31 protein-coding genes are annotated in these 41,006 nt (G+C 59.1%); 19 read left to right on the top strand and 12 right to left on the bottom strand.

Features of this window, described 5'->3' with window-relative positions:
* Positions 1 to 209: 209 nt before the first annotated feature.
* The 3 genes from C7477_RS16670 to C7477_RS16660 all read left to right on the top strand — a co-directional run bounded on the left by C7477_RS16670 (position 210) and on the right by C7477_RS16660 (position 9,016).
* Positions 210 to 4,607, top strand: coding sequence for an FG-GAP-like repeat-containing protein (locus C7477_RS16670; RefSeq protein WP_110754202.1), 4,398 nt, complete (start codon positions 210 to 212; stop codon positions 4,605 to 4,607).
* 753 nt (positions 4,608 to 5,360) lie between these two features.
* Positions 5,361 to 7,136 carry a glycosyltransferase family 2 protein gene (locus C7477_RS16665; protein ID WP_245411881.1) on the top strand — a complete coding sequence of 592 codons (1,776 nt, stop codon included), beginning with the start codon at positions 5,361 to 5,363 and terminating at the stop codon, positions 7,134 to 7,136.
* Between the two features lie 227 nt (positions 7,137 to 7,363).
* On the top strand, positions 7,364 to 9,016 hold the full coding sequence (locus C7477_RS16660; protein WP_110754198.1) for a lysine--tRNA ligase: 1,653 nt from the start codon (positions 7,364 to 7,366) through the stop codon (positions 9,014 to 9,016).
* Between the two features lie 61 nt (positions 9,017 to 9,077).
* On the opposite strand, the gene C7477_RS16655 is transcribed toward C7477_RS16660, so the two are convergent.
* From C7477_RS16655 to C7477_RS16640, 4 genes are all read right to left on the bottom strand, one after another.
* Positions 9,078 to 9,728 (bottom strand): S24 family peptidase, encoded by a 651-nt coding sequence (locus C7477_RS16655; RefSeq protein ID WP_110754196.1) that lies wholly within the window; start codon positions 9,726 to 9,728, stop codon positions 9,078 to 9,080.
* A gap of 282 nt (positions 9,729 to 10,010) precedes the next feature.
* Positions 10,011 to 12,233, bottom strand: a complete 2,223-nt coding sequence (locus C7477_RS16650; RefSeq protein ID WP_110754194.1) for a 3-hydroxyacyl-CoA dehydrogenase NAD-binding domain-containing protein — start codon at positions 12,231 to 12,233, stop codon at positions 10,011 to 10,013.
* A 197-nt stretch (positions 12,234 to 12,430) separates the two neighbouring features.
* Positions 12,431 to 13,639 (bottom strand): acetyl-CoA C-acetyltransferase, encoded by a 1,209-nt coding sequence (locus C7477_RS16645; RefSeq protein WP_110754192.1) that lies wholly within the window; start codon positions 13,637 to 13,639, stop codon positions 12,431 to 12,433.
* A 220-nt stretch (positions 13,640 to 13,859) separates the two neighbouring features.
* Positions 13,860 to 15,656 carry an acyl-CoA dehydrogenase C-terminal domain-containing protein gene (locus C7477_RS16640; protein WP_110754190.1) on the bottom strand — a complete coding sequence of 599 codons (1,797 nt, stop codon included), beginning with the start codon at positions 15,654 to 15,656 and terminating at the stop codon, positions 13,860 to 13,862.
* A 334-nt stretch (positions 15,657 to 15,990) separates the two neighbouring features.
* On the opposite strand from C7477_RS16640, the gene C7477_RS19440 reads away from it, so the two are divergent.
* Positions 15,991 to 16,101, top strand: coding sequence for a hypothetical protein (locus C7477_RS19440; protein WP_342633287.1), 111 nt, complete (start codon positions 15,991 to 15,993; stop codon positions 16,099 to 16,101).
* 153 nt (positions 16,102 to 16,254) lie between these two features.
* On the opposite strand, the gene C7477_RS16630 is transcribed toward C7477_RS19440, so the two are convergent.
* A complete protein-coding gene (locus C7477_RS16630; protein ID WP_425373588.1) occupies positions 16,255 to 16,716 on the bottom strand; it encodes a MerR family transcriptional regulator in 462 nt (153 codons plus the stop codon).
* A gap of 416 nt (positions 16,717 to 17,132) precedes the next feature.
* On the opposite strand from C7477_RS16630, the gene C7477_RS16625 reads away from it, so the two are divergent.
* Positions 17,133 to 20,099, top strand: coding sequence for an SEL1-like repeat protein (locus C7477_RS16625; protein ID WP_245411880.1), 2,967 nt, complete (start codon positions 17,133 to 17,135; stop codon positions 20,097 to 20,099).
* A gap of 49 nt (positions 20,100 to 20,148) precedes the next feature.
* Here C7477_RS16625 and C7477_RS16620 read toward each other — a convergent pair whose 3' ends face one another.
* A complete protein-coding gene (locus C7477_RS16620; RefSeq protein WP_110754188.1) occupies positions 20,149 to 20,691 on the bottom strand; it encodes a GcrA family cell cycle regulator in 543 nt (180 codons plus the stop codon).
* A gap of 523 nt (positions 20,692 to 21,214) precedes the next feature.
* Between C7477_RS16620 and C7477_RS16615 the strand changes: the two genes are divergently transcribed.
* The 10 genes from C7477_RS16615 to hemA all read left to right on the top strand — a co-directional run bounded on the left by C7477_RS16615 (position 21,215) and on the right by hemA (position 30,578).
* Positions 21,215 to 22,420: an aspartate aminotransferase family protein gene (locus C7477_RS16615; RefSeq protein ID WP_110754186.1), complete on the top strand. Its 1,206-nt coding sequence runs from the start codon at positions 21,215 to 21,217 to the stop codon at positions 22,418 to 22,420.
* A 5-nt stretch (positions 22,421 to 22,425) separates the two neighbouring features.
* Positions 22,426 to 23,364, top strand: coding sequence for an ornithine carbamoyltransferase (gene argF, locus C7477_RS16610; protein WP_110754208.1), 939 nt, complete (start codon positions 22,426 to 22,428; stop codon positions 23,362 to 23,364).
* Positions 23,357 to 24,376: an Hsp33 family molecular chaperone gene (locus tag C7477_RS16605; protein WP_110754183.1), complete on the top strand. Its 1,020-nt coding sequence runs from the start codon at positions 23,357 to 23,359 to the stop codon at positions 24,374 to 24,376. Before argF ends, C7477_RS16605 begins: the two co-directional genes overlap by 8 nt.
* Positions 24,377 to 24,416: 40 nt before the next feature.
* Complete coding sequence (locus C7477_RS16600; RefSeq protein ID WP_110754182.1) at positions 24,417 to 25,409, top strand: glycosyltransferase family 2 protein; 993 nt, start codon at positions 24,417 to 24,419, stop codon at positions 25,407 to 25,409.
* Complete coding sequence (locus C7477_RS16595) at positions 25,378 to 26,700, top strand: O-antigen ligase family protein (RefSeq protein ID WP_110754180.1); 1,323 nt, start codon at positions 25,378 to 25,380, stop codon at positions 26,698 to 26,700. Before C7477_RS16600 ends, C7477_RS16595 begins: the two co-directional genes overlap by 32 nt.
* 94 nt (positions 26,701 to 26,794) lie before the next feature.
* Entirely contained in the window at positions 26,795 to 27,610 is an 816-nt protein-coding gene (gene proC / locus C7477_RS16590) for a pyrroline-5-carboxylate reductase (RefSeq protein WP_110754178.1), read from the top strand.
* 181 nt (positions 27,611 to 27,791) lie between these two features.
* Entirely contained in the window at positions 27,792 to 28,136 is a 345-nt protein-coding gene (locus tag C7477_RS16585) for a BRA0787 family protein (protein ID WP_110754176.1), read from the top strand.
* Positions 28,137 to 28,206: 70 nt separating this feature from the next.
* Complete coding sequence (locus C7477_RS16580) at positions 28,207 to 28,392, top strand: hypothetical protein (protein ID WP_110754174.1); 186 nt, start codon at positions 28,207 to 28,209, stop codon at positions 28,390 to 28,392.
* Positions 28,393 to 28,541: 149 nt separating this feature from the next.
* On the top strand, positions 28,542 to 29,159 hold the full coding sequence (locus tag C7477_RS16575) for a glycosyltransferase family 29 protein (protein ID WP_110754172.1): 618 nt from the start codon (positions 28,542 to 28,544) through the stop codon (positions 29,157 to 29,159).
* Positions 29,160 to 29,300: 141 nt separating this feature from the next.
* A complete protein-coding gene (gene hemA, locus C7477_RS16570; protein ID WP_110754206.1) occupies positions 29,301 to 30,578 on the top strand; it encodes a 5-aminolevulinate synthase in 1,278 nt (425 codons plus the stop codon).
* 56 nt (positions 30,579 to 30,634) lie between these two features.
* Here the strand turns inward: hemA and C7477_RS16565 are convergent, their stop codons facing one another.
* Positions 30,635 to 31,711, bottom strand: coding sequence for an AbrB family transcriptional regulator (locus C7477_RS16565; RefSeq protein ID WP_181418453.1), 1,077 nt, complete (start codon positions 31,709 to 31,711; stop codon positions 30,635 to 30,637).
* A 77-nt stretch (positions 31,712 to 31,788) separates the two neighbouring features.
* Positions 31,789 to 32,211 carry a large conductance mechanosensitive channel protein MscL gene (gene mscL, locus C7477_RS16560; RefSeq protein ID WP_110754168.1) on the bottom strand — a complete coding sequence of 141 codons (423 nt, stop codon included), beginning with the start codon at positions 32,209 to 32,211 and terminating at the stop codon, positions 31,789 to 31,791.
* Positions 32,212 to 32,279: 68 nt separating this feature from the next.
* Between mscL and C7477_RS16555 the strand changes: the two genes are divergently transcribed.
* Positions 32,280 to 35,774: a PAS domain-containing hybrid sensor histidine kinase/response regulator gene (locus C7477_RS16555; RefSeq protein ID WP_110754166.1), complete on the top strand. Its 3,495-nt coding sequence runs from the start codon at positions 32,280 to 32,282 to the stop codon at positions 35,772 to 35,774.
* Positions 35,775 to 36,213: 439 nt separating this feature from the next.
* On the opposite strand, the gene C7477_RS16545 is transcribed toward C7477_RS16555, so the two are convergent.
* On the bottom strand, positions 36,214 to 36,861 hold the full coding sequence (locus C7477_RS16545) for a response regulator transcription factor (RefSeq protein WP_110754204.1): 648 nt from the start codon (positions 36,859 to 36,861) through the stop codon (positions 36,214 to 36,216).
* Positions 36,862 to 37,091: 230 nt separating this feature from the next.
* Between C7477_RS16545 and pip the strand changes: the two genes are divergently transcribed.
* Positions 37,092 to 38,042 carry a prolyl aminopeptidase gene (pip, locus tag C7477_RS16540; protein ID WP_110754163.1) on the top strand — a complete coding sequence of 317 codons (951 nt, stop codon included), beginning with the start codon at positions 37,092 to 37,094 and terminating at the stop codon, positions 38,040 to 38,042.
* A 106-nt stretch (positions 38,043 to 38,148) separates the two neighbouring features.
* Here pip and C7477_RS16535 read toward each other — a convergent pair whose 3' ends face one another.
* On the bottom strand, positions 38,149 to 38,583 hold the full coding sequence (locus C7477_RS16535; protein ID WP_110754161.1) for a hypothetical protein: 435 nt from the start codon (positions 38,581 to 38,583) through the stop codon (positions 38,149 to 38,151).
* 129 nt (positions 38,584 to 38,712) lie between these two features.
* Here C7477_RS16535 and C7477_RS16530 point away from each other — a divergent pair, with 129 nt between their 5' ends.
* Both C7477_RS16530 and C7477_RS16525 read left to right on the top strand, forming a co-directional pair.
* Positions 38,713 to 39,063 carry a DUF952 domain-containing protein gene (locus C7477_RS16530; protein ID WP_110754159.1) on the top strand — a complete coding sequence of 117 codons (351 nt, stop codon included), beginning with the start codon at positions 38,713 to 38,715 and terminating at the stop codon, positions 39,061 to 39,063.
* On the top strand, positions 39,060 to 40,154 hold the full coding sequence (locus C7477_RS16525; RefSeq protein WP_110754157.1) for a quinone-dependent dihydroorotate dehydrogenase: 1,095 nt from the start codon (positions 39,060 to 39,062) through the stop codon (positions 40,152 to 40,154). Before C7477_RS16530 ends, C7477_RS16525 begins: the two co-directional genes overlap by 4 nt.
* On the opposite strand, the gene C7477_RS16520 is transcribed toward C7477_RS16525, so the two are convergent.
* Positions 40,151 to 40,630: a CAP domain-containing protein gene (locus tag C7477_RS16520; protein WP_110754155.1), complete on the bottom strand. Its 480-nt coding sequence runs from the start codon at positions 40,628 to 40,630 to the stop codon at positions 40,151 to 40,153. The two genes, C7477_RS16525 and C7477_RS16520, sit on opposite strands and share 4 nt — an antisense overlap.
* A 30-nt stretch (positions 40,631 to 40,660) precedes the next feature.
* Positions 40,661 to 40,912, bottom strand: coding sequence for a DUF6460 domain-containing protein (locus tag C7477_RS16515; protein ID WP_110754153.1), 252 nt, complete (start codon positions 40,910 to 40,912; stop codon positions 40,661 to 40,663).
* Positions 40,913 to 41,006: the final 94 nt, after the last annotated feature.

Below are 41,006 nucleotides of genomic sequence, written 5' to 3'. Positions count from 1 at the left end.
CCCCGGTGCCGGGCACCACCACCGTCACCATCCTCCCCGGCGCCGTGGAAACCCAACCAACGCCACCGGCCAAACCCCGGTAGCGGTGTTGCAAAACCTTCTGCCGGGGACGCGTCGCGTCCCCGGCAGCCAAGACCGGCTACCACCGCATTATGCCGGAAGCAGATCGAAGCACGATTTTAATTCTTTATTTTAGATAGGAGAGTCCCATGCATATTGCCCAAGAGGTGGCGGACCTTTTCCGTCGCATACGCGCACTGCTGAGCTGCGCGACATGTTTTTGTCTATTGTTCATGGCTCAGGCAGTTTCAGTTCAAGCGGCGGCAGCACCAACGACGACTGTGCTTACAGCGTCGCCTGCTTCTCCGGTGAAGCTGGGTACAGTCGTTGCCCTGACGGCCACCGTGACAGCAACACCCAAGGTGACCAAGGGTACGGTCCTTTTTTGTAACGGCACGGTAACCGCTGTTACGCAATGCATCGGCACGAAGCTCATCGGCCGTGTGCAAGTAGATGGAACAGTCACTCCGGCCACGGCTACACTCAAATTAGCTCCGCCGATGCTGGCAACGGACAACACGTACAAAGCGTTCTACGTCGGGAATACGGCCTTTGCTGCATCGGGGAGCACCGCTGTGGCGGTAACCGTAAAGCCGGGCGAAGTTACGGTTAATCTGGACCCACCGGCTGCCGTCCCTGCGAAGCCGGGCTTCTATAATTTTGCAGCCACGGTAAGCGCCGTAGGCAGCCCCGTGGGGCCAACAGGTGGCGTGAACTTTCTCGATATCCAAAGCGGTTTGAATCTGGGGAACGGCCTCGCGGCGCTGTCGGCGCCCACCAAGCCGGCCCTGACATTGCCGCCAGTGCAATCCTACCCCACGGCGATGTCCCAACCCATAGACCAGGCCGTGGCGGATTTCGACGAGGACGGCAATCTCGATCTCGCCGTTCTCTCCGTGGGCGGTAACGGTAGCCAGTTCGTAGTTTATTTCAATGATAAAGCAGGGCAGCCCATGAAGCAGCCCGGGACGCCGTATCAGACATCGAAAACTACGTACGATAGCGCCGGAATGGTCGCAGGAGACGTTGACAACAATGGCACTGTCGATCTCGTCGTATCGAATTCCGGCGCGGGCGGTCAGCCGGGATTTGTAGTTTTCAAGAATACCGGAGCGGGGGGGAATTTCCAAGCGCAGGCGCTGATCCCGGTCCCGCCTGCCGATCCTGCCCCGGGGGTTCTTGCCCTCGCAGACTTCAATAATGACGGCGACCTTGACCTTGCTTCCATGAATCCCAGCGGTGCAACTATGACCGTCACCTTTTATCAAGGAGACGGCTCGCTGAAGTTCACAAAGGTAACGCCCACTCCGATAGCGGTTGGACCGGGTGGAAATTCTCTATTGGCTGCCGATTTCAACGCTGACGGCCTGCCGGATCTTGCGGTGGTGGCGAATCCTATGCCTCCCGCGCTCCCTATTGTCCAGGTATGGGAAAATAAGTCCGCTTGGGCATTTCCGGCTTTTCCCAGCTCACCATACACATTGAGCGTGTTGCCGCCTAAGACGGTGGCATTCGTGATGGATGTTGGCGACCTGAACGATGACGGCTATCTCGATCTGCTTGTCGGCAACTCGGCGACGAATGTGCTGCCGCTACTGCTCGGCAAAGGCGCCGGAGTGTTCGACACGCCGAAGGCGATTACTGTTACCGGTGTCGCCCTCATGCCGGCAATTGCCGATTACAATGCCGATGGCAAGCCGGATTTCGCTTATACTGCTGACAAGACCGGCGAAGTCTTCATTATGGAGAGTACCGATCCGACAACCACCACATACACTGCGGGCCCATCGGTGTATGTCGGGAATTCTGTCTTCCAAGTTGACCCCGGCGACTTCAACAATGATGGCGTGCCGGACCTGGTGGTAACCGCGGGAGGCGACGCCACCGTAAACGTGGCGTCCGTCATCTTGGAGACAAGCGCCACGGCCACCATTCCCAGCAAGCAGGTGGTTGGCACGGCCAACGAACAGCACGCTATATCGGCCAGCTATGAGGGTGACAACCACTATCCGAAAACCCTGTCGAACTTGGAATTGGCGGCTGCACAACCTATAACAACCACCCTTGTGCTCACGCCGCCTACCTTCCCCCAGCAGGGGCAGCCTATGGAATTCAAGGCTACATTGACGCCGTATAAATATCAGACCCTGTTGACAGAGGGGGAAGCCGTCAATTTCTACGTGGACTCCGATCCCACTCCGTTTTTAACGGCGTACCTCAAGGACGGCGTTGCCCAAGCCTCAACGACATCGGATAAACTTACCAAAGGCCAGCACAAAATTACCGCTACATACGTGGGAGACGATTATTTCACTACATCCACGGATGCTACCACCGGAAATAATCCGCTCAACGTCGGGCCGCCTGTCTCCGGCACCACGGTCTCGCTGAAGATCGATCCGGTGGCCCAAACCCTCGTCAAGTTTACGGCGACCGTGACGGCGAACCCGGCAGGCACTGCCGTATCACCGGGCGTCGTCAACTTCTGCCGCGCCAGCGGCCCTTGCACCGGGCTTAACTTCATCGGCACGGCACAGCTCACGCCAGCCGGCACGGCGGAGTTGACAGCCTCGATCGTGGGCACGCCGGGAACAAACTATAACGCCGTCTTCATGGGCACGCCGCAATACAACGGCGGGGTCTCTCCACCCGTCGTCGGGCTTGACACAGCACCGAAAGCGAAGACGGAGACCGCGCTGGGGCTGGGGGCGCCGGCCAATAACAAGGTCGATCTGACGGCCACGGTCACCAGCTACGGTGCGCTGCATCCGGAGCAGAAGCAGGCCCACGTTGAATTCCTGACGCTGGATGCCCCTAACGGCAATGTCGTCGGCAGCGTAGGTAAGGCACAACCCCTGACGGAAGTCACCGGTGCCGCGAAGCTAACTATGACAGGAGTGGAGACTAAACTCGGCGGCGAAACGCAGGCGGGCATCGTGCTGGCGGATTTTGACCAGAATAACAGCCTTGACCTTGCCATCTGCAATCCTGCCCAGGGAACGGTCCACCTGTTGGAATCCACCAATACCGGGACTTTCCAGAACTATACGGCGCAAGGGACCAACCCCGCAACACTGACCGCTGCCGGGGCAGCGGCGATCGTGACTGCCGATTTCAACAATGACGGCTTTCTTGATCTTGTTGTTGCCGGAACTGGCAAGCTCTTCCCTTTCAAGGGTGCCCAAGGCGGCAAATTCACTGCGGCGCCGACTGAGCCATCAACGCTCCATCAGGCGAGCGACATCGCAGCCGCTGACTTCAATAGAGACGGCATATTGGATATTGTCATCACCAGCGGCACCGGCAATGATAACTACGTTGGCGTGTTTCTGGGCGACGGCAGCCTGGGGTTTAAGCCAACATCCGCCCTGCCTGTATCGCTTGCAGGCATAAAGCCTACGGCCATCGTTGCCGCCGATTTCGATGGCGATACCTGGACCGATGTTGCGGTTAATGACGCCACCGTCGGTTCCAACCAGCTGGTGCTGCTGCGTGGCTTGGGCGACGGCACGTTCGATAACACTACCCCGTACAAGCCAAAGCTTTCGGGAGTAGCGGAGTGGCTCGCCGTAGGCGATTTCGACAATAACGGTGACTTGGACATTGCAACAGCCAACTCTAATGGTTCGGTGTCGGTTCTGGTCGGGCAAGGCAAATGGATATTCACCGAGGAGTTCACGACGGTCTCGGCATCGACAGGAGGCAATGGCATTGCCATCGGCGACTTCAATGGTGATGGATGGCAGGATGTCGCTGCCTCCGATAAGACCAAGTTTCTGAACGTGTTTCTGGGAACCGGCAATGGAACGTTTAGTGGCTTTCCTCCCTCCATCCACCTCACGCCAACCGATGTGCCTGGTGCCGTAGCTGTGGGTGATCTCAACTTCGATGGATTGCCGGATGCGGTGACCACCGAAGCGGTTGCCACAACCGGCGGCGTATACGCCGGTGTGGGCGTCCTGACGGACCAGGCGATTGCAAAATTCACCGGCGCGCAGGGCACCGTGGGCGCGGACTATGTGCAGGCGCACTATATAGTAAACGACCTGTTTGCCGACAGCTACTCGCCGTTACCAGCCCAGAAATTGCCGGTAGCTCCGCCCACTCCCCCCATCGCAACAACATTGAAAGGGCAATCATACGTTACCGGTAGAAATAACCGCCCCGCTACGATCGACTTCGAGGTTAAGGCTGCTCCTCCGGGGCCAGATCCCACCGTGGGAACCGTCACCGTCTTTGATGTTGACACCGGCGACAAACTGGGAGAGGGGCCCCCAAACACCCCGTTCCCCTTGGACCCTCTGCCGGGTAACACGTACAACTATAGAGCTTCATATATCGATCTTAGTGGGAAATACGGAACTTCCACTTGTCCGGCGAACAACGGGCCCGGCAACTGCGGCGTGATTCAGATTTCTCAGCAAGATCCCACGCCTGCGCGCGCGTTACCGCGCCGGCCAGAGAATGTTGATACCAAGCCGGCCCCCGGCCGCGCCCCTCAACAGCCAAGCCGTGGCCCTGTCAGGGACCCATCAGCAGGACGGTAAAATCTCCCGCTGCAGGCCACAATGTGGCCTGCAGCCCTCTATTTTTGAGGTCCAGCCCTGCCGGAACTCTATCGACAGGATGGTAGCTCTCTATTTGCAGGCCACGACATGGCCTGCATTTTTTTCTTCCTCCCTCAGTCCCTAAATCTGCTCTCCCCTCGAGCGCTTCCTGTTTTGATGGAATCGCTTGGTGTCCTTTTGCGCCGTTGTCGTGAATGGATAGGTTGAAGCCTGGATTCCTGTGCTTGTCACAGGAATCCAGGCTTCAACGGTGAAACAGTCCGCACCGATAAAAAAATATCACCGTTTCAACCTAAAAATGAAATGCCCCTAAACCCTGAAATTCGCATCGCGATGCGAAACGGAGGAGGCTGGACGCGAATCATTAGGCTCCACTGAAGCAATAAAAACAGATTGTAATTCACGAAGATTTAAGTTTAATGAAAGGTGAATTTGGTAAGGAGTGTAAAATGCCGTGTATCGATACATTTATACTTATATCTGCATTCACGCGTTTTTCCGGAATCTTGTCCAGCACCGGAATCGAGTCAAAATAAAACCATGGCAAAAGTCGGGGGTGCTCAAGCACGCCAAGCCGGGGAAGCGGCTTGGCTGCATAAGGAATATCATGCCGAAATTTTGATCTGTTCGGCCATCGCCGCAAGACTTTGCCTCAATGGGGCAAAGAGAAATGAAGTAATTCGAGCATTCATCGAAGCAAAGAAAAACAATACTTCATTTACCGACGAGATCATGACATCAGCCGGTATACGGCAGGAACGGCTTTATGAGGCGATTGCCTGGGAACTGGGCGTGGGCTTCGAGGAGCGCATCGTTTCCTCCGATATCCTGCTGCGAGAGGATGACATCCCGCAAAATCTGCGGAGCATCCGTCATGTTCTCATAGCGCATGGCGGGGGACGAACCTTGCTCTATATCGCACCGACGATCGACGATCTGGTTGTGCTCAAGCGGAGCCTTTCGCAAACGCCGGCTCTTGCCGAGCGGCTGCGTGTATGCCCCCCGGCGATGCTGGCCCAAATGATGCGTTTGAGGCAGGAGCGAGAGCTGGTAAAGATCGCCCAGGAGATGACTCCGCCGCATTTTTCAGCCGCAACGGTATTGAATGGCTGGCAGGGCTTCGTGCTGGCTGAGACAGTCTGCTTCTTGCTTGGGTTTCTTATGTTTCGTCCGCTGGAAACAGCCGTGGTCCTCCATGTCGGCCTGACGCTGGTCTTTTTCTGCTGCGTTACGATGCGTCTCCTTGCCTCATCTGTTGCGCGGGCGCCGCGTCTGCCCAATGCCGGCAGTGTGCTTCCCCGGGACATGCCGATCTATACCATTCTGGTGCCGCTCTATCAGGAGGCGGAGATTATTCCGCAATTGCTGCGGGCGCTGTCCGGTTTGCAATGGCCGGCATCCAAGCTCGACATAAAACTCGTCTGCGAGGCCGACGATGCAGGCACGATCGCGGCAATCGAAGGATATGTCCTGCCGTCGTGTTTCGAACTCATCCGGGTTCCGGCCGCGGGACCGCGCACCAAGCCGAAGGCATTGAACTACGCCCTGCAGTTCGCACGCGGTGAATTTATTGTCGTCTACGATGCCGAGGACAGGCCGCATCCCGATCAGTTGCTCGAGGCGTGGAATACATTTCGTGTCGGCAATGGAAAGCTCGCTTGCCTGCAGGCGCCGCTCCTGATTTCGAATTTCCACTCCGACTGGCTGACCCGGATGTTCGCGTTCGAATACGCGGCGTTGTTTCGCGGTCTCTTGCCCTGGATGGCGCGCATGAACCTGGTTATTCCGCTGGGCGGAACCTCCAACCATTTGCGCCGCGAATGTCTCGAGGCGGTAGGCGGCTGGGATTGCCACAACGTGACGGAGGATGCTGATCTGGGCTTCAGGCTTGCGCGTTTCGGCTATTCCGTCGGTGTGATCTCCCGCGGCACGTGGGAGGATGCGCCCAGATGCTATACGGATTGGAAGAAGCAACGCACACGCTGGCTCAAGGGCTGGATGCAGACCTCGCTCGTCCACTTGCGCAACCCGTGGCGCACATGCCGCGAGCTGGGTCCGGGCCGTTTCGCCATGAGCGTGCTTTATATGCTTGGCCTGATCCTCTCGGCGCTCGTTTATCCCCTGATGATGGTCACGATCGTTCTGATCGTCACGACCGCCCTCACGGGGCCTGCTTCCTTCTGGTCATTCTATCTCCTTTGCGTCGATGCGGTGAACATCGTGCTTGCCTATTTGAGCTATTATGTCCTGGGGCTAAAGACGCTGAGCCGCGATGAACGCAGGGCAGGGCGGTATTTCTGCTGGATCCCGGTTTATTGGCTGCTGATGTCCTTCGCCGCCTGGCGCGCTGTGTGGCAATTGTTCCAGGCGCCGCATTTATGGGAGAAGACGCCACACCATCCAAGCGGTGCCTTCGCGCTCCCGCGTTCCTCCCAGCCGCCCAAACTGTCGCAAATACGGACCGGCAACCTGGGACATTTTTCCGCCGGGTGGAAACACCCGGCCTAAAGCATGATCCCGAAAAGTTGCAGACTTTTCGGATAAGATCATGCGGCTAAAACAAAGATTTAGAGCGGGATGCCCGATTCGGCTTAATTGCATACCGCTCCGAGCGGCTGCAGAGACCCACGAACCGAAGCAGGGCTTTCGTTGACATTTCATTCTTAAGGTGATTTTCCGTCACCTAAGGGTGATTTTCCGCCCGCCCGGCCGCCGCGCATCAGGACTCTCAAAAAATGACCATGCATCGCCTTCCCGAAATCACGCTGACCCCGGAACTGACCGCAGCCGTGAGGGAAGCGAAAGCCTGGCCTTTCGAGGAGGCGTGGAAAATTCTCAAGCGTTATGAAAAGACCGGTCTGCCCGAAACCGTGCTTTTCGAGACCGGCTACGGCCCATCCGGCCTGCCGCATATCGGGACTTTCGGCGAAGTGGCGCGCACCTCGATGGTACGCCATGCGTTCCGTGTCCTGACCGGCGATAAGGTCAAAACCCGCCTCATCTGCTTTTCCGACGATCTGGATGGGATGCGCAAGATCCCGGATAATGTGCCTGACAGGGCGGCGCTGGAGCCTTACCTGCAAATGCCGCTTTCTTCGGTGCCCAACCCGTTTGGTGGCGATTATAAGAGCTTCGCTGACCATAACAACGTGATGCTCTGCCGCTTTCTCGATACGTTCGGCTTCGATTATGAGTTCGCGAGCGCGACGGAATATTACAAGGCCGGCCGGTTCGACGCGGTGCTGCTGAAAGCCGTCGAGCGTTACGACGATATCATGAAAGTGATGCTGCCGACGCTCGGGGAGGAGCGTCAGGCGACGTATAGCCCTTTCCTGCCGATTTCGCCGAAATCGGGCCGGGTACTTTACGTTCCGATGAAGCGGGTGGACGCCAAGGCCGGAACCATCACGTTCGACGATGATGGCACGGAAACCACACTTTCCGTCACCGGCGGCAATGTTAAGCTGCAATGGAAGCCGGATTTCGGTATGCGTTGGGCGGCGCTCGGCATCGATTTTGAGATGTTCGGCAAGGACCACCAGACCAATGCGGTGATCTACGACCGGATTTGCGAAATCCTCGGGGGACGCGCACCGGAACATTTCGTCTACGAGCTTTTCCTGGATCAGCTTGGCCAGAAAATATCCAAGTCCAAGGGCAACGGCATCGCTATCGACGACTGGCTGGCCTATGCTCCGACGGAGAGCCTGGCGCTCTACAATTTCCAGAAGCCGAAGACCGCGAAGAAGCTCTATTTCGACGTGATCCCGAAGGCGGTGGACGAATATTTCACCTATCTCTCCGCCTATCAGCGGCAGGACTGGAAGGACCGGCTGAACAATCCGGTCTGGCATATCCACTATGGCAATCCGCCGAAGGTGGATTTGCCGGTGCCGTTCGCGCTGTTGCTCAATCTGGTCAGCGCTTCGAACGCGGAAAGCCCAAGCGTTCTGTGGGGCTTCATCTCGCGGCATGCATCGGGTGTTACGCCGGCAAACAATCCGGAACTCGACGCGCTGGTCGGTTACGCGATCCGCTACTTCAATGATTTCGTCAAGCCGACGAAGCAGTTCCGCGCACCTGATGAGGTGGAGCGCGGCGCCCTGGAGGCGCTTGATGCCAAGCTTGGTGAACTGCCCGCCGACAGCGACGGCAATGTCATCCAGAACGCCATTCTGGACGTGGCGCGCGCCAATGAGCGCTATCAGGACCACACCAAGAAGAGCCCGGAAGGTGGCCCAGGCGTGTCCGTGTCATTCTTCCAGATGCTTTATGAAGTGCTGATCGGGCAGGAGCGCGGGCCGCGCTTCGGTTCTTTCGTCGCGCTCTACGGCGTCGATGAAACGCGAGCGTTAATCAAAAAAGCACTGGCTGGGAACTTGGGTTAACAGGACAATAACGCGGCATGTTCCGGCAGGGAATGTCATCTGCCATAAGCATATTTCCTCGCTACTGGCTTGCCCAGATGATGCGCGCGATCCAGTCCACTTCGGGGGCCTCGAAAATACGGTTGGGGTGCTCCGGATTCATCGACGAAAGCTCGATGGCGCGCGGTGTCTGGCGGTGTAGGATCTTGGCCATGATCTCGTTCTCCTTCGTCTTGAGGATCACGCGATCGCCCCGCCGGATGGACGCATTGGGAGCGATGATCAGTGTGTCGCCATCCCTGTAGAGCGGCAACATGGAATCGCCCGAAACCTCCAGCGCATAGGTTGCATCGGCGGGACCTGCGGGAAATTCCAACACATCCCAGCCTTGGCCAGCCGGAAAGCCCGCATCGTCGAAGAAGCTGCCGATATCTGCCTGCGCCAGCCCCAAAAGCGGGATCGCGCGTGAGGACGCACCGGGAGCGGTCAAGGCAGGTCCTTCCTCGCCCCGTACCAGCCCCATGAATTCATCGAGCGACGCGCCGGTCGCATCCATTACCTTGGCAAGCGATTCCGTCGAAGGCCAGCGGGCGCGCCCGTCGGCGGCGTGGCGTTTGGATTTGTTGAAGGTGGTAGGGTCCAACCCCGCGCGACGCGCAAGACCAGAGGCCGTCAGCGAGTATCGCTCGGCCAACGCATCGATAGCGGCCCATACGCGCTCATGAGAGAACATGGCGAAATTTTCCTGATAGAGACAGGAAAAAATACCTCTTTTTTATGGATTAAGCAAGGGAAAGGAAAGGGCGGCTGGCTTGGCTATGAATTGAACCAATGCAATAGGAAAAAAAGCGGGTATCATTGGCTACTTCCTTCCCCCTTGCGGGGAGGGTGGCCCGAAGGGCCGGGTGGGGGTGGCAAAGGCAGCGCGCTCCGGTCGACTGTGCATACAATCGTCACCACCCCCATCCGCCCGCTCCGCGGGCACCTTCCCCGCAAGGGGGAAGGGTAAAGAAGATCACGCCGCCTGTTTTTGCGTCTCCGCCTTGTAGGGATCGAAGCGCTGGTAGAAGGTCTCGCCGTTGTCCGCCATGTCGGTGAGCAGTTTCGGCGCTTTGAACTGAGCGCCATACTTCTTCTGCAACTCCTTGGCTCGTCTCACGAATTTTTTCGCGCCCATGCCGTCGATATAGGAGAGCGTGCCGCCCGTATAGGGTGCGAAGCCGAAGGCGAGGATGGAGCCGACATCGGCCTCGCGCGGATCGGTGACGATGCCCTCTTCCATGACGCGCGCCGCTTCCAGCGCGATGGTGAACAGGAAGCGTTCTTTCAGTTCCTCGACGTTGACCTTGTCGGGGTCCTGCTGCGGATAGAGCGTTTTCAGCTCCGGCCACAGGTGCTTCTTGGCAGGCTTCGCCGGGTAATCATAGAAGCCCTTGCCGTTCTTGCGGCCCTTGCGGTCGAACTCGTTGACGAGCTTGTCCACCAGTTCCACATGGCGCGGATCGACTGCCTTCGGCCCAAGATCGGCAAGCGCCGCCTTGAGGATTTTCTGCGACAGGTCGATGGCCGTTTCGTCATTGAGCGCCAGCGGGCCGACCGGCATTCCGGCCATGCGGGCGGCGTTCTCGATCATTGCCGGCGGCACGCCTTCGATCAGCATGTTGTAGGCTTCCGACATGTAGCGCAGCACGCAGCGGTTGACATAGAAGCCGCGCGTATCGTTGACGACAATCGGCGTCTTCTTGATGGCGCGCACATAGTCGAGCGCCACGGCCAGCGCCTTGTCGCCGGTCTTCTTGCCGAGGATCACTTCCACCAGCATCATCTTGTCGACGGGCGAGAAGAAATGGATGCCGATGAAATTCTTCGGGCGCTCGGAGACCTTGGCGAGGCCTGATATCGGCAGTGTCGAGGTGTTGGAGGCAAAGATGGCTGAGGATTTCAGCACCGCTTCGGCCTTCTCCGTCGCCTGACGCTTGACCTCGCGATCCTCGAACACCGCCTCGATCACCAGATCAGCGCCTTCGAGATCGGCGTAATCCGCTGTGGGGATAATCAGCGAGAGGAGCTTCTGCTTGTCCTCCTCGCTCATCCTGCCCTTCTGCATTTCCTTGGCAATGAGATCGGCGGCATGGGCCTTGCCCTTTTCCGCCGCCTCGACATCGCGATCGATCAGCACGACGGGAATGCCTGATTTGGCGGTGACATAGGCGATGCCCGCGCCCATGAAGCCCGCGCCGATGACGCCAATTTTGGTGAACTTCGTCGGCTTAATATCCGCCGGGCGGCGCGCGCCCTTGTTCAGTTCCTGCAGGGAAACGAACAGCGAGCGGATCATCATGCCCGCCTCAAGGGTCTGCAGGATTTGCGTGAAATAGCGCTGCTCGATCTTCAGCCCCGTGTCAAAAGGCACAAGCAGGCCTTCATAGACGCATTTAAGGATCGCCGCGGCGGCGGGATAGTTGCCATAGGTCTCGCGGCGCAGGATGGCGCTCGCGGCAGGCCAGAGATTGGCCCCCGCCGCCGAATAGATCGGCGCGCCGGGCAGCTTGAAGCCCTTCTCGTCCCATGGCTGCACGGGCTTCAGCCCGCCCTTGATCAATTTCTTCGCCGTCTCGACCAGCTTTTTCGCCGGCGCGATCTCGGTGATGAGGCCCATCGCCTTGGCGCGCTGCGGCGTCAGGCTTTGGCCCGTCGTCATCATCTGCAGGGCGTCCTGCTGATTGGTGAGACGCGGGACGCGCTGCGTGCCACCGGCGCCGGGGAAGATACCGACCTTGACTTCGGGCAGCGCCATCTTGACGCCCGGTGCGTCGGAAGCGACGCGGGCATGACAGGCGAGCGACATCTCGAACGCGCCGCCCATGCAGGTGCCGTTGATTGCCGAGACCCAGGGCTTGCCCGAGGTTTCGAGCTTGCGGAACAACCCGCCCATGCGACCGCTGCTCTTGAAAAGCAGTTCCACCGCCTTTTGCGAGTCCTTGGCCTTTTCTTCCTGAAAGAGCTGGAACATGCGCTTGAGCATGGTCAAATCGGCGCCGCCGGAGAAGGAGTCTTTGCCCGAAGTAATGACCGCGCCCTTGATCGCGGCGTCTCCCGCCACACGGTCGACGATGGTTTCGAGTTCGTCCATCACCTCTTCGGTGAAGACATTCATCGACTTGTCAGGCATATCCCAGGTGACGAGCGCGATACCGTCGGCGTCGACGTCGAATTTGAAGTTTTTGTAATCAGCCATTGGAGAGTTCCTCCTCAAAAATCTGTTGCGGCGATAACGATTGGCCTTCCTTCCCCCTTGCGGGGAAGGTGCCCGCGGAGCGGGCGGATGGGGGTGGTGACGTTTGCGCTTAGGTGAAGACCGTACCGCGCTGCCTTTGCCACCCCCACCCGGCCCTTCGGGCCACCCTCCCCGCAAGGGGGAGGGTAAAAAGGGCGCTAGACGCGTTCGATGATGGTGGCGGTGCCCATGCCCGCGCCGATGCAAAGCGTCACAAGCGCGGTGTTCAAATCGCGGCGCTCCAGCTCGTCGAGCACGGTGCCAAGGATCATCGCGCCGGTGGCGCCGAGCGGATGGCCCATGGCGATGGCGCCGCCGTTGACGTTGATCTTGTCGTGCTGGATGTCGAAGGCCTGCATATAGCGCAGCACGACGGCGGCGAAGGCCTCGTTCAGCTCGAAAAGGTCGATATCCGACAGCTTCATCTTGGAGCGTTTCAGCAGCTTTTCCGTCACATCGACCGGACCGGTCAGCATCAGCGCCGGTTCCGAGCCGATATTGGCGAAGGTGCGGATGCGCGCGCGGGGCTTCAGCCCCAGCGTCTTGCCTGCCTTCCTGGAGCCGAGCAGCACGCCCGCCGCGCCATCGACGATGCCGGAAGAATTGCCGGCGTGATGGACGTGGTTCACCGTCTCGACTTCCGGATGCGCCTGGATGGCGACGGCATTGAAGCCGCCCATCTCACCCGGCATGACGAAGGATGGATTGAGCGACGCCAGCGCCTGCATGTCGGTTCCGGGCCGGATTGTCTCATCGTGACCCAGAATGGTCAGGCCGTTCTGGTCCTTGACCGGGATGACCGAATTCTTGAAATAGCCCTTTTCCCAAGCCTTCGCGGCGCGCTTCTGGCTTTCCACCGCATAGGCATCGACATCATCGCGGGAGAAGCCGTATTTGGTGGCGATCAGATCCGCGGAGACGCCCTGCGGCATGAACCAGCCGGGCAGGCCCACGGACGGATCCATGTACCAGGCGCCGCCCGACATGCCCATGCCGACGCGCGACATGCTTTCCACGCCGCCGGCGATGACGATATCGTCAGCGCCTTGCGCGATCTTGGCTGCGCCGAAATTGACGGCATCGAGGCCGGACGCGCAGAAGCGCGAGATCTGCATTCCCGGCGCCTTGAAATCATAGCCCGCCTCGAAAGCGGATGAGCGCGGGATCACCGCGCCCGCCTCGCCGACAGGATCGACGCAGCCATAAATGATGTCGTCGACTTGCGAGGTGTCCAGCCCGTTGCGGTCGCGCAACGCCTCGAGCACCTTGGCACCAAGGCGCACCGCCGGCACCTCATGCAGGCTGCCATCCTTCTTGCCGCGCCCGCGCGGGGTGCGGACGTGATCGTAAATATAGGCTTCGGCCATTTATCTTCTCCCTTTGTGCCTAGCACTCACCCCCCTCTGCCCTGCCGGGCATCTCCCCCTCAAGGGGGGAGATTACGCCTTCATAGATGGCCGGCACCCGATCGCAGATCTCGCAGGATGAGCGTAAGGCGCCGTGTCAGCCAATCTCCCCCCTTGAGGGGGAGATGCCCGGCAGGGCAGAGGGGGGTGCGGCTTGGTGAAAACACACCCTATGCTTAGTCTAAAACGCTTCCGCCGGCAGCGCCATCAGCGTATCCGCGCCGGTCTGGATGCGGGCGAGATGGGCTGCGGTTTCCGGCATGACGCGCTCCATGAAATAGCGGGCGGTGACGAGCTTGGCTTCGACGAACGCCGCCTTGTCGCCTGCTCCGGCTTCCAGCTTCGCTTCGGCGGCCTTGGCCATCTGCGCCCACATATAGCCCAAAGCGACGAGGCCGAAGAGATGCATATAGTCGGTCGAGGCGGCGCCGGCATTGTCGGGCTTGGCCATCGCGTTCTGCATCAGCCACATGGTAGCGGCCTGAAGGTCACCCAAGCCCTTCTTCAGATGCTTGGTGTAGAATGACAATTTGTCATTCGCGCGATTCTCCTCGCAGAAATCGCCAACTTCCTTGAAGAAGGCCATGACGGCGCGACCGCCGTTCAGCCCCAGCTTGCGGCCGACGAGATCGAGCGCCTGGATACCGTTGGCGCCTTCATAGATCATGGCGATGCGCGCATCGCGCACATACTGGCTCATGCCATGCTCTTCGATATAGCCATGGCCGCCGAAGACCTGCTGCGCCATGACCGCGTGATCGAAACCCTTGTCAGTCAGGACGCCCTTGAGAACCGGCGTCATCAGGCCGATGAGGTCGTCCGCTGCCTGGCGCTCCGCCTCGTCGGGCGAACGGTGGGCGATATCGGATTTGAGCGCGGTCCACAGGATCAGCGCCCGGCCTGCCTCGTTGAAGGAGCGGATCGTCATCAGCGCCCGGCGGATGTCGGGGTGGACGATGATCGGATCGGCCTTCTTTTCCGGCTCCTTCGTGCCTGAAAGCGCGCGGCCTTGAATGCGATCACGCGCGTATGCGGCGGCGTTCTGATAGGCGGTTTCGGCGATCGAAAGCCCCTGCAGCGCGACGCCAAGGCGCGCCTCGTTCATCATGGTGAACATGGCGCGCAGGCCCTTGTTCTCGCCACCGATGAGATAGCCCGTCGCCTCGTCATAATTCATGACGCAGGTGGAGTTGCCGTGAATGCCCATCTTCTCTTCGATCGAGCCACAGGAAACGCCGTTGCGCTTGCCGGTGTTGCCACTCTCGTCCAGCTCGAACTTCGGCACGATGAACAGCGATATGCCCTTGGTGCCCTCAGGCGCACCCTCGATGCGGGCGAGAACGAGATGGACAATGTTCTCGGACATGTCGTGTTCGCCGGCGGAGATGAAAATCTTCTGCCCGGAAATCTTGTAGGAACCGTCGCCATTGGGCACGGCCTTGGTGCGCAGGAGCCCCAGATCGGTGCCGCAATGCGGCTCGGTCAGGTTCATGGTGCCGGTCCAGATGCCCTCGACCATCTTCGGCAGGTAGGCCTGCTTCTGCTCGTCCGTGCCATGGGTGAGGATCGCCGCGATCGCGCCCTGCGTCAGGCCGGGATACATCATCAGAGCCATATTGGCCGACGACATATACTCCCCCGCCGCCACATGCAGCGCATAGGGCAGCCCCTGACCGCCATACTCAGCGGGAACGGCGAGGCCCAGCCAGCCGCCCTGGCAGTAGAGATCGTAACCCTGCTTGAAGCCCTTGGGCGTCGTTACCGAGCCGTCGCCATGGCGCTCGCAGCCCTCATGGTCGCCCACCTGGTTGAGCGGGAACAATGTGTTTTCCGCCAGCTTGGCGCCTTCCTGCAGAATGGCTTCAACCACATCGGGCGAAGCGTCGGCGAAGCCGGGGAGATTGTCATAACGCTCGTAACCCAAGACATCGTTGAGAATGAAAAGCGTGTCTTCGACAGGCGCGCGATAGCTCGGCATCAATTTCCTCCATCAGAATTTTTATTCGCCGCATTTATGCGAATGCCCAAGCATCGCTTGACCGCAAAATGCTGTGCAACCCGTGAAAGGCCCGGAAAAGGCAATATCGTGGCGAATACTAGCGATCTTTGACGTTTGCGTAAACGTCAAAAAACGATCCTCTGCCCGGCGGTGATGTTTTTGTCAGAATATGTGAAATCAGCTATAAGGATATCCGAAAAGGGAAATCCAATGCCTCTGTTCATCAAGGATTCTACAGTTGGCCGTATGGCGGAGCAGATTCGCTTGCGCACCGGGGGCGCGTGCAAAGACCGATGCGGTTCGCACGGCCTTGATGCACGAATTGGAGCGTATCGAAGGACAAACACCATTGCGTGACAAGCTGAGCGCCATGCGGCAGCGCGCGCGGGAACGTCTCGGACCGCCGTGTCCGGTATCGACATGAAAAAGCTCATGGATGAGCTGTGGGAGGAAGGCGAGTGACCTTCGTTTCGGTAATCGTCGCGATTTTGAAAACAAAAAGTAGAGCGGTTCAACGGTTCAATCGAAACACAGGAGCCGCTCCAGCATAGATCCCTGTATCGGGCCGGGATGTGCTTTACGAAGCCGCGGCTTTGGGGGTCGCGCCCAGCTTGCCCAATGCGAAATCGACCACCTCGCGGAGATCGGCGATCGATTCATCGAGCGCAGCGCGCTGCTCTTCCAAGCGGGCGAGTTGGCGGGTGGATTTATCCAATACCGCCCGCATCTGGCGGATGTTGGCGCCTTCCGGCTCGTAAAGGTCGATCAGAGATTTCACTTCACGCAGCGTGAAGCCGACCTTGCGCCCGAACAGGACCAATTTGAGCCGGGTGCGGTCGCTGCGCGTATAGAGCCTGGTGGTTCCGGCGCGGCGCGGATTGAGCAGGCCCTTATCCTCGTAAAAACGCAAGGTCCTGAGCGAAACGCCGAATTCGCTGGCGAGATCGCCGATGCGGAACGCCTTATCTTCCGGTATTTCACGCTGCTCGTCCGAGAACAGCATTACGGCAGGAGAGTTCACGGCCTTCTGGTCGTTCATATTCTCGTTTTTCCAGTTTCGGCCTCTGGAGACCCAGCTTCTCTACCCCTCAAGCCGTCTGTGAAAGAGGCCTGCGAATATGTACTGCACAAGGCCAGCCAAGGCTGCCGTTTCCAACAGATGCCAACCATCGGAACGTAAATTCCGCTTTCGTGGCGGGCAAGTAAGCCAACCCAATCAGAACTTCACGCCTACCAGCCGCATAACGAAATCGATTCTGGAATGCAAGCGCCGCCTCCCAATTTATTTGGAGGGAACGAGATATTTTCAGTGAGGCCTTAAACAGGTTAACGGGATGTTTACCACGTTTGGACAATGGTGCTGGAAGCAGTAATCCGGGGGTGCAGATTCGTCAGTTTTCCACGGAGCGGCATCCCTTGCGGATGACGTTGAAAGTTTGCAAAGCGGGCAGTTTGATGAAGAACCAACGTTCCCCACTCGAAGACCTCAATGCGCTGCGCGCCCGCCGCATGCCTACTTCCCTGGATGCATTGAACAGAACGCTCGAAGGGCTGGAGAGCCGGCTGCAGGGTTTGCCTGACCCATCGGCGCAGCGCCCTTATTACTCGCAGAATGACGATTTCCTCGGCCGCCCGCCGCGCGGCGAATTGCATGACGAAATCGCGGAGTTGAAGCGTACGGTCCAGACACTGGCGCGCGAGGAATCGCTGCGTCGCCTCAATCATCGCTGGGATAGCCTGGACGAGCGCTTCGACACGTTCGAGCAACGCCAGAGCCGCCGCGAGACCGGCGCTGACCCAGTGCCCCCGGCGTTCATGCGGCAGATGGACGAGCGGCTGGATGAGATCAGCCGGGCGATCCTCTCTTCCAACATGTCCCGCCGGTCTGACGGGGACGAAGACGAGCGCCTTGCACGCATCGAGGCGCGGCTGGCGGACCTGGCCCATCATATTGAGGCCGCGGAGACGCGCGCCGCCATACCCGCCCCAGCCTTCCTCCGGGAGATCGATCGCCATTTCGAGGATCTGACGCAGCGACTCGACGATCATGTGGCGAGCAGCATCCATGACGCGCGGCTGATCGAAAATCTCGAAAACCGGCTTGAGGATATTTCGCAGCAGCTTTCGGTCAACACGGCTGCACAATCCGCCATGCATACATTTCCGGCGCATGAAGTTTTCCGCAATCTCGAAGCACAGATGACGCAGATTGCCCGTCGTCTGGCCGAGCCCAACCCACGTATACCGGTGCTGGAGAACAGGCTCGAAACTGTTGAAAAATCGCTCAAGTCCAATCGCGATGTCATGCTGGACGCCGCGCGCGAAGCGGCCGAGGACGCGATCCGCCATGTGATGAAGAACGGCTCGGCAGGAGATGCGGCAATAGCGCGCCAACTCGCCGAGGATCTGAAAGCCCTTGAGCAGCTCGCTCGCGTTTCTGACGAGCGTAGCACCAGAACATTCGACAGCATCCACGATACTTTGGTGAAGATCGTCGACAGGCTGGGACAGATCGAACAGGAAGTGGCCAAGCCGGGTAAAAGGGCAGCCACACATGACGCTCCGATAGAATTGCCCCGGAAGAACGGGCTCGCAGGCGCATCCTCCTCTTACCTCGATCGTGAATCGGCTGCCATGTCGCGATCGCCCGCGGCGGCTGCGGCCGAGGCGGCGCTCGCCGCCATCAGGATCGACGGACAAGCCGCACCAAAGGCGACCGACGACCGTAAATCCTCGGTATTCGGCGGCCTGGCGAAAGCCATCAAAGGCAAGGGCAGGAACGACGGGATCGCTGAAAGGGCCCTGGGCACACAGAACATGGGCACGCAGAAAGCGGAGCCGGGTTTCGCGTCTGCCTCCCCAATGGGCCATATCGCCGAACCACTCGACGCAGCCGATATCAAGCTTGCCAACCAGCCGCTCGAACCGGGCACGGGCCTGCCGGACCTCAATACCATCCTCAAGCGAGTGCGCGACGAGCGTCGCGAGCACGGCGGTGACGTGAACGGCGAAGCCGGCAAGGCGGATTATATCATCGCCGCGCGCCGGGCAGCGCAGGCGGCGGCGGCAGAATCCGAACGGCTGAAGAAAATCAGCGAAAAGTCCCGAACGGCAAAAAGGCGCCCGGCAGGCGGCAATGGCGGCGGCATGTTGCAGCGCCAGCGCAAGCCCATTCTGATGGCGATCGGCGCGATCATGATTGCCATGGCCGGCCTGCAGGTTGGAACGGCGTTCCTTTCACAGACCGACAGGCAAGGCGATTTTGGCGATGCCGCCGATGTCACCCATACTCCGGCCCCGACGACGCTCGACACGCGCAGCACCGCAGGCGTACCGCAAACCGATACAAAATCGCAACCAGCCGCTGAGCCGCAAGCCGCGTCGCCAGCCGAACCGCCGGTGGCATCTCCTCAGGCCCCCGATTCGGTGATGCTCAATACAAGATCGGCAACCGCCGTTCGAGAAACAGTTGCGTCGATACCGGCGCCCTCCCTTCCAAAGCCTGCGATGCAGCAGGCGGAAACAAGCGCTCCACAAGCCTCCATTCCGCAAATCCCTATGGAAGCCGGTCCGGAGAGCTTGCGCGAGGCGGCGGCCAAAGGCGATCCGAAGGCACTCTTCGAAATAGGTAACCGCTATACCGACGGGCAAGGCGTGCAAAGCGATTACGCCAAGGCGGCTGAATGGTATGAACTGTCGGCGGCCAAGGGTTTTGCTCCGGCGCAGTATCGCCTCGGCAATTTCAACGAAAAGGGCTTAGGCATGCCGCGCGATACGGCCAAGGCCAAGACCTGGTACGGCCAAGCTGCCGAACAGGGCAATGCGAGCGCCATGCACAACCTCGCTGTGCTCCTGGCCATGGGGCCGGACGGCGCGCCCGACAACGAAGCCGCCGCGCGCTGGTTCGTCAAGGCGGCGGAACTTGGCGTGAAGGACAGCCAGTTCAATCTGGGCATTCTTGCCGCCAAGGGCATTGGCATGCCGCGGAATCTCGAGGAAAGCTACAAATGGTTCGCGCTTGCCGCCCATGCCGGCGACAAGGACGCGGAACAGAAGCGTGACGCAATAGCCAAGGGACTTAAGCCGGACCAACTCGACCGCGCCAAGGGAGCGGTGACGCTGTGGAAGGCCAAGCCGCTCGACGAGGCCGCCAATTCAGTTGACATGCCTGACGGCTGGGGCGAAAGCCAGACGGTGACGACCGGTTCGGTCGACATGAAAAAGGCCGTGCGCAACATCCAGCTGATCCTTTCGAAGAGCGGATATGACGCCGGCACACCCGACGGCGTAATGGGCGACAAGACCCGCCAAGCCATCTCCGCCTTCCAGAAAACGCATGGCCTGACGCCGACCGGCGAGGTCGACCAACCATTGGTAGAAGCGCTGCTAAAACAGAACCATCAGCTTTCGATGGCCCAATAGGCTGGAAACGCTTTGCCGCTGGAAACTGGCTGGCGTGGGAAAATCGACCTTACCGCGCGCGGCGACGTTCCGAGACTGGCTGGAAGGCAAGCTTCGAGTGGTAGGTGCAGTATGGGCCCGTTTCGGCGGAATCATTGCCGCAGAAATGGAAATCCTCGTTGAGCGGATCGCCGACCGGCCATTTGCAGGTCCGCTCGCTCAATTGAAGCAGTGAAAGGCGCCGCGAGATCGGCACCACCACTTCGGCCGAGGGCCTGATCACCGTATGCGCCACTGCTTCCACTGAATACTCCGCCTGCAGGGCCGTTGCACCTACGCTTTTATGAACACTTGTACGAACAACCGTCTGCTGGCTTGCGCTGCTGGTAGGCGCATTAACATTGACGCGCGCCGTGCTGTTGACGGTATTGACCTTTTTGCTGCGCGCCGGCGCCGCGGACGTTTTGCCGCGACCCGACAGCTTCAGCCGGTGTACCTTTCCGATGACGGCATTGCGGCTCACTCCACCAAGCTGCGCTGCGATCTGGCTGGCGCTGAGGCCCTCGCTCCATAATTTCTTAAGCAGTTCGACCCGCTCGTCTGTCCAGTTCATTGTCCTGGGCTCCAATTCTTAATTTCTCATCCGGAATCCATCATCTCGCCGGGGAGGGCCCGGGCAAAATTACCACATCTATCCGGATGACTAGGTCCGCCGCACGAAATCTAGTTTTTACTGGGGGGAAGCTACATTAACGGGTGACTCCATGACAAGAGTCGGGCTGCCACAGGGTTTTGGTTTTTTCGGTTTTCCCCAACTTGGGCGCCAACTGCTCGGCCTTTCGTGACTCTTTCTCCTGCACAAGAGAAAAATTATATCGAAAAGCCGTTCTTCGCCTTCGCTGCATAAGATCGAAATCGATTTGAGGGAAAAATTATGCAGCACTTAAAAGTGTTGGAGCATCTTTTTCCCGTCGAGTTGGATGCGCTGCACTCTAATTGACATTTAAGCATTCCCGCACGATATTGAAGCCACAGCCGCCCCGAGGGCGGCTTTTTGATTTCATTCGCGCGGGGCCGCGCTTGGGAAAGCGCGTTTCCTGCATCCCCGTTTTTGAGGCCAGGGAGGCCCGACCGGCATGACCCATTCGACCGTGCAACCGCTTTACGATACTTTCAATCGTGCCGCGTTGCGCTTCGAGCGAGGCGAGGGCGTCTGGCTGTTCACCGATAAGGGCGAGCGCTATCTCGATTTTGCCGCGGGCGTTGCCGTCAATTCGCTCGGCCATTCGCATCCCCATCTGGTCAATGCGCTGACATCCCAGGCCGAAAAGCTCTGGCATGTCTCCAATCTTTATGAGATTCCCGGTCAGGAGAAGCTCGGCAAGCGGCTGGTTGATGCCACTTTTGCCGACAAGGTGTTCTTCACCAATTCCGGCGCTGAGGCGATCGAATGTGCGATCAAGACCGCGCGCCGCTATCATTATGTCAATGGTCATCCCGAGCGCTATCGCATCGTCACTTTCGAAGGCGCTTTCCATGGCCGCACGCTGGCGACCATCGCGGCCGGCGGGCAGGCGAAATATCTGGAAGGTTTCGGCCCGAAGGTCGAAGGTTTCGACCAGGTGCCCTTCGGCGACGAGAAGGCCCTGAAGGCGGCGATCACGCCGGAGACGGCGGCCATCCTCATCGAGCCGGTGCAGGGCGAGGGCGGTCTGCGCGTGGCATCGGAGGATAGCCTTCGGTCGCTGCGCAAGCTTTGCGACGAGAATGGCCTGCTTCTTATCCTCGACGAGGTGCAGAGTGGCGTCGGCCGCACCGGCAAGCTCTTCGCCCATGAGTGGGCAGGCATCACGCCCGACATTGTCGCCATCGCAAAGGGCATCGGCGGCGGCTTTCCGATGGGCGCCTGCCTTGCGACCGCCGAAGCAGCCAAAGGCATGACATCAGGTGTGCACGGCACTACGTTTGGTGGCAATCCGCTGGCCATGGCGGTAGGCAATGCCGTGCTGGATTTGATCCTGGCCGATGGCTTTCTGGAGCATGTGCGCGATATCTCGCTCCTCTTCAAGCAGGGCCTTGCATCGATCGCCGATCGTTATCCCGATGTCGTGGCGGAGGTGCGCGGTCGTGGCCTCCTGACGGGCATCAAATGCGTGGTGCCCAACACGGAATTCGTGCAGGCACTGCACGACGAGCATCTTTTAAGCGTCGCCGCCGGTGACAATGCGGTCCGCCTTTTGCCGCCGCTGATCATCACGGAGGATGAGGCGCGTCAGGGGCTCGCCCGCATCGAGGCCGCCTGCGAACGGCTTGTCGCCGCCAACAAGCAGAAACTGGCGTGAGCGACATGGCGAGCAAGCACGATTTGAGACATTTCACCGATCTCTCCGCCGTCTCCGCTGAGGAACTGCGGCGCATTCTCGATGACGCCCGCGTGCGGAAAACGCGCCTCAAGGCGGGCGAGATCGAAAAGCCATTTGCCGGAAAAGTGCTGGCGATGATCTTCGACAAGCCGTCGACGCGCACACGCGTGTCGTTCGATGTCGCGATGCGCCAGCTTGGCGGCGAGACGATCATGCTGACCGGGTCTGAGATGCAGCTTGGCCGCAGCGAAACCATCGCCGATACGGCGAAGGTGCTGTCGCGCTATGTCGATATCATCATGATCCGCACAACCACGCACGATCGCATGATGGAACTGGCCGAAAACGCCACCGTTCCCGTCATCAACGGCCTGACCGATGATACGCACCCATGCCAGATCATGGCCGACGTCATGACCTATGAGGAGCATCGCGGGCCGGTCAAGGGACGCACCTTTGCCTGGATGGGCGATGGCAACAATGTGCTCCATTCACTGGTCGAGGCTTCCGCCCGGTTCGATTTCAACCTGAATATCGCGACGCCTGAGGGCAGCGAGCCGCAAGGCAGCTATCTCGATTGGGCCAAGGCGCATGGCGGCCGGATCATGTCCACCGTCGATCCGGTCAAGGCCGCATCAGGCGCCGATTGCATCGTTACCGATACCTGGGTCTCGATGGGTCAGGAGGACCGCGCGCGCGGTCATAATGTTTTCATGCCCTATCAGGTCAATCAGCGCCTGATGGATCATGCCAATCCCGATGCGCTGTTCATGCATTGCCTGCCCGCCCATCGCGGGGAGGAAGTGACCGACGATGTGATCGATGGGCCTCATTCGGTTGTGTTCGACGAGGCGGAAAACCGTCTTCACGCGCAAAAGGCCATTCTGGCATGGTGTCTTGAAGGAACTGACCGGCATGGTTGATATTCATGGCGGTAAGGACGATGCGGGCAGGGCCACGCTCGGCGATTTCCACTTCGCCGGTGATGATGCCGTCGTCCCGTTCCAGGTCGAGGCGCTGGATGCGCGCGGCCGGGCCGTGCAGCTGGGGTCGGTCCTCAACACGATTCTTGACCGGCATGATTACCCGGACGAGGTAGCCCGGCTTCTGGCAGAGGCCATCGTATTGACCGTACTGCTCGGTACGTCGTTGAAATTCGAGGGCAAATTCATCTTCCAGACCCAGTCGGACGGTCCGGTCGATATGCTGGTGGTCGATTTTCGCACGCCGAAATCCGTGCGCGCCTATGCGCGCTACGATGAGGAAAGGCTGGCGGAGGCGATCGATGCAGGCGAAACTTCGCCGGAAGAGCTTCTGGGGCGCGGCACGCTGGCCCTCACCATCGATCAGGGCGTCTATACGCAGCGCTATCAGGGCATTGTCGCCCTCGATGGCTCCAGTCTTGAGGATATTGCCCGCACCTATTTCCGCCAGTCGGAGCAGATCCCAACCGATCTGCGCCTGTCCGTCGCCAAGCTCGTTGAGCGCAAGAACGGCAAGCCGGTTGAGCAATGGCGCGCCGGGGGACTGATGGTGCAGTTCCTGCCCGAATCCGAAATCCGCATGCGCCAGCGGGATCTGCCCGGCGGCGATGCGCCCGATGGTGATGAGGATGGTGACGAGGCCAATTTCGACGACGACTGGCTGGAAGTGAAATCGCTGGTCGGCACTATCGAAAGCTCGGAACTGACCGACCCGCAGGTCGGTACTGAACGGCTGCTTTACCGCCTCTTCCATGAGCGCGGCGTGCGCGTGTTCGAGCCCGTGCCGGTTATCGACGATTGTTCCTGCTCGCGTGAGAAAATCCACAACGTCCTCTCCGGCTTCACCGCCGAGGAGATCGACGACAGCATCGAAGACGGCAAGATTGCCGTCACCTGCGAATTCTGCTCCACGCTTTATGTATTCGATCCGAAGGAATTCGAAAAGAAATAGAGGGTTCTCTTAGCGAGATGTCGATGTAGGACTGGCCGGAATGCAGCAATTGCCTGACAATATCACGGTCCTTGTCCAATCGCCGCAATTGCGTTGCGATGAGATCGAGGTGGTGGTGACGATCCCGACATTTCGCCGCCCGGAACATCTTCTCGAAACGCTTCATTCCGTCAAAGCCCAAGTGACGGAACGGCGCTTCGCCATCATTGTCATGGAAAACGAGGCGGAGGAGCGGGAAGGGGCGAGGGCCGCCCGCGCGCGCTTCGAGGATGGGACATTCGAAGGGCTATTGCTCCTCGCTCGCGACCGTGGCAATTGCAACGCGTACAATGCCGGCTGGCTGGCGGCGCTTGAGTATTTCCCGCGATTTTCTTCGCTTATCGTCATAGATGATGATGAAATTGCCGATCCGTACTGGCTGGAAAACATGGCCAAAGCGAAAGATGCCTATTCCGCGGATGTGGTCGGCGGCCCGCAGATACCGGTGTTCGCGCATCTGAGCCAGGAAAAATGGGCATCGCATCCGATCTTTGCTCCGCCATATAACCGCAGCGGTCCGGTGCCGGCGCTTTATTCCTCCGGCAATCTCTTGGTATCCCGGCAGGTGCTGGAGACGATGCCTTATCCCTTTCTCGATCCTATGTTCAATTTCATGGGAGGCGGCGATTCGGATTTTATCAGCCGGAGTGTGGACCACGGTTTTCGCACCGCCTGGTGCGCGGAGGCGCTTATCCTTGAAACCATTCCCAGCCGTCGCCTTGAGCGCGAATGGATCAGGGCGCGAGGCTTGCGCAATGGCGTGATTTCAACGCTTGTGGAGAAGCGCAAGCGCGCCGGAAAGCCATTCGGCGGGCTCAGCATCATCCTGAAAAGCCTGGTGCTCCTGGCGTTCTCGCCTTTCAAGGCGGTCGCCAAAACGTTAAAGTCAGGCTCGCCGGCCGCCGGCCTCTACTATATCCATGTCGGCCTTGGCCGGGTTCTGGCCGAATTCGGATATGCCAATGAGCAATATCGCCAGCCTGAGAAAAACTGACAACGGCATGCAATCAGCCGTTTCCATGCGACCCGTCATTTCTATACGGATGGTGGCGGCTTTGCTCGCAGCGTTGATCCTGTCGCTGCTGCTGATCTCGTTCCGCCCCTATTTTCCGGAGGGCACGGATAAGGAAAGCGGCGATCTTGCCAATCAGCTCGGCTTTAGCGGGCTTGGCGTCATCAGTGTCCTTTCGGTGCTGATGCTGGCGAAACCGCGCACCGTTGCGGCGATGGCGAGCCCGCTATGGCTGGTGATGCTCGGCTTCGTGGTCTTTTCCGCGTTGATTTCGCCTAACCCCCCGTTGGCATTGCGTGCCGTGGCATTCACGTTCATCGCCATGATTTCCATCATATCCGTGCTCTGCCTGCCGCGCGGAGGCGACGGCTTTTCGCTTGTTTTTACACTTTCGGCGACTGTGGTGCTTATTCTCTCCTATGGAGGGATTGTGCTCATACCCAATCTGGCGACGCATGGATTTGACGCCCTGGAGCCGCAGAATTCCTATCTCTGGCGTGGTGTCTTCTCGCATAAGAACGTGGCGGCCCCGGTCATGGCGGCGTTCTTCTTCGCCGGCATTTATCTGATAAGGCGGCGCTGGTTTCTCTCGGGCGCGCTCATAGCCCTTGCTGCACTCGTCTTTGTCGGCGGCGCTGGATCGAAAACTACGGCCGCACTCGTGCCGCTTGTCGCGGCGCTGATAGGTGTGCCCGGCATCTTCGGCTTGAGACCGATTGCTGCGGCAATGGTCCTGATGACGCAAATCGGCTTTTTCTTTCTGACGCTCGGCGTGGTACTTTTTCAACCGATCGCACACATATCCCAGGACTATCTTCCTGAGCCATCCTTTACCGGACGCAGCTCGATCTGGCGCTTCGCGTTGGAAATGCTGGAAAAAAAACCATGGACCGGTTATGGGCTGGGGGGCTTCTGGTCGACGCCGGCTGTTCAATATTCAGCGCGGCCCTATTATCTCGAATGGGACGTGCGCGGCATCGTACATGCACACAATGGTTATCTCGACATCGCGGTGATGATGGGAATTCCGGCGGCCATCTGCGCCGTCATTGTTATCATCCTCCTGCCGCTCATCGATTATATCCGTTGCCGGCGCAATCGCGAGAATGTGCTGCTGGCCGACTTTTTCATGATGGTGCTGACATTTTCGACGCTCAATGCCTTTCTTGAGAGTTTCTTCTTCCAGCGCGCCGACCCGGTCTGGTTGATGCTGGTGCTCGCCATTTTCGGGTTGCGCATGACGGCTCGAGTAACGTTAGTAAGCAGGGAATAGTGAGCAGTGAGCAGTGAGCAGTGAGCAGAAAGTCTCGGCTCACTGCTCACTGCTCACTGTTCACCGTTCACTACTCACATTTGGAGACAAGTTTATGAGCGATCGCGTTGTTCTGGTCGGATGCGGCAATATGGGTTTTGCCATGCTGAAGGGCTGGCTCGATTCCGGCGCGCTTGAACCGCAAGCTATCCATGTAGTGGAGCCGGCGGCGATGCTGCGGCAACGCGCGGGTGAGCTTGGTGTTCACACCGTGGCCGAAGCGGGCGAGCTTTCGGCTGACCTTAATCCCCGCATGGTACTGATAGCGGTGAAGCCGCAGGCCATGGCGCAAGTTCTACCCGCCTATACGCGTTTCGCGGGAGACGTGACGTTTGTCAGCGTTGCGGCCGGAATTCCCGTCGCGCTTTTCGAAAAGCACCTGGGCGACAAAGCCGCAATCATGCGCGTTATGCCGAACACGCCTGCCGCCATCGGCAAGGGAATGCTGGTCGTCTACAGGAATGCCCATGTTACGGACGCAAATGCTGTCTTCATCAACGGGCTCTTGAAGACCAGCGGCGAGGTCGCGAGCATTGCTGACGAAAGCCTGATGGATGCGGTGACGGCCATTTCGGGTTCCGGCCCTGCTTATGTCTTTCATTTCATCGAATGCCTGACGGACGCCGGCGTCACCGTCGGGCTCGATCGTGATTTGGCCGCGCTGTTGGCCATGCAGACCGTCTATGGTGCGGGCGCCCTGGCGGCCCAAAGCCATGAAAGCCCCACAAAGCTGCGTGAGCAGGTAACGAGCCCGAACGGCACGACGGCGGCAGCCCTTGACGTATTGATGAGCGAAGACAGGCTGGAAGATCTCATTACCAAAGCTGTGGAAGCAGCAAAGAAGCGCTCAGTGGAACTTGGTAAAGCTTGAATTAATTTTTCTTTCCTACAATATAGAGAAAGCCGCGTGATCTTTTCCAAAAAGCTGGGCTTATTTGGGTTGTGCTGCGGAGCAGATTTTCTGGCATATCGTTATAGTGCTTGTTGGCAATCCCATCGCCGGTAGCCGCGTGTATGGCTATGGGTGAATTCAACGAAGAGAGGAAACAGACATGGCGAGTTTGCTACCCCCGCTTCATGAAGGTCATGCGCCGATTTATCTGCACAACGCGTTTCAGGATGCGATCGACGCTTTTGAAGACTGGATAGCAGGCACCGATGAGCCTGCCGTCGATGTCAACGGCAAGCATACGCGCATCAGCGTTATCTTTCGCCGGCTGTGGAGTTGCACGGATACGGTGCCGATGCGCACGCTCGATGCATTGCGCCATCTCGCGCCGGCGGAACGGCTGGAGCCCAGCGTGACCAATGGCCCAACCTATGCACAGGCCGCGCGCGCCATGCGGGCGCTTTGCGAGGAACGGCTGAGACGGAAATTGGGCGGAAAGCCCAAATAGCATTTCTTGATTTTCCGGCATGGAATCCTAGTCTAATATAGATAATCACAGCAACCAGAGGAGAATTCCTATGGAAGGACAAGTTGTATTCTATAAAGATGACAGGATTTTATATCGGCACAAAATAGAAATGCGCGACGATGGCTTTTCCAAAGGCGTCAATGACGCGATAATTGCATTCCAGCGCAATTATTCAGGCTTCGATCTTGCCGATGACAACATCAATATTCGCGTGACAAAGCCGGGGATTGCCTGATCCAGCGTTTCCCGCACCGGGTGGCGGCGTCGAAATATGCGCCGCCGCGATATCGCCGCAAATTTTATCCACTGAATATTTCAGCATTGTCATAATGGCAGGGGCATTCTTCAATCACTGAGAGGGGGATTTTCGGGGACCGGACGTCCATGTCTCTTTCCGCCAAGCGCCTCATCATCGTCGGGAATGGTGACCTGTCTCGCGATCTTTCGGCCGAGATCGACGCGGCTCAATTCGTTCTCCGCTTCAACGAACCGAAAGCCGGCATGAGCGGCACACGCACAGACCTTCTGATGATGATCAACTCCAGCAAGCAGATGCAGAAGTGGCTGCAAGAGTCCGACTTCGTCCACTCGCCCTTCTTCGTCGCGGCGCGGGAGATCATGCTGGTTCATCACCCCTTGATCATCAGGAAGTATTGTGTCCAGCCGAACGTTCTTTCTCGCCTGAAAGGCCGGCGCACCGATTGGACCTGGGCCGCAATCAACATTCTGGGCAGCGCCGGCAAGGAAATTCGGATCATGCCGCCGCAAGATTATATCGACGGATGCCGGGAGCTTGGAATACCTGAAGATAAAATGCACGAAGTATTTCCAAGCACAGGGTTTTTAGGTATCAGGTATATACTTAAAAATTTCTCCAAAAACGACTGGGATATAAAGCTATGCGGCTTCGGCTGGGAGGGATGGAAGCGCCATGCTTGGGCGGACGAGCGGCGCTGGGTTTCGGGCAAGATCGAAGAGGGATTGCTTTCCATCCTCGACTAAACTTCTCCCAAACTGCTCCTCGCGAAAATTTGCGCGCGATCAAGGCATCCTGTTACCGCCCGTGGCAAATTGCCCCCAATCCCGGCGTGGACGCCAAAGGGCAAAAACGGTAGGAGAAAGATGGAATTTCAGGAGCGCTTGATGGACTATCGCCGTTTTTTCGAGGATGCGATCGACCAGTTGCACGCCGAGAAGCGTTATCGCGTCTTTGCCGATCTGGAACGTATCGTTGGCCGGTTTCCCCGTGCGCTGTGGCGCGCCAACGGAACCGCCCGCGAGATCACCGTATGGTGCTCCAACGATTATCTCGGCATGGGCCAGCACCCCGATGTGATCTCGGCGCTCTGCGATGCCGCCGGGCAACTCGGTTCAGGGGCGGGCGGTACGCGCAACATTTCGGGTAATAACCATCCGCTCGTCGAACTCGAAGCCGAGCTTGCCGATTTGCACGGCAAGGAAGCGGGTCTCGTCTTCACCTCCGGCTTCGTCTCCAATGAGGCGGCGATCTCCACCATCGGCAGGCTCCTGCCCGATTGCCTGATCCTTTCCGATGAATTGAACCACGCCTCAATGATCGAGGGCGTGCGCCGCTCGGGCGCGGAAAAGAAGATTTTCCGGCACAATGATGTCGAGCATCTGGAAAGCCTGCTCAAGGCGGCCGGCAAGAGCCGCGCCAAGATCATCGTGTTCGAGTCCGTCTATTCAATGGATGGCGATATCGCGCCGATCGAGAAGATCGCCGATCTCGCCGACGAATATAACGCCATGACCTATATCGACGAGGTCCACGCGGTCGGCATGTATGGCACACGCGGCGGCGGCATCACCGATCGCGACGGCCTCGCCGATCGCATCGATATTATCGAGGGCACGCTCGCCAAGGCATTCGGCGCGCTCGGCGGCTATATCACCGGCGCGCGATCCGTCATCGACGCGGTGCGATCCTATGCGCCGGGCTTCATCTTCACCACAGCTTTGCCGCCCGCGATCGCTGCAGCAGCAACAGCCTCGATCCGGCACTTAAAAACCTCGCAGGAAGAGCGCCGTCAGCATCAGCGCCAGGCGCAGATGGCCAAGGACGTGCTGGCGGTCGCCGGTCTGCCCGTCATGCCCTCGCAGACGCATATCGTGCCTATCCTGGTAGGCGATCCGGAGCTCTGCAAAATGGCGAGCGACCGGCTGCTTGAAGTCCACGGGATCTATATCCAGCCGATCAACTACCCCACGGTACCCCGGGGCACGGAACGCCTACGCATCACGCCGACGCCGTTTCACGACGATACGCTGGTATTCGAACTGAGGGATGCGCTGCTCGAAGTTTGGGATGCACTCGGGATTCCGCTTATAGAAACCAGCGCTCCCGCTATCGTCAAATCGGATCGGGTGGTTCCGCTGATGGTTTCCAAGGCGGGGGGATGAAAGTTAGCGAGACAGTGATCAGTGAACAAGTGTTCCTTCTGCTCACTGCTCACTGCTCACTGCTCACTACTCCCTTTTCCATTCAGCCACTTCGCGACAAACGGCACCGTCACTGCAATCATGATGAAGCGCGCCACATGATGCGAGGCGACATAGGCCGGATCGACGCCGAGTGAAAAGGCGATGACGGTCAATGCTTCAAGCGCGCCCGGCGCGAATGCAAGCGCGATCTGGGCCGGATGGAGATCGAACATCAGCCAGACCATCGCCCCGGTGGCGAATGCCGCTGATGTGCCGACGATGAAGGCGAGAAGCGCCGCCGGCAGATAGTGCAGGATTTGCCGGCGATGGCTCGCATTGACGCGCGAGCCGATCAGCACACCCAGCACGATGGTGCCTACATCGGAAAGCCCGCGCGGCAGGCTGGCTTCCACCATCGATGTCCCGTGCAGAACGGCGCTCGCAAGCAGCGCGCCAAGCATCATGCCACCCGGAAGGCGGCTATAATGGCCGATGACCGCGCCGGCTAACCCGCCTGCGAAGAGAATGGTGGCGGCTTCGAGCGTCAGTTCATGCGCTGCCGTTAAATCCACATGCGGCGCAGTGCGGCCAAGCACCGCGAGAAGCGGCGCGAGAAATCCTATCAGCAGCAAAAGGCGTGTCGCCTGGATAATGGTGATCCGGGTCAGGTCAGCGCGGGTATCGCTTGCCGCCGCGAGCACGAAGGAGAGCGCGCCCGGAATGGCGGAGAAGAGCGCTGTCTGGCCATCCCAGCCGAAGCCCTTGCGCAGGAGTAGATAGGTCAGCCCGGTCACCGCAAAGAGCATGACGAATAGAAGGGCGAAGCTCCCCGGCCATGACGCCAACTGCCCCAACGTATCGGGCCGCACGCCGGACCCTGCCTGAAGGCCCAGCATGAAGAAGACGATATTGCGCAGCCAATCCGGCAGATAGATGCGGACGCCTGAAAGCGATGCGGTCGTTACCGCAATGACCGACCCCAGCAGAAACGGGATAGGAAGGCCGACCCAGAACGCCAGCAGCGCGCCAACCGCGGCGATGGCAAGCGACACGGCCATGGCATAGGCTTTGGACCAGAGATCGTCATTCGGTTCTAAAATTTGCTGGTTCATTTGGCCGTTTCCCATGATCTGCGGCGCGTTCACCGTCATCCTCGGGACGAGCCCGAGGATGACGGTGAGAGGGGTGATCACTTTTCCTGCTGCTTGGCGAGCAGATCGCGGATTTCAGTCAGGAGCACCTGATCGCGCGGCATTTCCGGTTCCGGCGCGGGCGCCGCTTCCTCTCTTCTCTTCAGGCGGTTCATTCCCTTGACCACCAGGAACAACACAGCCGCGACAATCAGGAAATTGATGAAAAGCGTGAGGAAATGCCCATAGGCGATGGTCGCCCCCGCTTCACGCGCCGCGCCGAGCGTCGCCTTCGGATCGCCCGCGAGCTGGACGAACATGTTGGAAAAATCGATGCCGCCGGTGACGAAGCCGATGACCGGGGTGATGAAATCAGCGACGATTGAATTGACCAGCCCGCCGAAGGCGCTGCCGATGATGACGCCGATGGCCAGATCGACCATGTTTCCCTTCAGGGCAAATTCCTTGAATTCCTTAAGCATGGTATTGTCTCCCATTCTTTTGAGAAAAGCTTCTAAACAGGAAGCTGCCGGGGAAAAAGAGGGAAACCGTGCAGGGTTGGGGAATTATCGGCATTGCCTTTCTTTACCTGCTCCTGCTTTTCGGGGTGGCGAGCATGGGCGACCGGCGCGCGCAGCGCTGGGGAACGGAGCCGCGCCCCTATATCTACGCGCTCAGCCTCGCCGTCTATTGCACGTCGTGGACCTTTTTCGGCTCCGTCGGGGTGGCGGCGGAACGAGGGCTGGAGTTTCTCGGCATTTATATCGGCCCGATCCTCGTTTTCACGCTCGGCAACAAGCTGGTGCGCCATATCGTGCGGCTGGCGAAGGCGGAGCGCATCACCTCGATCGCCGATTTCCTCGCCGCCCGCTACGGCAAGAGCTTCGCCGTCGCCTCGATCGCCACCATTATCGCGACGATTGGAGCGCTGCCCTATATCGCGCTGCAATTGAAGGCGGTATCCGGCAGCGTTGACCTGATCGTCGCGCATTACGGCCAATCGTTCGATCCAATCGGCTATATCTTCAGTGACGTTTCGCTTCCCGTGGCCTGCGTTCTCGCGCTTTTCGCCATCCTGTTCGGCACCCGGCATACCGACGCCACGGAGCATCAGGACGGGCTTATTCTTGCGGTGGCGCTCGAATCCGTCATCAAGCTATGCGCCTTCCTGGCAGTCGGCTTTGTCTGCACATTCTACCTGTTCGGCAATTTTTCCATACTCATGGAGACCGTCACGCGCAATGAAGCGGCGTCGCACGCACTGAACTACCGCACTTCCACCGGGACATGGCTCGTGCAGACGGTGCTCAGTGCTATCGCCATCCTGATGCTGCCGCGCCAGTTCCATGTGGCCGTGGTGGAAAACCGGAGCGAGCGGGAACTCGGCACCGCGGCGTGGCTCTTCCCCGCCTATCTCGTGCTCATCAACCTCTTCGTGCTGCCCATCGCGCTTGCCGGGGTGGTGACGCTAGGTCCCAACACCAATGCCGACCTCTACGTGCTGGCGCTGCCGCTTGCCGCGGATTCTCACCTGCTGGCGCTCATTGCCTTCGTCGGCGGGCTTTCGGCGGCCACCGCCATGGTCATCGTCGCCTGCGTGGCGCTTTCGGTGATGATCTCCAACCATTTGTTGCTGCCGCTCTTCATCAAGCACTTCATCCAAAATCAGGATGCTGAACCCCAGGATCTGACGCGCGTTATCCTTTATACGCGCCGCGCAACGATCATTGGCATCCTCTTTATTTCCTTCATTTATTATCGCGAGACTGCGGACAATATCCGCCTGTCGTCCATCGGCCTGATCTCATTCGCCGCGATTGCCCAGTTCGCCCCCGCCTTTCTGGGTGGGCTCATCTGGCGCGGGGCGAATGCGCGCGGCGCTGTCGCGGGTATGGCGAGTGGCTTCGCGGTCTGGGCCTATACGCTGCTTTTGCCCACGCTTGCCCCGCCCGGCGCCGCCATATTGCGCGAGGGGCTGCTAGGCATCGCCGCGCTTCGCCCGCAGGCCTTGTTCGGGACGGATGCCTTTCCACTGACCAACGGCGTGATCTGGAGCCTCGCCATCAACACGGCCTTCTATGTGCTTGGCTCGCTTTCTCGAAAGGCCACGCCGCTCGAACGCATCCAGGCGACGGCCTTCATGCCGCGCGAGATCATGACCGTCCCGACGCTCCGCCGGTTCCGCACGACGGTGACGGTAGACGAATTGAAGGCGACGATCGCGCGCTATCTCGGTGCGGAGCGGATGGAGCGCTCGTTCCGCAGCTTCGAGCTACGGGAGAACCGCAAACTCGTGGGCAGCGCGCCCGCAGACATGGCAACCATCCGATATGCAGAACGATTGCTCGGCAGCGCGGTGGGCTCTTCTTCCTCCCGCCTCGTCCTCTCGCTGCTCCTGCAACGTAACGACAGCTCGACGCGTGGCGCCTTGCGCCTGCTCGACGATGCGTCAGAGGCGCTGCAACAGAACCGTGGCCTGCTGCAGATCGCGCTCGACCAGATGGAACAGGGCATCACGGTGTTCGACAAGGATTTCCGGCTCACCTGCTGGAACCGGCGGTTCCGCCTGCTCGCCGATTTGCCGGATGAATTCGGCCAGGTGGGGATTCCGTTCTCGGAAATTATTGATTATCTCTCCCGCCGCGGCGATGTTCCCATAGGAAATATCGCCAATATCATGCGCAATTTCACCACCTTCCGGCAGCCATGGCGCATCGAGTTGAAATCGAGCGGCCGCATCCTCGAAATCCGCTCCAACCCGATGCCCGATGGCGGGATCGTTGCCACCTATACCGATATCACCATTGCCGTCGAGGCGGCCAATGCGCTGAAAAAAATCAATGAAACGCTGGAGCAGCGGGTGACGGAGCGGACAGTGGAGCTTACCCATGTCAACAGTGAGCTTGCCAAAGCCCGTGCCGTGGCGGAAGAGGCCAATCTCGGCAAGACGCGGTTTCTAGCGGCGGTGGGCCACGATATCCTCCAACCGCTCAATGCCGCACGGCTCTATAGCTCCGCGCTAACGGAACGGCTGCAGGCTTCGGACGAAGGGAACCTGACGCGCAACATCGATTCATCGCTGGAATCGGTCGAGGCCATTCTTGGCGCGGTGCTGGATATCTCCCGCCTCGATACGGGTGCGCTCAAGCCGCATGTCTCCATTTTCCGGCTCGATGAATTGATGAAGCAGATCGCCACGGATTTCGCTCCCCTCGCCAGACAAAAAGGCCTGCGCCTGCGCGTCGTGCCGAGCAGCGTCGCGGTCGAGACCGACCGTAACCTGCTGCGCCGGCTCGTGCAGAATCTCGTCTCAAACGCAATCAAATACAGCCGCAGCGGCAGCGTGCTTCTGGGCGCAAGACGGCGTGGCAGAGCGCTGGAGCTGCAAGTGCTCGATAGCGGTATCGGCATTCCGGCGGACAAGCTCGAAATCGTCTTTCGCGAGTTCACCCGGCTTGATGAAGGAGCGAGAGAAGCAGAAGGGTTGGGGCTGGGCCTCTCCATCGTTGACCGCATCGCGCGGGTACTTGCCCTGCCGCTGGATCTCACATCCGTGCCGGGCAGGGGGACGGTCTTTTCGGTGAAACTTTCCCCCGCTCAACACCCGATGCCGGCAGAAGGGCCCCAAGAACAGTCCTTGCCCTATCGCACGAATGAACTGAAAGGCACCAGCGTTCTCGTCATCGACAATGACGAGCGCATCCTCTCAGGCATGAAGCTACTGCTTACCGGCTGGGGCTGCCGCGTGGCGGCAGTGCGGGGAAGTGCGGAACTGGAGGCCTTGTACTTGGAGGGAGCCTTCGCGCCCGATATAGTCCTCGCCGATTATCACCTCAATGACGAAAGCGGCCTCGACCTGATCGGTCAGGTTTGGAAACATTTCGGCAGGAAGCTGCCGGCTGTTCTTATTACTGCCGATCGTTCGAACGAAGTGCGCCTGTTGGCCGATGTGGAAGGAGTCACCGTGCTGCACAAGCCGCTGAAACCGGCGGCATTGCGCGCGCTGCTATCGCATTATCATGGACAGAGGCAGGCGGCGGAATAATTGCCGCCTGTCAGCGATTGAAGTAAGTATATAAGTACGATATGGCCAACCCACCTATTCCAATGGATAATGGAAGAATGACAAAGGCGAAAAGTTGCAACCCTGTCATTTCGATTTGGATCGACCGCTAAAATACTTATCGTACCCGATCCAGCCGAAGCAGGCCAGACCGACAAGGATCGGGAAAACATACCACATGAAAATCTGGATAGTCATGGTTTCAGTCTCCCAAGGATATATCTTGCCGCTAAATGTAGTCCCATAGCGGCAAAAATCCAAGCTATAATGACAAGCGCGGAGACAAATAGTCCCTGACCTGGCGTGAAATCGAATGTTTTGCCCAATACACCCACGGCAACGAACGCCGTGGACAAACGGTCCAGATTGCCAGCCATAAGTTCTATGCGTTCATTGTGTATCTGTGTCATTTCCCCACCCCTCAATTCACCATTGAGACCCCATCCCCGCCAATCTTCGCCAGCCGGATAACCGCCTGTGTGCGGCTATCGACGCCAAGCTTCTGCAACACTGCCGAGACATGGGCCTTGATTGTCGCTTCCGATACGTTCAGCTCATAGGCGATCTGCTTGTTGAGGAGACCTTCCGCCAGCATCGACAAAACGCGGGCCTGTTGCGGCGTCAGCGTGCGGATACGCTGGATCAGATCGGATATTTCGGGATCAGGCTCGTGGCCCAGATCAACCTCCTGGGGCGCCCAGATATCGCCGGCCAGAACGGCGCTGACGGCCTTTTCGATGCCTTCGATACTGGCGGATTTTGAGATGAAGCCCGAAGCGCCGAGCTCCAACGCGCGTCTGACCGTCGCGGGATCGTCCGTAGCCGAAACGATGACGACCGCCAATGCCGGGTGGATAGCCTTCAGCATGACCAGGCCCGAAAGGCCGCTTGCGCCCGGCATGGTCAAGTCGAGCAGAAGGAGATCAATGTCGGTGGCTTCAAGAACCAGCTTTTTGACCGTGTCAAAATCGCCCGCCTCGATGATATCCGCCTCGCCGGATTTTCGCGCCAGCGCCTGCCGCAGTGCCCCGCGGAACAGCGGATGATCATCGGCGATGATAAATTTCAACCTCATGACACCGCGTATTCCCCAACCGATTGCGGCAAACCCCACTTTCCGACTAGCCGGCCCCACTCTCCCGACTAACCGGCCTTGTCAGCTTTTCAAGCCGGCAAACCAAAATGAACGGATAATTCGCCGGCCAGCCCGGGTCGTGCCGCCGTCTGGCCTTATTGTGCTATAGGAATGGCCGCGATGGAAACAGCTTATTTCCGGCAAAAACAATAAAAAGGCCCTGAATGACGACGCGCAACACGCTTTATCCAGAAATTTCACCCTACCGCGACGAGATGCTGCCCGTTTCCGACCTGCATACGATCCACATCGAGGAATGCGGCAATCCCGACGGGAAGCCCGTTATCATGATCCATGGCGGACCAGGTGGCGGGATCAACCCGACAATGCGCCGCCTGCACGATCCGGAGCGCTATCGCATCATCCTGTTCGACCAGCGCGGCTGCGGCCGTTCGACGCCGCATGCGGAGCTGCGCGAAAACACCACGTGGGATCTCGTCGCCGACATGGAGCGTATTCGCGAGCATTTGGGCGTGGAGAAATGGCAGGTCTTCGGCGGCTCATGGGGATCGACGCTGGCGCTCGCCTATGCCCAGACGTATCCCACCCGCGTCAGCGAACTCATCCTGCGCGGCATTTTCATGATCCGCCGTTTCGAGATCGACTGGTTCTATTCCAACGGTGCGAGCATCGTCTATCCCGACCGTTTCGAAGCCTATCAGGAGCATATCCCGGAGGCGGAGCGCGGCGATATGATCGCCGCCTACTACAATCGCCTGACCGATCCAGACCCGCAGGTGCAGATCGAGGCGGCGCGCAAATGGGCGCGCTGGGAAGGCTCCGCCCTGTCGCTTCTGCCCAATCCCGAGCGCGAGAATTCCTTTGGCGAGGATCATTTCGCCATCGCCTTCGCCCGCATCGAATGCCATTATTTCCAGAACCGCGGCTTCTTCGACAGCGACGACCAGTTGCTGCGCGATGTCGAGCGTATTCGCCACATCCCCGGCGTGATCGTGCATGGCCGCTATGACATGTGCACGCCGTTCATCAATGCATGGCAGTTGAAAAAGGTGTGGCCGGAGGCGGACCTGCGCATCGTCGAGGACGCAGGCCATGCCGTCACCGAGCCCGGCATCGTGCATGAGCTCATAGAGGCGACACGGCGGTTTGCTTGAGTTAGGCAGTAGGGCAGTAGGGCAGTAGGGCAGAAAATATGTGCCGACGGTAAGCAGGCAATGTTATTTTTTACATACTGTCATACTGCCTTACTGCCCTATCCCCCTAAGTTCTATTGGGCACCGGATCGTTCGTTCCATCCGATCCGTTGTCGAAATTCTTCACGATATCCATGAAACGCCGGAAGAAGCGTTCCATATAGCCCATCGTCTTTTCGAATTCCTCGTCGGTGGGAAGCGCATCGCGGAGGGCGGGCGGTAGCTTGTTATAGGCCGACACCTGCTCTTCCAGCCGCTTTACGCGCGCATCCAGCGCCGCCAATTCGTCCTCATAGGCGCGGCGGTCATCCGGCGCGAGGCGGCACACCATCTGACCCGACTGGTCGGCGCAAACCGAGATATCGCCGGTCTGGGTATCGAGCCGGATATACCCCTTGTCCGTCTTTTCCATGGTGTAGCGCCCGGTTTCCTGCGCATGGGCGACTTCAGGCGCGGACAGGGCGATCACCAACAGCATGACCGGCGAACAGGCTTTCATCATCGCGATTTCTCCCGGTGTAGAACCAACATTCTCTATTATGCCGAAAAAATCAGCCAGATATGTGAAAATCGTGCGTGACGCCCGATGTTATGCTTTTCGCCCCTGATATTTCCTAATAGGAAACCAGGCATGAGCACGACGACAATCTACAAGATCGCCCCCCGCGCACTATGGCAGGCAGCCGAAGAGGCTGGCGTCTTCACCGGCGCGCCGGTCGACATAAACGATGGCTACATTCATTTTTCGACCGCACAGCATGTGCGCGAGACGGCGGCGAAGCATTTCGCCGGGCAGGACGATCTGCTTCTCGTCGCCATCGATGCGGATGTGCTGGGCGACGAGCTGAAATATGAGGCCGCGCGCGGCGGCGCGCTCTTTCCGCATCTCTATGGTGACCTGCCGCTTGCCGCCGTGCGCTGGGTAAAGCCCCTGCCCCTTGGGGCCGATGGCGCGCATCAATTTCCGGAGCTGGACGCATGAGCGGGCTTTTCGAAACCTTCGGTCGCCGCGCTCTCTTCAAGCTTGATCCCGAGCAGGCGCATGGCCTTTCCGTCGCTGCGCTGAAAAGCGGGCTCTTCTCGTGCGGGGGCGGCAATGACCCGGCGCTTGCCGTCACGGTGACGGGGCTTTCCTTCCCCAATCCGCTCGGCATGGCCGCCGGCTATGACAAGAATGCCGAAATTCCGGATGAACTCCTGAAACTCGGTTTCGGCTTTGCCGAAATAGGCACGCTGACGCCGCAACCGCAAAGCGGCAATCCGCGTCCGCGCATTTTCCGGCTTGTCGAGGATCGTGCGGTCATCAACCGTCTTGGTTTCAACAATGACGGCCATGAAGCGGCGTTTCGCAGGCTGTCAGCGCGAACCGGGAAAGCGGGCATCGTCGGCGTCAATATCGGCGCGAACAAGGATTCCGCCGATCGCATTGCCGATTATGTCACCGGAATCCGTCGGTTTTATTCCGTTGCCAGCTACTTCACCGCCAACATTTCCTCACCCAACACGCCGGGCCTGCGCGATCTGCAGGCGCGGGAGAGCCTCGGCCTGCTGCTCGCACAAGTGCTGACGGCGCGCGACGACGAGGCCGCGAAATCCGGGATCGTGCGTCCGGTTTTCCTGAAAATCGCCCCTGATCTGACCGAGGAAGGGCTGGATGATATCGCGGCGGAAGTGAAGGCGCATCCGCTCGACGGGCTGATCATTTCCAACACCACGCTGTCGCGAACCGGCTTGAAGAGCACGAGGAGCACGAGCGAAGCGGGTGGACTCTCAGGCGCGCCGCTGTTCGAGCGCTCGACAATCGTGCTCGCCAAGGTGCGCCAGAAAGTCGGCCCTGAATTGCCGATCATCGGCGTCGGCGGCATCGATAGCGCCGATACGGCGCTCGCCAAGATCAGGGCCGGCGCGGACCTTGTCCAGCTTTATACCGGCCTCGTCTATCGCGGCCCCGGATTGCCGGGCGAGATCGTCAAAGGCATGTCGGAGCGATTGAGACGCGACGGCGTGAAGAGCATTCGCGACTTGCGTGACCGCGACACGACGCACTGGGCGGCGAAGGCCATCCCGGCTTAAACCCCCAGTTCCATCGCCCAATAGATATAGCGCGGCTTGGCTTCGGGCGTCGCCCAAGCGAGGCCGTAGTGATAAAAATCCGGATCGAGCATATTCTTGCGATGGCCGGGAGAGTTCATCCACGCCTCGAAAACCGCCGCCGTATTGCGCTGACCGGCGGCGACGTTTTCCGCCGCGGGACCATGAATGCCGAACTGACGAAGCCGTGAGACGAAATCATTGCCCCAGCCGACACTATGGCCGATCTTGTCATAGCTCGCCATGCGCTTCGCCTGATATAGCGCGGCCTTTTCGAGCTTCGGCTCGGTCGCGAGTAACGGCAGCCCATGCTGCTTGCGGATTATATTGAAAAGCGCGGTCGGGTCTTCCGCCGCAATGGCCTCATTTGCGAGCGGTGCGGCGGAAAGAACCATCGCACCCGCCAGCGTCAGGAAATTCCGCCGGTTCACGGCGAAACCGGAATTCTCTATCGTCATCGTGCTCTCAGATTACCCCAAATGGACAGATCAGCGTCGATAGCTCGCGATCCTGAGCAAAATGAAGGCGGGGATGACGATTGCCGCGCCCAGTAGCAGATAATTGATGAAGTCTCCGAACGCGGAGAAGCCCATATTCCAGAGCTGCAGAAAGAAGCCGCGGATGCCCCACAATATATCATAGGGCGACCAGTCGAAGGCGTGCATGATCACACCAACGACCAGCGACACCAGAACAAGCTTCACGATAACGCGGGCAGGCGTATCGCCTAGATGTTTGATCCCAGACTTTAATGGTGCATTCTTTTCTCAGGAATGGAAGGAATCATTATGGGCCAGTTTCTCCATGGGAGCGCCACGACGACTGAGGCAGTCC

This window comes from Paramesorhizobium leguminum, assembly GCF_003217235.1.
In the GTDB taxonomy this organism is placed as follows: Bacteria; Pseudomonadota; Alphaproteobacteria; order Rhizobiales; family Rhizobiaceae; genus Paramesorhizobium; species Paramesorhizobium leguminum.
This window is presented reverse-complemented; position numbering and strand designations above follow the sequence as displayed.

Coding starts and splice junctions, on each gene's coding strand:
- C7477_RS16520 (WP_110754155.1), bottom strand. CDS start 40,630: ATGACGATAGAGAATTCCGGTTTCGCCGTGAACCGGCGGAATTTCCTG.
- argF (WP_110754208.1), top strand. CDS start 22,426: ATGGCGAGCAAGCACGATTTGAGACATTTCACCGATCTCTCCGCCGTC.
- C7477_RS16625 (WP_245411880.1), top strand. CDS start 17,133: ATGAAGAACCAACGTTCCCCACTCGAAGACCTCAATGCGCTGCGCGCC.
- C7477_RS16630 (WP_425373588.1), bottom strand. CDS start 16,716: ATGAACGACCAGAAGGCCGTGAACTCTCCTGCCGTAATGCTGTTCTCG.
- C7477_RS16575 (WP_110754172.1), top strand. CDS start 28,542: ATGTCTCTTTCCGCCAAGCGCCTCATCATCGTCGGGAATGGTGACCTG.
- C7477_RS16620 (WP_110754188.1), bottom strand. CDS start 20,691: ATGAACTGGACAGACGAGCGGGTCGAACTGCTTAAGAAATTATGGAGC.
- C7477_RS16595 (WP_110754180.1), top strand. CDS start 25,378: ATGAGCAATATCGCCAGCCTGAGAAAAACTGACAACGGCATGCAATCA.
- C7477_RS16605 (WP_110754183.1), top strand. CDS start 23,357: ATGGTTGATATTCATGGCGGTAAGGACGATGCGGGCAGGGCCACGCTC.
- hemA (WP_110754206.1), top strand. CDS start 29,301: ATGGACTATCGCCGTTTTTTCGAGGATGCGATCGACCAGTTGCACGCC.
- pip (WP_110754163.1), top strand. CDS start 37,092: ATGACGACGCGCAACACGCTTTATCCAGAAATTTCACCCTACCGCGAC.
- C7477_RS16640 (WP_110754190.1), bottom strand. CDS start 15,656: ATGCCGAGCTATCGCGCGCCTGTCGAAGACACGCTTTTCATTCTCAAC.
- C7477_RS16645 (WP_110754192.1), bottom strand. CDS start 13,639: ATGGCCGAAGCCTATATTTACGATCACGTCCGCACCCCGCGCGGGCGC.
- C7477_RS16655 (WP_110754196.1), bottom strand. CDS start 9,728: ATGTTCTCTCATGAGCGCGTATGGGCCGCTATCGATGCGTTGGCCGAG.
- C7477_RS16565 (WP_181418453.1), bottom strand. CDS start 31,711: ATGAACCAGCAAATTTTAGAACCGAATGACGATCTCTGGTCCAAAGCC.
- C7477_RS16665 (WP_245411881.1), top strand. CDS start 5,361: ATGACATCAGCCGGTATACGGCAGGAACGGCTTTATGAGGCGATTGCC.
- C7477_RS16660 (WP_110754198.1), top strand. CDS start 7,364: ATGACCATGCATCGCCTTCCCGAAATCACGCTGACCCCGGAACTGACC.
- proC (WP_110754178.1), top strand. CDS start 26,795: ATGAGCGATCGCGTTGTTCTGGTCGGATGCGGCAATATGGGTTTTGCC.
- C7477_RS16530 (WP_110754159.1), top strand. CDS start 38,713: ATGAGCACGACGACAATCTACAAGATCGCCCCCCGCGCACTATGGCAG.
- C7477_RS16615 (WP_110754186.1), top strand. CDS start 21,215: ATGACCCATTCGACCGTGCAACCGCTTTACGATACTTTCAATCGTGCC.
- C7477_RS16580 (WP_110754174.1), top strand. CDS start 28,207: ATGGAAGGACAAGTTGTATTCTATAAAGATGACAGGATTTTATATCGG.
- C7477_RS16525 (WP_110754157.1), top strand. CDS start 39,060: ATGAGCGGGCTTTTCGAAACCTTCGGTCGCCGCGCTCTCTTCAAGCTT.
- C7477_RS16600 (WP_110754182.1), top strand. CDS start 24,417: ATGCAGCAATTGCCTGACAATATCACGGTCCTTGTCCAATCGCCGCAA.
- C7477_RS19440 (WP_342633287.1), top strand. CDS start 15,991: ATGCACGAATTGGAGCGTATCGAAGGACAAACACCATTGCGTGACAAG.
- C7477_RS16650 (WP_110754194.1), bottom strand. CDS start 12,233: ATGGCTGATTACAAAAACTTCAAATTCGACGTCGACGCCGACGGTATC.
- mscL (WP_110754168.1), bottom strand. CDS start 32,211: ATGCTTAAGGAATTCAAGGAATTTGCCCTGAAGGGAAACATGGTCGAT.
- C7477_RS16535 (WP_110754161.1), bottom strand. CDS start 38,583: ATGATGAAAGCCTGTTCGCCGGTCATGCTGTTGGTGATCGCCCTGTCC.
- C7477_RS16585 (WP_110754176.1), top strand. CDS start 27,792: ATGGCGAGTTTGCTACCCCCGCTTCATGAAGGTCATGCGCCGATTTAT.
- C7477_RS16670 (WP_110754202.1), top strand. CDS start 210: ATGCATATTGCCCAAGAGGTGGCGGACCTTTTCCGTCGCATACGCGCA.